The organism is Streptomyces chilikensis, assembly GCF_001642695.1.
Classification (GTDB): Bacteria; Actinomycetota; Actinomycetes; order Streptomycetales; family Streptomycetaceae; genus Streptomyces; species Streptomyces chilikensis.
In genome coordinates, this window is the sequence record NZ_LWCC02000005.1 from 1829559 (window position 1) to 1885128 (window position 55570).

General features: G+C 70.1%; 58 protein-coding genes. 6 read left to right on the plus strand and 52 right to left on the minus strand.

What is annotated here, in order from left to right:
- The 3 genes from A2U95_RS08105 to glmS all read right to left on the minus strand — a co-directional run.
- A partial coding sequence (locus tag A2U95_RS08105) for an NAD(P)H-hydrate epimerase (protein ID WP_277350870.1) occupies positions 1-348 on the minus strand: 348 nt, incomplete at its 3' end.
- A 22-nt stretch (positions 349-370) separates the two neighbouring features.
- Complete coding sequence (locus A2U95_RS08110) at positions 371-742, minus strand: holo-ACP synthase (protein ID WP_166021516.1); 372 nt, start codon at positions 740-742, stop codon at positions 371-373.
- Between the two features lie 410 nt (positions 743-1152).
- Entirely contained in the window at positions 1153-3081 is a 1929-nt protein-coding gene (gene glmS, locus A2U95_RS08115) for a glutamine--fructose-6-phosphate transaminase (isomerizing) (protein ID WP_166021517.1), read from the minus strand.
- A 244-nt stretch (positions 3082-3325) separates the two neighbouring features.
- Here glmS and coaA point away from each other — a divergent pair, with 244 nt between their 5' ends.
- On the plus strand, positions 3326-4318 hold the full coding sequence (coaA, locus tag A2U95_RS08120; RefSeq protein ID WP_166021518.1) for a type I pantothenate kinase: 993 nt from the start codon (positions 3326-3328) through the stop codon (positions 4316-4318).
- 24 nt (positions 4319-4342) lie between these two features.
- Positions 4343-5290, plus strand: coding sequence for a DUF389 domain-containing protein (locus tag A2U95_RS08125; protein ID WP_166021519.1), 948 nt, complete (start codon positions 4343-4345; stop codon positions 5288-5290).
- Positions 5291-5362: 72 nt separating this feature from the next.
- Here the strand turns inward: A2U95_RS08125 and glmM are convergent, their stop codons facing one another.
- The 3 genes from glmM to rplM all read right to left on the minus strand — a co-directional run bounded on the left by glmM (position 5363) and on the right by rplM (position 7947).
- The gene (gene glmM / locus A2U95_RS08130; RefSeq protein WP_166021520.1) at positions 5363-6721 is read right to left on the minus strand and encodes a phosphoglucosamine mutase; all 1359 of its coding nucleotides are present in this window, start codon (positions 6719-6721) and stop codon (positions 5363-5365) included.
- Positions 6722-6948: 227 nt separating this feature from the next.
- Positions 6949-7461, minus strand: coding sequence for a 30S ribosomal protein S9 (gene rpsI / locus A2U95_RS08135; protein WP_166021521.1), 513 nt, complete (start codon positions 7459-7461; stop codon positions 6949-6951).
- A 42-nt stretch (positions 7462-7503) separates the two neighbouring features.
- Positions 7504-7947, minus strand: a complete 444-nt coding sequence (gene rplM, locus A2U95_RS08140) for a 50S ribosomal protein L13 (protein ID WP_166021522.1) — start codon at positions 7945-7947, stop codon at positions 7504-7506.
- 259 nt (positions 7948-8206) lie between these two features.
- Between rplM and A2U95_RS08145 the strand changes: the two genes are divergently transcribed.
- Positions 8207-9091 carry a hypothetical protein gene (locus A2U95_RS08145; RefSeq protein ID WP_166021523.1) on the plus strand — a complete coding sequence of 295 codons (885 nt, stop codon included), beginning with the start codon at positions 8207-8209 and terminating at the stop codon, positions 9089-9091.
- A 147-nt stretch (positions 9092-9238) separates the two neighbouring features.
- Here the strand turns inward: A2U95_RS08145 and truA are convergent, their stop codons facing one another.
- The 32 genes from truA to A2U95_RS08305 form a co-directional block, all read right to left on the minus strand.
- Positions 9239-10117 carry a tRNA pseudouridine(38-40) synthase TruA gene (gene truA, locus A2U95_RS08150; protein ID WP_166021524.1) on the minus strand — a complete coding sequence of 293 codons (879 nt, stop codon included), beginning with the start codon at positions 10115-10117 and terminating at the stop codon, positions 9239-9241.
- A 91-nt stretch (positions 10118-10208) separates the two neighbouring features.
- Positions 10209-10724, minus strand: coding sequence for a 50S ribosomal protein L17 (rplQ, locus tag A2U95_RS08155; protein WP_166021525.1), 516 nt, complete (start codon positions 10722-10724; stop codon positions 10209-10211).
- Positions 10725-10903: 179 nt separating this feature from the next.
- Positions 10904-11926 carry a DNA-directed RNA polymerase subunit alpha gene (locus tag A2U95_RS08160; RefSeq protein ID WP_151771761.1) on the minus strand — a complete coding sequence of 341 codons (1023 nt, stop codon included), beginning with the start codon at positions 11924-11926 and terminating at the stop codon, positions 10904-10906.
- Between the two features lie 152 nt (positions 11927-12078).
- Positions 12079-12483: a 30S ribosomal protein S11 gene (gene rpsK, locus A2U95_RS08165; protein ID WP_003956432.1), complete on the minus strand. Its 405-nt coding sequence runs from the start codon at positions 12481-12483 to the stop codon at positions 12079-12081.
- A gap of 65 nt (positions 12484-12548) precedes the next feature.
- Positions 12549-12929 (minus strand): 30S ribosomal protein S13, encoded by a 381-nt coding sequence (gene rpsM, locus A2U95_RS08170; protein ID WP_166021526.1) that lies wholly within the window; start codon positions 12927-12929, stop codon positions 12549-12551.
- A 204-nt stretch (positions 12930-13133) separates the two neighbouring features.
- Entirely contained in the window at positions 13134-13247 is a 114-nt protein-coding gene (gene rpmJ / locus A2U95_RS08175) for a 50S ribosomal protein L36 (protein WP_003998809.1), read from the minus strand.
- Positions 13248-13322: 75 nt separating this feature from the next.
- Positions 13323-13544 (minus strand): translation initiation factor IF-1, encoded by a 222-nt coding sequence (gene infA / locus A2U95_RS08180; protein ID WP_004927214.1) that lies wholly within the window; start codon positions 13542-13544, stop codon positions 13323-13325.
- Positions 13545-13818: 274 nt separating this feature from the next.
- Positions 13819-14658 (minus strand): type I methionyl aminopeptidase, encoded by an 840-nt coding sequence (gene map, locus A2U95_RS08185; RefSeq protein WP_166021527.1) that lies wholly within the window; start codon positions 14656-14658, stop codon positions 13819-13821.
- Between the two features lie 221 nt (positions 14659-14879).
- Positions 14880-15533, minus strand: coding sequence for an adenylate kinase (locus A2U95_RS08190; protein WP_166021528.1), 654 nt, complete (start codon positions 15531-15533; stop codon positions 14880-14882).
- Positions 15533-16846 carry a preprotein translocase subunit SecY gene (gene secY, locus A2U95_RS08195; RefSeq protein ID WP_166021529.1) on the minus strand — a complete coding sequence of 438 codons (1314 nt, stop codon included), beginning with the start codon at positions 16844-16846 and terminating at the stop codon, positions 15533-15535. Before secY ends, A2U95_RS08190 begins: the two co-directional genes overlap by 1 nt.
- Before the next feature lie 282 nt (positions 16847-17128).
- On the minus strand, positions 17129-17584 hold the full coding sequence (gene rplO, locus A2U95_RS08200; RefSeq protein WP_166021530.1) for a 50S ribosomal protein L15: 456 nt from the start codon (positions 17582-17584) through the stop codon (positions 17129-17131).
- 2 nt (positions 17585-17586) lie between these two features.
- Positions 17587-17769 (minus strand): 50S ribosomal protein L30, encoded by a 183-nt coding sequence (gene rpmD / locus A2U95_RS08205; protein ID WP_003974250.1) that lies wholly within the window; start codon positions 17767-17769, stop codon positions 17587-17589.
- Complete coding sequence (gene rpsE, locus A2U95_RS08210; RefSeq protein WP_019753099.1) at positions 17769-18374, minus strand: 30S ribosomal protein S5; 606 nt, start codon at positions 18372-18374, stop codon at positions 17769-17771. Before rpsE ends, rpmD begins: the two co-directional genes overlap by 1 nt.
- Positions 18375-18420: 46 nt before the next feature.
- Positions 18421-18804, minus strand: a complete 384-nt coding sequence (gene rplR / locus A2U95_RS08215; protein ID WP_166021531.1) for a 50S ribosomal protein L18 — start codon at positions 18802-18804, stop codon at positions 18421-18423.
- 3 nt (positions 18805-18807) lie between these two features.
- Positions 18808-19347, minus strand: a complete 540-nt coding sequence (gene rplF / locus A2U95_RS08220; RefSeq protein ID WP_166021532.1) for a 50S ribosomal protein L6 — start codon at positions 19345-19347, stop codon at positions 18808-18810.
- 22 nt (positions 19348-19369) lie between these two features.
- Positions 19370-19768 carry a 30S ribosomal protein S8 gene (gene rpsH / locus A2U95_RS08225; RefSeq protein WP_006130772.1) on the minus strand — a complete coding sequence of 133 codons (399 nt, stop codon included), beginning with the start codon at positions 19766-19768 and terminating at the stop codon, positions 19370-19372.
- A gap of 237 nt (positions 19769-20005) precedes the next feature.
- A complete protein-coding gene (locus tag A2U95_RS08230; RefSeq protein ID WP_003956452.1) occupies positions 20006-20191 on the minus strand; it encodes a type Z 30S ribosomal protein S14 in 186 nt (61 codons plus the stop codon).
- A gap of 5 nt (positions 20192-20196) precedes the next feature.
- Complete coding sequence (gene rplE, locus A2U95_RS08235; protein WP_166024943.1) at positions 20197-20754, minus strand: 50S ribosomal protein L5; 558 nt, start codon at positions 20752-20754, stop codon at positions 20197-20199.
- Positions 20751-21062, minus strand: a complete 312-nt coding sequence (gene rplX, locus A2U95_RS08240; RefSeq protein ID WP_108954809.1) for a 50S ribosomal protein L24 — start codon at positions 21060-21062, stop codon at positions 20751-20753. The genes rplE and rplX overlap by 4 nt, the downstream gene beginning before the upstream one ends.
- Positions 21063-21064: 2 nt before the next feature.
- Positions 21065-21433: a 50S ribosomal protein L14 gene (rplN, locus tag A2U95_RS08245; RefSeq protein WP_055718836.1), complete on the minus strand. Its 369-nt coding sequence runs from the start codon at positions 21431-21433 to the stop codon at positions 21065-21067.
- Between the two features lie 163 nt (positions 21434-21596).
- Complete coding sequence (gene rpsQ / locus A2U95_RS08250; protein WP_166021533.1) at positions 21597-21881, minus strand: 30S ribosomal protein S17; 285 nt, start codon at positions 21879-21881, stop codon at positions 21597-21599.
- Positions 21878-22102, minus strand: coding sequence for a 50S ribosomal protein L29 (gene rpmC, locus A2U95_RS08255; RefSeq protein WP_108954811.1), 225 nt, complete (start codon positions 22100-22102; stop codon positions 21878-21880). The genes rpsQ and rpmC overlap by 4 nt, the downstream gene beginning before the upstream one ends.
- The gene (gene rplP / locus A2U95_RS08260) at positions 22102-22521 is read right to left on the minus strand and encodes a 50S ribosomal protein L16 (protein WP_005313579.1); all 420 of its coding nucleotides are present in this window, start codon (positions 22519-22521) and stop codon (positions 22102-22104) included. Before rplP ends, rpmC begins: the two co-directional genes overlap by 1 nt.
- A gap of 3 nt (positions 22522-22524) precedes the next feature.
- On the minus strand, positions 22525-23361 hold the full coding sequence (gene rpsC, locus A2U95_RS08265) for a 30S ribosomal protein S3 (RefSeq protein WP_166021534.1): 837 nt from the start codon (positions 23359-23361) through the stop codon (positions 22525-22527).
- Positions 23361-23708, minus strand: a complete 348-nt coding sequence (gene rplV, locus A2U95_RS08270) for a 50S ribosomal protein L22 (protein ID WP_166021535.1) — start codon at positions 23706-23708, stop codon at positions 23361-23363. The genes rpsC and rplV overlap by 1 nt, the downstream gene beginning before the upstream one ends.
- 42 nt (positions 23709-23750) lie before the next feature.
- Positions 23751-24032: a 30S ribosomal protein S19 gene (rpsS, locus tag A2U95_RS08275; RefSeq protein WP_108954814.1), complete on the minus strand. Its 282-nt coding sequence runs from the start codon at positions 24030-24032 to the stop codon at positions 23751-23753.
- A 12-nt stretch (positions 24033-24044) separates the two neighbouring features.
- A complete protein-coding gene (gene rplB, locus A2U95_RS08280; RefSeq protein WP_151771773.1) occupies positions 24045-24881 on the minus strand; it encodes a 50S ribosomal protein L2 in 837 nt (278 codons plus the stop codon).
- A 39-nt stretch (positions 24882-24920) separates the two neighbouring features.
- On the minus strand, positions 24921-25340 hold the full coding sequence (rplW, locus tag A2U95_RS08285; protein WP_166021536.1) for a 50S ribosomal protein L23: 420 nt from the start codon (positions 25338-25340) through the stop codon (positions 24921-24923).
- Entirely contained in the window at positions 25340-25987 is a 648-nt protein-coding gene (rplD, locus tag A2U95_RS08290) for a 50S ribosomal protein L4 (RefSeq protein ID WP_166021537.1), read from the minus strand. The genes rplW and rplD overlap by 1 nt, the downstream gene beginning before the upstream one ends.
- 8 nt (positions 25988-25995) lie before the next feature.
- Positions 25996-26640 (minus strand): 50S ribosomal protein L3, encoded by a 645-nt coding sequence (rplC, locus tag A2U95_RS08295; protein ID WP_166021538.1) that lies wholly within the window; start codon positions 26638-26640, stop codon positions 25996-25998.
- 17 nt (positions 26641-26657) lie between these two features.
- Entirely contained in the window at positions 26658-26966 is a 309-nt protein-coding gene (gene rpsJ / locus A2U95_RS08300) for a 30S ribosomal protein S10 (protein WP_003948644.1), read from the minus strand.
- A gap of 569 nt (positions 26967-27535) precedes the next feature.
- Positions 27536-28027, minus strand: a complete 492-nt coding sequence (locus A2U95_RS08305; protein WP_166021539.1) for a MarR family winged helix-turn-helix transcriptional regulator — start codon at positions 28025-28027, stop codon at positions 27536-27538.
- A 129-nt stretch (positions 28028-28156) separates the two neighbouring features.
- Between A2U95_RS08305 and A2U95_RS08310 the strand changes: the two genes are divergently transcribed.
- Entirely contained in the window at positions 28157-29704 is a 1548-nt protein-coding gene (locus A2U95_RS08310) for an MFS transporter (RefSeq protein WP_166021540.1), read from the plus strand.
- A 26-nt stretch (positions 29705-29730) separates the two neighbouring features.
- On the opposite strand, the gene A2U95_RS08315 is transcribed toward A2U95_RS08310, so the two are convergent.
- On the minus strand, positions 29731-31434 hold the full coding sequence (locus A2U95_RS08315) for a DUF2207 domain-containing protein (RefSeq protein WP_166024945.1): 1704 nt from the start codon (positions 31432-31434) through the stop codon (positions 29731-29733).
- A 143-nt stretch (positions 31435-31577) separates the two neighbouring features.
- Between A2U95_RS08315 and A2U95_RS08320 the strand changes: the two genes are divergently transcribed.
- Complete coding sequence (locus tag A2U95_RS08320) at positions 31578-31988, plus strand: four-helix bundle copper-binding protein (protein WP_166021541.1); 411 nt, start codon at positions 31578-31580, stop codon at positions 31986-31988.
- 200 nt (positions 31989-32188) lie between these two features.
- Here A2U95_RS08320 and A2U95_RS08325 read toward each other — a convergent pair whose 3' ends face one another.
- From A2U95_RS08325 to rpsL, 8 genes are all read right to left on the minus strand, one after another.
- On the minus strand, positions 32189-33568 hold the full coding sequence (locus tag A2U95_RS08325; RefSeq protein WP_166021542.1) for a carbohydrate-binding protein: 1380 nt from the start codon (positions 33566-33568) through the stop codon (positions 32189-32191).
- 164 nt (positions 33569-33732) lie between these two features.
- The gene (locus A2U95_RS08330) at positions 33733-34656 is read right to left on the minus strand and encodes a LysR family transcriptional regulator (RefSeq protein WP_166021543.1); all 924 of its coding nucleotides are present in this window, start codon (positions 34654-34656) and stop codon (positions 33733-33735) included.
- A gap of 247 nt (positions 34657-34903) precedes the next feature.
- The gene (locus tag A2U95_RS08335; RefSeq protein ID WP_166021544.1) at positions 34904-35989 is read right to left on the minus strand and encodes an endo-1,4-beta-xylanase; all 1086 of its coding nucleotides are present in this window, start codon (positions 35987-35989) and stop codon (positions 34904-34906) included.
- Between the two features lie 172 nt (positions 35990-36161).
- The gene (locus A2U95_RS08340; protein WP_166021545.1) at positions 36162-39311 is read right to left on the minus strand and encodes a glycosyl hydrolase 115 family protein; all 3150 of its coding nucleotides are present in this window, start codon (positions 39309-39311) and stop codon (positions 36162-36164) included.
- A 377-nt stretch (positions 39312-39688) separates the two neighbouring features.
- On the minus strand, positions 39689-40882 hold the full coding sequence (tuf, locus tag A2U95_RS08345) for an elongation factor Tu (protein WP_166021546.1): 1194 nt from the start codon (positions 40880-40882) through the stop codon (positions 39689-39691).
- Between the two features lie 164 nt (positions 40883-41046).
- A complete protein-coding gene (gene fusA, locus A2U95_RS08350) occupies positions 41047-43173 on the minus strand; it encodes an elongation factor G (protein WP_166021547.1) in 2127 nt (708 codons plus the stop codon).
- Positions 43174-43212: 39 nt separating this feature from the next.
- Positions 43213-43683: a 30S ribosomal protein S7 gene (rpsG, locus tag A2U95_RS08355; RefSeq protein WP_003998848.1), complete on the minus strand. Its 471-nt coding sequence runs from the start codon at positions 43681-43683 to the stop codon at positions 43213-43215.
- Positions 43684-43685: 2 nt separating this feature from the next.
- Positions 43686-44057 carry a 30S ribosomal protein S12 gene (gene rpsL, locus A2U95_RS08360; RefSeq protein WP_003948652.1) on the minus strand — a complete coding sequence of 124 codons (372 nt, stop codon included), beginning with the start codon at positions 44055-44057 and terminating at the stop codon, positions 43686-43688.
- A 567-nt stretch (positions 44058-44624) separates the two neighbouring features.
- Between rpsL and A2U95_RS08365 the strand changes: the two genes are divergently transcribed.
- Positions 44625-45524: an N-acetylmuramoyl-L-alanine amidase gene (locus A2U95_RS08365; protein WP_166021548.1), complete on the plus strand. Its 900-nt coding sequence runs from the start codon at positions 44625-44627 to the stop codon at positions 45522-45524.
- A gap of 142 nt (positions 45525-45666) precedes the next feature.
- Here A2U95_RS08365 and A2U95_RS08370 read toward each other — a convergent pair whose 3' ends face one another.
- The 5 genes from A2U95_RS08370 to rplJ all read right to left on the minus strand — a co-directional run bounded on the left by A2U95_RS08370 (position 45667) and on the right by rplJ (position 55544).
- Positions 45667-46176, minus strand: coding sequence for a DUF1707 and DUF4190 domain-containing protein (locus A2U95_RS08370; protein WP_420856979.1), 510 nt, complete (start codon positions 46174-46176; stop codon positions 45667-45669).
- A gap of 161 nt (positions 46177-46337) precedes the next feature.
- Positions 46338-50243 (minus strand): DNA-directed RNA polymerase subunit beta', encoded by a 3906-nt coding sequence (locus tag A2U95_RS08375; RefSeq protein WP_166021549.1) that lies wholly within the window; start codon positions 50241-50243, stop codon positions 46338-46340.
- Between the two features lie 101 nt (positions 50244-50344).
- Positions 50345-53830, minus strand: a complete 3486-nt coding sequence (rpoB, locus tag A2U95_RS08380) for a DNA-directed RNA polymerase subunit beta (RefSeq protein ID WP_166021550.1) — start codon at positions 53828-53830, stop codon at positions 50345-50347.
- 662 nt (positions 53831-54492) lie between these two features.
- On the minus strand, positions 54493-54879 hold the full coding sequence (rplL, locus tag A2U95_RS08385; protein ID WP_166021551.1) for a 50S ribosomal protein L7/L12: 387 nt from the start codon (positions 54877-54879) through the stop codon (positions 54493-54495).
- A 134-nt stretch (positions 54880-55013) separates the two neighbouring features.
- Positions 55014-55544 (minus strand): 50S ribosomal protein L10, encoded by a 531-nt coding sequence (gene rplJ, locus A2U95_RS08390; protein WP_166021552.1) that lies wholly within the window; start codon positions 55542-55544, stop codon positions 55014-55016.
- Between the last annotated feature and the right edge of the window lie 26 nt (positions 55545-55570).

The following is a 55570-nucleotide window of genomic DNA, read 5'->3' on the forward strand; positions in this document are numbered from 1 at the left end:
GCCGGACGGCGCCCCGGCCGCGACCGGCACGTCCCGCCCCCCGGCGCGCCGCAGCGCGGCCAGTCCGCCGCCGTGCACCCGGTCCGGCGAGAGCAGCACGGCCGTCACCCCGGCCCCGCGCCGCGCCAGCCGCGCCCCGGCGAACAGCGCGTCACCGCCGTTGTCACCGCTGCCGACCAGCAGCACCACCCGGCTGCCGTAGACCCGGCCCGCCCTCCGGCCCAGGACCTGGGCGCAGGCCGCGGCCAGCCCGGCCGCCGCCCGCTGCATCAACGCGCCCTCGGGAAGCCTCGCCATCAGCTCCCGCTCGGCCGCACGTACCGTCTCAACGCTGTAGGCACTCCGCATACGGCCGAGTCTTCCCCAGGAATCAGCCTTCCGCGATCACCACCGCCGAGGCCACCCCGGCGTCATGACTGAGCGACACGTGCCAGGAGCTGACGCCCAGTTCGGCGGCACGGGCGGCGACCGTGCCGAAGACCCGCAGCCGGGGCCGGCCGCTCTCCTCCAGGTACACCTCGGCGTCCCGCCACTGCAGGCCGGGCGGCGCACCCAGCGCCTTGGCCAGCGCCTCCTTGGCCGCGAACCGGGCGGCCAGCGAGGCGATGCCGCGGCGCTCGCCGCTGGGCAGGGTGAGCTCGCTGTCGTTGAAGAGGCGTTGTGCCATGTGCGGGGTGCGGGCGAGGGCGGCCTGGAAGCGGTCGATCTCGGCCACGTCGATACCGACGCCGATGATGCTCATGGCCCTCAGCCTACGGACGCGCGGCATCCCCGTCGGAGCCCTGGGGAACACCTGGCACCGCACCGGTCCGGACGACGCGCACCACCACGGCGCCGCCGCTGACGCGTTCGCCCCCTTCCACGTCACCGGCACGGAGGCCGAGGTGGTGGCACGCCTCGACCCGGCCCGCGCCTCCCTCCGCGACCCGCCCCGGAGCGGCCGGAGCCACGGCGTCGACCGGCAGCCGCCCCCGGGCACGGACGGGCCGTCCAGGGGGCGCCGAGGCCCACGCCCGCCGTGCCCGGGCACCGTGGCCCGTCCCCGCGGTCCGCGCACCGACCCGGGGCGGACCGGCGCTCCCCGCGACACGCGGACGGCGCCCGGTCCGGACCGGAGTTCCGGGCGGGGGCCCGTCCCCGCCCGGGGTGCCGTCACTCCACCGTGACGGACTTCGCCAGGTTCCTCGGCTGGTCGACCTCGTTCCCCCGGGCCGTCGCCAGTTCGCAGGCGAACACCTGGAGCGGAACGGTCGCCACCAGCGGCTGGAGGAGCGGCGGCGTGACCGGGATCCGGATCAGGTGGTCGGCGTAGGGGACGACCGCCTCGTCCCCCTCCTCCGCGATGACGATGGTCCGGGCCCCCCGCGCCCGGATCTCCTGGATGTTGGAGACGATCTTGTCGTGGAGCACCGCCCGGTCACGCGGCGACGGCACGACCACCACGACCGGCACGCCCTTCTCGACCAGCGCGATCGGCCCGTGCTTCAGCTCGCCCGCCGCGAACCCCTCGGCGTGCATGTAGGCGAGCTCCTTGAGCTTGAGCGCGCCCTCCAGCGCCACCGGGTAGCCCACGTGCCGACCGAGGAACAGCACGGTGTTCCTCGAGGACAGGGAACGGGCCAGTTCCCGCACCGGCTCCATCGTCTCCAGCACCCGCTCCACCCCGTCGGCGATCCCCGACAGCTCCCGCACCTGCTCGCGGATCTCGCCCCCGGACCGGGTGCCGCGCACCTGCCCCAGGTAGAGGGCGACCAGGTAGCAGGCGACCAGCTGGGTCAGGAACGCCTTGGTGGAGGCGACCGCGACCTCCGGCCCGGCATGGGTGTACAGCACCGCGTCCGACTCCCGCGGGATGGTCGCGCCGTTGGTGTTGCAGATGGCCAGCACCTTGGATCCCTGCTCCCGCGCGTGGCGCAGCGCCATCAGGGTGTCCATGGTCTCCCCCGACTGGGAGATGGCGATCACCAGCGCGCGCGGCCCCAGGATGGGATCGCGGTAGCGGAACTCGCTGGCCAGCTCCACCTCGCAGGGGACGCGCGTCCAGTGCTCGACGGCGTACTTGGCGATCAGCCCGGCGTGGAAGGCGGTCCCGCAGGCCACGATCACCACCTTGTCGGTCCCGCGCAGCTCCTCCGGCGAGATCCGCAGCTCGTCCAGCGAGAGCCGCCCCTCGCCGTCGGTCCGCCCGAGCAGGGTGTCCGCGACCGCCTTGGGCTGCTCGGCGATCTCCTTGAGCATGAAGTAGTCGTAGCCGCCCTTCTCGGCGGCGGAGGCGTCCCAGTCGATGTGGAACTCCCGCACCGCGGCGGGACGCCCGTCGAAGTCGGTCACCGTCACCGCGACCGACCCGTCCGGCCCGCCCGTTGCGCCCGGCCTGCCCGGCCCGGCCGGCGCGGCGGTCCCTCCGGGTCGGCCGGAGTCGTCGCGGCACAGCTCGACGACCTGGTCCTGGCCCAGCTCGATCGCGTCCCGGGTGTACTCGATGAACGCGGCCACGTCCGAGGCGAGGAAGCCCTCGCCCTGTCCCACGCCGACCACCAGCGGCGAGTTCCGCCGTGCGCCGACCACCACACCGGGTTCCTCCGCCGCGACCGCCACCAGGGTGAACGCGCCCTCCAGCCGCCGGCACACCAGCCGCATCGCCTCGGCGAGTCCGCCGCACGCCGAGTACTCCTCGGCCAGCAGGTGGGAGACCACCTCGGTGTCGGTCTCCGAGGTGAGCCGGTGGCCGCGTTCCTCCAGCTCGGCGCGGAGCCGCGCGAAGTTCTCGATGATGCCGTTGTGCACGACGGCGACCCGGCCGGCGTCGTCCAGGTGCGGGTGGGCGTTGACGTCGTCGGGCGCACCGTGGGTGGCCCAGCGGGTATGCCCCAGGCCGGTGGTGGCGGCCGGGAGGGGACGCTCGCCGAGTTCCTTCTCCAGGTTGACCAGCTTGCCCGCCTTCTTGGCCACCGCCAGCACGCCGTCGGCGAGGACCGCCACGCCCGCCGAGTCGTACCCCCGGTACTCCAGCCTCCGCAGCCCCGCCGTCACGACCTCCAACGCCGCCTGACGGCCCACATATCCCACAATTCCGCACATGTCCCTCACCCTAGGCCGGGTTCGGGAACCGCGCGTCCGGTCATGGTCCGTTCGGGCCGCCCGGCCCTCCGCACAGCCCGGACCTCCACGCCGCCCGAAGCCTCCGCGCAGCCCGAAGCCTCCACGCCGCCCGAAGCCTCCGGGCCCCGGCCCTGCCCTGACCTGCCCCCGGTGACCACCCCGCCACGCCCCCTAGTGACACACCCCACCCCGCGGCCCGGTCGGACGCCCGTAACAATGGACTGTGATCTCTCCGGCCTCCCCGATGCCCTCAGGCGGCGCCCCCCGGTCCCGGCCGGAGGCAACTCCCTACGTGGACCTGACCCGCCAGGAGTGGAGCGCGCTGCGCGACAAGACGCCGCTCCCCCTCACCGCCGAGGAGGTCGAGCGGCTGCGGGGCCTCGGTGACGTCATCGACCTGGACGAGGTGCGGGACATCTACCTGCCGCTCTCCCGGCTGCTCAACCTCTACGTGCGCTCCACGGACAACCTGCGGTCCTCCCTCAACACCTTCCTCGGCGAGAAGGGCTCCCAGTCGGGGACGCCGTTCGTCATAGGGGTCGCCGGCTCGGTCGCGGTCGGCAAGTCGACCGTCTCCCGGCTGCTCCAGGCGCTGCTCTCCCGCTGGCCGGAGCACCCGCGCGTCGAACTCGTCACCACCGACGGCTTCCTGCTGCCCACCCGCGAGCTCCAGGCGCGCGGGCTGATGGAGCGCAAGGGCTTCCCCGAGTCCTACGACCGCAGGGCGCTGACCCGGTTCGTCGCCGACATCAAGGCCGGCAAGGACGAGGTCACCGCGCCGGTCTACTCCCACCTGATCTACGACATCGTTCCCGGTGAGAGGCTGACGGTCCGCCGCCCGGACATCCTCATCGTCGAGGGCCTCAACGTCCTCCAGCCCGCCCTCCCCGGCAAGGACGGCCGCACCCGGGTGGCGCTGGCCGACTACTTCGACTTCAGCGTCTACGTCGACGCCAAGGCGGAGGACGTCGAGAAGTGGTACCTGCACCGCTTCCGCCGGCTGCGCGACACGGCGTTCCAGAACCCCGAGTCGTACTTCCGCCGGTGGACCCAGGTGTCCGAGGAGGAGGCCCTGGAGTACGCCCGCCGCACCTGGCGGACCATCAACGGGCCCAATCTGGTGGAGAACGTGGCCCCCACCCGCGGCCGGGCCACCCTGGTCCTGCGCAAGGGCCCGGACCACAAGGTCCAGCGACTGCGCCTGCGCAAGCTGTGAGCGCCGCCCGCTAGTCTGCCGCGCATGCTGCACCTGCGACTGATCACACCGGCCGAGCGGACCGACGCGGTGGTCACCATGATCCGCCGGACCGCCGGCTGCACCCATCTGGTCGTCATCCCCGGGGCGGCCCGCGAGCCGGCCGGCGACCTGGTGACGGTGGACGTCGCCCGGGAGGCCGCCGACGAGGTGATCGGGGAGCTGCGCGCGATGGGCCTGGACCAGGAGGGTTCCATCAGCGCCGACAACCTGGACCTCTCCCTCTCCCGGCACGCCGACCGGGCCGAGAAGGAGGCGCCCGGCGAGGGCTCCGACGCGGTGGTCTGGGACCAGCTGGTGGAGGCGACCCACGAGGAGTCCAGCTTCTCCTGGTCCTACGTCGCCTTCCTGTCGCTGGCCACCATGATCGCGGCCTGCGGTGTGGTGCTGGACAACGCGGTGCTGATCGTGGGCGCGATGGCGGTGGGCCCGGAGTTCGGCCCGCTCGCCGGTTTCTGCACGGCCCTGGTCCGGCCGGCCCCGCGCCTGGCCGTCCGCTCGCTCGGGGCGCTGCTGGGCGGCTTCGCGGTGGCGATGGCCTTGACGGCACTGTTCAGCCTGCTCATGACCAGCGTGGGGCTCTTCAGCGCCGAGCAGCTCAACGCCGACCGGCCCAACACGGGGTTCATCTACGACCCCGACCTCTTCTCCTTCGTGGTCGCCCTGCTGGCGGGCTGCGCGGGCATGCTCTCGCTGACCTCGGCCAAGTCGGGGGCCCTGGTCGGCGTCGCCATCTCGGTCACCACCGTCCCGGCCGCCGCCAACGCCGCGGTCGCCTTCGACTACGGCGACTACGGGCAGGCCTGGGGGTCGTCGATCCAGCTCCTGGTGAACTTGGCGGGCATCGTCCTGGCGGGCACGCTGACACTGCTGGTCCAGAAGTGGAGCTGGTCCCGGAAGCTCCGGCGCCACCCCCTCACCGGCACCACGTGACCCGCGGAACGTGAGGAGGGGGCGGAACCGCCGCGCGGTCCCGCCCCCTCCTCACGTCGTCGCGCGGCCGTGTCAGCCCAGCGCGGACTTGACGACGTCGGCCAGCCGGCCGGCCACCGACTCGGCCTGGTGGATGTCGGCCGCCTCGACCATCACCCGCACCAGCGGCTCGGTGCCGGACGGCCGCAGCAGCACCCGCCCGGTGGTGCCCAGCTCCCGCTCCGCGTCCTCCACGGCGGCGGCCAGCTCGGCGGAGGTGGAGACCCGCGACCTGTCCACGTCGCGCACGTTCACCAGCACCTGCGGCAGCCGCTCCATCACCGCGGCCAGCTCGCGCAGCGACCGGCCGCTCGCCGCGACCCGCGCCGCGAGCAGCAGGCCGGTGAGGGTGCCGTCGCCGGTGGTGGCGTGGTCGAGCGCGATGACGTGGCCGGACTGCTCGCCGCCCAGCGCGAAGCCCTTCTCCTTCATCTCCTCCAGCACGTAGCGGTCGCCCACCGCGGTCTGGACGAGCTGGATGCCCTCGCGTTCCATGGCGAGCTTGAAGCCCAGGTTGGACATCACCGTGGCGACCACCGTGTCGGCGCGCAGCACGCCCCGCTCCCGCATCGCCAGCGCGAGGATCGCCAGGATCTGGTCCCCGTCGACCTCCTCGCCCGTGTGGTCGACCGCGAGGCACCGGTCGGCGTCGCCGTCGTGCGCGATGCCCAGGTCCGCGCCGTGCTCGACGACCGCGGCCTTGAGCTTGCCGAGGTGGGTGGAGCCGTAGCCGTCGTTGATGTTGAGGCCGTCCGGCTCCGCGCCGATGGTGACGACCCGGGCGCCGGCCCGCTCGAAGGCGGCCGGGGAGACCCGCGAGGCGGCGCCGTGCGCCTCGTCGAGCACGACCGTCAGGCCGTCGAGCCGGTTGGGGAGCACGCCGAGCAGGTGCGTGACGTAGGTCTCCAGCCCCTCCAGGTGCTCGCCGACCCGGCCGACGCCGGATCCGGTCGGCCGGTCCCAGGGGGCGCCGGTGCTGTGCTCGCGGTAGACGGCCTCGATGCGGTCCTCGAGCTCGTCGGCCAGCTTGTGGCCGCCGCGGGCGAAGAACTTGATGCCGTTGTCGGGCATGGCGTTGTGGCTGGCCGAGAGCATCACGCCGAGGTCGGCGCCGAGGACACCCGTCAGATGGGCGACCGCCGGGGTGGGCAGCACGCCCACCTTGAGCACGTCCACGCCGGCGCTGGCGAGCCCGGCCACCACGGCCGCCTCCAGGAACTCTCCGGACGCGCGCGGGTCCCGTCCGACGACCGCCTTGGGGCGATGCCCCTCGAAGGTGCCCGCCTCGGCCAGTACGTGTGCCGCCGCCACGGAGAGACCGAGCGCGAGCTCGGCCGTCAGGTCCGCGTTGGCGACACCCCGTACACCGTCCGTGCCGAAGAGTCGTCCCACTGGTCCTCCAGAGAAGTGCTACATCAGAAGTACTGCGTCACGGGTGCCGCGCCGGAAGTTCCGCATCATGACGAACGCCACACCCGAGCCCCAATGGGCCTTACAGCACATTGTTCCCTTATATGACTGTCGCCGCTGATAAACGAACGCCCCGGCGGCACAGGATGAGTGCCGCCGGGGCGTTCGGACGTACTGCGGGTCTGCCGTACGTACAGGCAGCGCCGGGTTTAGCGCTTGCTGTACTGCGGGGCCTTGCGGGCCTTCTTCAGACCGGCCTTCTTGCGCTCGACGGCACGCGCGTCGCGGCTCAGGAAGCCGGCCTTCTTCAGCGGGCCGCGGTTGTTGTCGACGTCCGCCTCGTTCAGCGCACGGGCGACACCCAGACGGAGGGCACCGGCCTGGCCGGAGACGCCGCCACCCGAGATGCGGGCGATGACGTCGTAACGGCCCTCGAGCTCGAGCACCTTGAAGGGCTCGTTGACCTCCTGCTGGTGCACCTTGTTCGGGAAGTAGTCCTCGAGGGTGCGGCCGTTGATCTTCCACTTGCCGGTGCCCGGGACGATCCGGACGCGGGCGATGGCGTTCTTGCGGCGGCCCAGGCCGGCGGCCGGCTGGGGCTCGCCGAAGCGGGAGGCCATGGACTCCGAGGTGTACTCGCCCTCGACGGGGACCTCGGACTCGGTGGTGTAGCTGTCGATGTCAAGCTCTTCGAGCGGCTGCTCGGCAGTGGTCTCGGCCACGATTCTCCTCAGATTCTCTTCAGGCTTAGGGGGTGGCCGTACTTACTGCGCGACCTGGGTGATCTCGAACGGAACCGGCTGCTGGGCAGCGTGCGGGTGGTTCTCGCCCGAGTAGACCTTCAGCTTGGAGAGCATCTGACGGCCCAGGGTGTTCTTGGGGAGCATGCCCTTGACGGCCTTCTCGATGGCCTTCTCCGGGTTCTTCGCGAGCAGCTCGTCGTAACGAACCGAACGCAGACCGCCCGGGTAGCCGGAGTGGCGGTAGGCCATCTTCTGGGTCTTCTTGTTGCCGGACAGGTGCACCTTGTCCGCGTTGATGATGATGACGAAGTCACCAGCGTCGACGTGGGGCGCGTAGATCGGCTTGTGCTTGCCCCGCAGGAGGGAGGCGGTGGTGGACGCCAGGCGGCCGAGGACGACGTCCTGGGCGTCAATGACGTGCCACTGGCGGGTGATATCGCCGGGCTTGGGGCTGAACGTACGCACGGTTCGTAGCCTTCGCTATCTTCAGTGAATGGTCCTAGACAAGGTCACCGAAGCGATCACGACAGCCCTGACCGCACTGCGGTGACGCAAACCGCGTGCAGGTCGCTGGTCATCGGCCCGGTGGACCGGTGTAAGGGCCCGTCCCGTGAGAATGAGCAAGCCAATACACAACGAACATGCAGGCTACCCTCCGCCCCGCCCATGGGTCAAAACGCCCGCGCCTCACGCCCGGCGCGGCAGCCCGTCTAGGATGCGCGGCATGAGTTATGGGCAAGGGGGGCCTGGGCCACAGCAGTGGGACCCTTGGACGCCTCAATCGCAGCAGCCGAACGCCGTCGCTCCCGCACCGTGGTCGCAGGGCGGCTCCGGGGGACCCGACTGGGACGCCCTCGCCGAGGCGTCCGCGGCCAAGGCGAAGCGCCGCAGGATCGTCGCCGCGGGCGCCGCGGCCGCGGTCGTCGCGGCCGGCGCCGTCACCGCGGTGCTCCTGACCCGCGGCGGGGAGGAACCGTCCACCGCCGGCGGTTCCGGCGGCGCGTCGGCCTCCACCGGCACGCCCTCGTTCGCGCCGACCAGCGCGCCCCCGCCGCTGGACCCGGAGGAGATCCTCGCGGACTCCCGCAAGGACACCGCTCCGCTCTCCCCCGCCACGCTCCTCCCGGGCAAGGCCGGCGGCAAGCTGACCCTCGGCCAGGCCGTCTACGTCAAGGGCCCCTCCGCGGAGACCGCCGACTGCGCCTCCGCCGCCCAGCACACCCTGCCGGCCGTCCTCAACGCCAACGGCTGCACCAAGATGCTCCGCGCCACCTACACCCGCGACGGCGTGGCCGTCACGGTCGGCGTCGCCGTCTTCGACACCGCCGAGGACGCCACGGCGGCCCGCGGGCAGGCCGACAAGGCCGCCATCATCGAGCCGCTGTCCGGCAAGGGGGTGAAACCGTTCTGCGACGGCGCGGTCTGCCGCACCACCATGAACTCCTACGGGCGGTACGCCTACTTCACCATCACCGGCTTCACCGGCGGCAAGGACGTCACCGCGCAGGACAAGAAGGCCTTCGACGCGGGCGACCAGCTCGCCCACTACACCTTCCAGCAGATCCACCGCCGCGGCGAGGTCCAGTCCACCGCCGCCCCGGCGTCCTGATCCGCACCGGGTCACGGGGGGCGGAGCCGGTTCCCTGTGACCCGTGGCACCCGGACCCCCGCGGGCGACGCGCGCCGCGTGCCGCGCGTGCTCCTGGCACGGCGCGCCACCACGGGCCCCGCGGGCCGGCCGCGGGCCGGTCGCGGGTCAGTCGCAGGTGACGCAGCCCTCGACCGCCGCCGCCCCCGGCAGCGTCCGCCGGTTGCGGGCGGCCAGGTTCCGCGCCGCGAGCTGGTCGTCGGCCGGGTAGCCGACCTCCTCCAGCGTCAGCCCGTGCGGCCGCACCACGTGCACCGCGGAGTCCCGCACCCCGGCGGCCAGCACCTTCCCGGGCCACTCCACCGGCCGGTGCCCGTCGCCGACGAACAGCAGCGCGCCGATCAGCGAGCGCACCATGTTGTGGCAGAACGCGTCCGCCCGCACCGTGGCGGTGACGATCCCGTCGTCCCCGCGCACCAGGCTGAGCTCCTGCAGCGTGCGGATGGTGGTGGCGCCCTCGCGCTTCTTGCAGTACGCCGCGAAGTCGTGCTCCCCCAGCAGCGCCTTGGCGGCCTCGTTCATCGCGGCGACGTCCAGCGGCCAGTCGTGCCAGAGCACGTGCCCGCGCAGCAGCGGGTCGACCCCGCCAGGGGCGTCGGTGACGCGGTAGGCGTAGCGGCGCCAGACCGCGGAGAACCGCGCGTTGAACCCGGGGGGCGCCTCGACGGCCGACCAGATCCGCACGTCCCGCGAGAGCCGGCCGGCCAGCCGCTTGAGCAGCTTCTCCCGGTGCTCGGCCCACACCTCGCCGGGCAGGTCCACGTGCGCGACCTGGCCGCGGGCGTGCACCCCGGCGTCGGTGCGGCCGGCCACCGTCAGCTCGTACGTCGTCTCCCGCGACCGGGTCACGGTGCGCAGCGCGTCCTCGATCTCGCCCTGCACGGTCCGCTTCCCGCCGGCCTGCCTGGCCCAGCCGTGGAAGCCCGTGCCGTCGTAGGACAGGTCCAGCCGCACCCGGACGAAACCGGGCTGTACTTCGTCGCTCACCCTTCGATCCTCTCAGGTACCGGCATGCGAAAGCGGGCCCACCCGGGAAGGGCGGGCCCGCTCTCGTCAGGCGTCAGCCTGGGGCGCCGGATCAGGCGTCCTTGGCGTCACCCTCAGCCGCGTCCGCGGCAGGCTCCGCGGTCTCGGCGGCCTCGTTCGTCCCGGTGGTCTCGGCCTGCTTGGCCTCGTCCTCCTTGACGGCGCGCTTCGTGGCGGCCTCGGCCTCGCCGGTGGCCTGCTGGGCCACGGTCAGGGCCTCCACCAGCTCGATGACGGCCATGGGCGCGTTGTCGCCACGGCGGTTACCGATCTTGGTGATGCGCGTGTAACCACCCGGGCGGTTCTCGTAGCGCGGGCCGATCTCGGTGAAGAGCGTGTGGACGATGCTCTTGTCCGTGATCACCGAGAGCACCTGGCGGCGGTTGTGAAGGTCGCCCTTCTTCGCCTTGGTGATCAGACGCTCGGCGTACGGGCGCAGACGGCGCGCCTTCGCCTCGGTGGTGGTGATGCGGCCGTGCTCGAAGAGGCTCTTGGCGAGGTTCGCGAGGAGCAGCTTCTCGTGCGCGGCGCTGCCGCCCAGACGGGCACCCTTGGTGGGCTTCGGCATTTCTTCTCCTAGGTGTCTGCTCCGGCCGTATCAGGTACCGGAGTCAGTATCCGAGCGGGCGGTCGCCCGTCGAAGATCCGGGACGGACCCGGAAGCGTGAACGGCACCCCGGGGACGGCGTCCCGGAGGGTGCGGACCGCACCCGCGGCGGGGTCCGGGGACCCCGCCGCGGAAGACGGTCAGTACTGCTCGGTCTCGACGAACCCGGCGTCCGAGTCGTCGTCGGCGCCGAAGGCGTCGGCGGCGGCGGTCGGGTCGAATCCGGGCGGGCTGTCCTTGAGGGCCAGGCCCATGCCGGCCAGCTTCGCCTTGACCTCGTCGATGGACTTCGCACCGAAGTTGCGGATGTCCAGCAGGTCGGCCTCGGAGCGGGCGACGAGCTCACCCACGGAGTGGATGCCCTCGCGCTTGAGGCAGTTGTACGACCGGACGGTGAGCTCGAGCTCCTCGATCGGCAGCGCCAGGTCGGCGGCCAGGGCGGCGTCCGTCGGGGACGGGCCCATGTCGATGCCCTCGGCGTCGACGTTGAGCTCGCGGGCCAGACCGAACAGCTCGACCAGGGTCTTGCCGGCCGACGCCATGGCGTCGCGCGGACGCATGGCCTGCTTGGTCTCGACGTCGACGATCAGCTTGTCGAAGTCGGTGCGCTGCTCGACTCGGGTGGCCTCGACCTTGTAGGTGACCTTGAGGACCGGCGAGTAGATCGAGTCGACCGGGATGCGGCCGATCTCCTGGCCGGCCTGCTTGTTCTGGACGGCGGAGACGTAGCCGCGACCGCGCTCGACGGTCAGCTCCATCTCCAGCTTGCCCTTGCCGTTCAGCGAGGCCAGAACCAGGTCGGGGTTGTGCACCTCGACACCGGCCGGGGGCGCGATGTCGGCGGCGGTGACCAGACCCGGGCCCTGCTTGCGCAGGTACATCACGACCGGCTCGTCGTGCTCCGAGGAGACGACCAGCTGCTTGATGTTGAGGATCAGGTCGGTGACGTCCTCCTTGACGCCCGGCACGGTGGTGAACTCGTGCAGCACGCCGTCGATGCGGATGGACGTGACCGCCGCACCCGGGATCGAGGAGAGGAGGGTACGGCGCAGGGAGTTGCCGAGGGTGTAACCGAAGCCCGGCTCCAGCGGCTCGATCACGAACCGGGAGCGGAACTCGTCGACGACCTCTTCGGTCAACGAGGGACGCTGAGCGATCAGCATGCTTGGATCAGATCCTTCTTTCGTGGACGCCCGCTATTTGACGCCCGACGGAACCGCACCCTTACGAAGGCGCGGGTACTGCAAGGATACGGGCGGCACGTCCCCTCACGGAGCCGTACCGCCCGACACCTCAAGCCCTCACGGGCGCCGACTCAGACGCGGCGGCGCTTCGGCGGACGGCAGCCGTTGTGCGGGGTGGGGGTGACGTCCTGGATCGAGCCCACCTCGAGGCCGGTGGCCTGGAGGGAACGGATCGCGGTCTCACGGCCGGAGCCGGGACCCTTGACGAAGACGTCGACCTTGCGCATGCCGTGCTCCTGCGCGCGACGCGCGGCCGACTCGGCGGCCATCTGCGCGGCGAACGGGGTGGACTTGCGCGAGCCCTTGAAGCCGACGTGGCCGGCGGAGGCCCAGGAGATCACGTTGCCGGACGGGTCCGTGATCGAGACGATCGTGTTGTTGAACGTGCTCTTGATGTGCGCGTGGCCGTGAGCGACGTTCTTCTTTTCCTTGCGGCGCACCTTCTTGGCAGCGCCCTGACGTCCCTTGGGGGGCATGTCTTATCTCCTACGGGAGGTGGTCGGTCCTACAGCGAAGACCGTGGACAGTCGTCCGCTGCGGACTACTTCTTGCCCGGCTTCTTCTTGCCGGCGATGGCGCGACGCGGGCCCTTGCGGGTACGGGCGTTCGTGCTGGTGCGCTGACCGCGGACCGGCAGGCCGCGGCGGTGACGCAGACCCTGGTACGAGCCGATCTCGACCTTGCGGCGGATGTCGGCCTGGATCTCGCGACGGAGGTCACCCTCGGTCTTGATGTTGGCGTCCACGTACTCGCGGATCGCGACGAGCTGCTCCTCGGAGAGGTCGCGAACACGGGTGTTCGGGTCGATGCCCGTCGCGGCCAGCGTCTGCTGGGAGAGGGTCCGGCCGATGCCGAACACGTAGGTGAGGGCGACCTCCACGCGCTTTTCGCGCGGGATGTCAACACCGGAAACGCGTGCCATTCAATGGCTCCAGTTGGTTGTCGGAGGTCTGCGGCAGAACCGGCTCCCGCCCGCCGTTCCCCGTCGGTGCACGGGGTCGGTACGGGACGGGTCCCCGGCCTCCGACCGGGGGTGTCGGAACCGATCGAGCGGCTCCGGGTCCTGCGTATGACATTTGCTCGCGTCGCGCGAAGACTCTGCGGAAGCAGAGGGGTGGTCGGTGCGTCAGCCCTGGCGCTGCTTGTGGCGCGGGTTCTCGCAGATGACCATGACCCGACCGTGACGGCGGATCACCCTGCACTTGTCGCAGATCTTCTTGACGCTCGGCTTGACCTTCATGGGATGAGGTTCTCCGGGTCAGTGCCACCACCCGCGGACCGTCCAAGCCGGACGGCGCACGGAGTGCAGGCAGATCTACTTGTACCGGTAGACGATCCGGCCACGCGTCAGGTCGTACGGAGACAGCTCCACCACGACCCGGTCGTCAGGGAGGATGCGGATGTAGTGCATGCGCATCTTGCCGCTGATGTGAGCCAGGACCTGGTGGCCGTTCTGGAGCTCGACCCTGAACATGGCGTTCGGCAGAGACTCGACGACAGTGCCCTCGATCTCGATGGCACCTTGCTTCTTGGCCACGCTTCGCCCTTCGAATCGACTACCTTGATCGACTCCGCGCTGAGCGCATACAGGCATGCGGGTGCACGAGAGCCGACGAGTCAGTCTACGTCAGGCCCTCGCGAAATACGAATCGGGGAAGAATGCCCCATCCGCGTGATCCTTATGCCCGGAACCGGTCACGGAACGCGCGACGCGTTCCCGCACCCGTCGTGGACGGCACGACGCCCCCGCCGCGCACGGCGGAACGGGGGCGGGGCGCCGACGGCGGACGGCGGGCCGGGCGGCCGGCGGCTCAGGCGGCCAGCGGGTCCGGCGCGGCGGTGATGCCGTGCTCGGCCAGCTTGGCGCGGCCGGCGTCCGGAGCGGTGAGGACCAGCGGGCCCTCGTCGGTCAGGGCGACCGAGTGCTCCCAGTGGGAGGACCAGGTGCCGTCCGTGGTGACCACGGTCCAGTCGTCGGCGAGGACCTTCGTCTTCGGCGTGCCCAGCGACACCATCGGCTCGATGGCCAGGCAGAAGCCGGTGACCAGCTTCGGGCCCTTGCCGCGGCGGCGCTCGACGTAGTTCAGCAGGTGCGGGTCCATGTGCATCTCGGTGCCGATGCCGTGGCCGCCGTAGTCCTCGACGATGCCGTACTTGCCGCCGCCCGGCTTCGGCTGGCGGCGGATGTACGTCTCGATCGCGCGGGAGACGTCGACCAGCCGGTTGCCCTGCTTCATGGCGGCGATGCCCGCCCACATCGACTCCTCGGTCACCCGGGAGAGCTCGTGCAGCTCCGGCAGGTGGCCGGAGCCCACGAAGCAGGTGTAGGCGGCGTCCGCGTGCCAGCCGTCGACGATGGCACCGGCGTCGACGGAGATGACGTCGCCGTCCTTGAGGACCACGTCGTCGGAGGGGATGCCGTGCACGACCACCTCGTTGACCGAGGTGCAGATGGTGGCGGGGAAGCCGCCGTAGCCCAGGAAGTTCGACTTGGCGCCGTGCTCGGCGAGGACCTTGCGGGCCACCTGGTCCAGGTCACGCGTCGTGGAGCCGGGGACCGCCGCCTCCCGGGTGGCCGCGTGCACGGCGGCGACGACAAGCCCCGCCTCGCGCATCTTGGCGATCTGCTCCGGGGTCTTGATCTGCACCATGAGCGCTACGGGCCTTTCTCCGCCGTGACCGGCGTGGGGAATCGTCCTGTACGTACATCACCAACGATACGTGTTCCCCGCACCCGTCGTGACAGCCCGGCCCCGCCCGCGCACGCAGCGCACCGGCGGCGGCCCCGGGAGGCCGGTGCCCGGGGGAACGCGAAGGCCGCGGCTCCCCCGGGGGAACCGCGGCCTCGTCCGGTCGCGGGAGGGCGCGAGCGCTACTCGCCGGCCTTCAGCGCGGACATCGCACGCGCCGTGACCTCGTCCACCTTGCCGAGCGCCTCGATCGTCACGACCAGGTCCTGCGCCCGGTAGTAGTCGATGATCGGCTCGGTCTGGGTGTGGTAGACCTCCAGGCGCTTGCGCACCGTGTCCTCGGTGTCGTCGTCGCGCTGGTACAGCTCGCCGCCGCAGGCGTCGCAGACGCCCTCGGCCTTCGGCGGGTTGTAGGTGACGTGGAAGACGTGCGCCGAGTCCTTGCGGCAGACGCGCCGGCCGGCGATCCGCTTCACGATCTCGTCCTCGGGGACCTCCAGGTCCAGCACCGCGTCGAGCTTCATGCCGCCCTCGGCGAGCATGCCGTCCAGCGCCTGGGCCTGGGAGACGTTCCGCGGGAAGCCGTCCAGGAGGAAGCCGCCCACGGCGTCCGCCTGCTCCATGCGGTCCTTGGCCATGGCGATGGTGACCTCGTCCGGCACCAGCTCGCCCTTGTCCATGTAGGACTTCGCCAGCTTGCCCAGCTCCGTCTGCTGGCCGATGTTGGCCCGGAACAGGTCGCCCGTGGAGATGTGCGGGATGGAGAGGTTCTCGGCCAGGAACGCGGCCTGCGTTCCCTTACCGGCACCAGGCGGCCCGACGAGGACGATTCGCATCAGCGGAGGAACCCTTCGTAATTGCGCTGCTGGAGCTGGCTCTCGATCTGCTTCACCGTTTCGAGGCCCACACCCACGATGATCAGGATGCTGGTGCCGCCGAACGGGAAGTTCTGGTTTGCCCCGAAACCGGCCAACGCCATTGTCGGCACGAGAGCGATCAGACCCAGGTACAGCGAACCCGGCCAGGTGATCCGGTTGAGCACATAGCTGAGGTACTCAGCGGTCGGTCGGCCAGCCCGGATGCCCGGGATGAACCCACCATACTTCTTCATGTTGTCGGCCACTTCTTCGGGGTTGAAGGTGATGGCCACGTAGAAGAAGGCGAAGAAGACGATCAGCAGGAAGTACATGGCGATGTAAATCGGGTCATCGCCGTCCACCAGGTGTGACTGGATCCACGTCTTCCAGCCGGAGGTGCCGCTGGAGAACTGGGCCACCAGGGCCGGGATGTAGAGCAGCGACGAGGCGAAGATGACCGGGATCACACCCGCCTGGTTGACCTTGAGCGGGATGTAGGTCGAGGTGCCGCCGTAGGACCGGCGGCCGATCATCCGCTTCGCGTACTGGACGGGGATGCGGCGCTGCGCCTGCTCCACGAAGACCACCAGGCCGACCATGACGAAGCCGACCAGCATCACGGTGCCGAACTCGATCCAGCCGTCGGCCAGGGTGCCCTGCTCCTTGATGGCCCACAGGGCGGCCGGGAAGGTCGCGGCGATCGAGATGAACATCAGGATCGACATGCCGTTGCCGATGCCGCGGTCGGTGATCAGCTCACCCAGCCACATGACGACGGCGGTGCCGGCGGTCATGGTGAGGACCATGATGACCGTGATGAAGATGGCGCGGTCCGGGACGATCTGGTTGGCGACGGTGCAGCCGCTGAAGAGCGCGCCGCTGCGGGCGGTCGCCACCAGACCCGTGCCCTGGAGCACGGCCAGCGCGATCGTCAGGTAACGGGTGTACTGCGTGATCTTCGCCGTACCGCTCTGGCCCTCCTTCTTCAGGGCCTCGAGACGCGGGATGACCACGGTCAGCAGCTGCAGGATGATGCTCGCCGTGATGTACGGCATGATGCCGAGCGCGAAGATCGTGATCTGCAGCAGCGCACCACCGCTGAACATGTTGACCAGGCCGAACAGCCCGGAGTTGCCGGACATCTGCTTCACGCACGCCTGGACGGACGTGTAGTCCACGCCGGGAATCGGGATGTGCGTACCGACCCGGTAGACGACGATGATGCCCAGCGTGAAGAGCAGCTTCTTGCGCAGGTCGGGCGTCTTGAACGCCCGGGCGAACGCGGTGAGCACGGTGCCTCCTGCGACCCCCGCGCAACTGCGTCAAGGGTGACGGTCTTGAGGATCGACAAATACCAAACGATGTAACGGGCCGCCGCCGCTTCGAGTGCCCGGTGTTCACGGTGTGAGCACCGGTCGAAGAGTGGCAGTGGAGGTCACCTTACCGGCGACACCAAGCCCTTGAGAACGACCAACCGGGGATACCCCTTTTGTGGGGCATCCCCGGTCGGGAATCGCAGGGTCACACCGGCGCCGGCCGGACATCCCGGGGATGTCCGGCGGCGCCGGAACTCGTCAGACGAGCTCGGTGACCGTACCGCCGGCGGCGGTGATCTTCTCCTTGGCGGAGCCGGAGACGGCGTCGACCGTCACCTGCAGCGCCACGGAGATCTCGCCCTGGCCGAGGACCTTGACGAGCTGGTTCTTGCGGACGGCACCCTTGGCGACCAGGTCGGCAACGGTGACCTCCCCACCCTCGGGGTAGAGGGCGGCGAGCTTGTCCAGGTTCACGACCTGGAACTCGGTCTTGAAGGGGTTCTTGAAGCCCTTCAGCTTCGGGAGACGCATGTGGAGCGGCATCTGGCCACCCTCGAAGCTCTCCGGAACCTGGTAACGGGCCTTGGTGCCCTTGGTACCACGACCGGCCGTCTTACCCTTCGACGCCTCACCACGACCCACACGGGTCTTGGCGGTCTTGGCGCCCGGGGCGGGACGGAGGTTGTGGATCTTGAGCGGGTTCTGCTCCGCCATGATCAGTCGACCTCCTCGACCGTCACGAGGTGGCGGACGGTGTGCACCATGCCGCGGAACTCGGGGCGGTCCTCCTTGACGACCTGCGTGTTGATGCCCTTGAGACCAAGGGAACGCAGGGTGTCGCGGTGGTTCTGCTTGCTGCCGATGTACGACTTAACCTGGGTGATCTTCAGCTGCGCCATCACGCACCCGCCCCGGCTCGCGCACGGAGAAGAGCCGCGGGAGCGACGTCCTCGAGGGGCAGACCACGGCGGGCCGCGATCTCCTCGGGACGCTGCAGGCCCTTGAGGGCCTCCACGGTCGCGTGCACGATGTTGATCGCGTTGTCGGAGCCGAGCGACTTCGACAGCACGTCGTGGATACCGGCGCACTCGAGCACGGCACGCACCGGACCACCGGCGATCACACCGGTACCGGGGGACGCGGGCTTGAGCAGCACGACGCCGGCAGCCTTCTCACCCTGGATGGGGTGCGGGATGGTGCCCTGGATGCGGGGGACCTTGAAGAAGTGCTTCTTGGCCTCCTCAACGCCCTTGGCGATGGCGGCCGGCACCTCCTTGGCCTTGCCGTAACCGACACCCACGGTGCCGTCACCGTCGCCCACCACGACCAGCGCGGTGAAGCTGAAGCGACGACCACCCTTCACAACCTTGGCGACACGGTTGATCGCGACAACGCGCTCAACGTAAGCGGTCTTCTCGGCGGCAGCTGCGCCGCCGTCACGGCCCTTCCGGTCCCGCCGCTCGCCGCCACCGGCACCGCTGCCGCGGCGCTGGGGTCCAGCCATTGGAATTACCTCTCTCTGTTTCCGCTAGCTTCGCTACGGAACCGGCTCAGAACTTGAGACCGGCTTCGCGGGCGGCGTCCGCCAGGGCCGCGATGCGGCCCGCGTACCTGTTGCCACCACGGTCGAACACGACAGCCTCGACGCCCGCGGCCTTGGCACGCTCGGCGACCAGGGCGCCGACCTGCTGGGCCTGGGCGGACTTGTCGCCCTCGCCGCCGCGGATCGAGGTGTCCAGGGTGGACGCCGACGCAAGGGTGTGACCCTTGATGTCGTCGATCACCTGGGCCACGATGTGGCGGTTCGAGCGGGTCACGACGAGACGGGGACGCTCGGCGGTGCCGGAGATGTTCTTGCGGATCCGGATGTGCCGACGCTTGATGGCGGCGCGCTTGTAGGCGTCGCCCTTCAGGATCTTCTGCCCGTATGCCATGGGTTACTTACCCGCCTTTCCGACCTTGCGGCGGATGACTTCGCCCTCGTACTTGACGCCCTTGGCCTTGTACGGGTCGGGCTTGCGCAGCTTGCGGATGTTCGCCGCGACCTCGCCGACCTTCTGCTTGTCGATGCCCTCGACCTGGAAGCGGGTGGGGGTCTCCACCTTGAAGGTGATGCCCTCGGGCGCCTCGACGGTGATCGGGTGCGAGTAGCCGAGCGCGAACTCGAGGTTCGAGCCCTTGGCCGCCACGCGGTAACCGACACCGCTGATCTCGAGCTTCTTCACGTAACCCTGGGTCACGCCGGTGATCATGTTCGCCACCAGCGTGCGGGACAGGCCGTGCAGGGCCTTGTTCTGACGCTCGTCGTTGGGGCGGGTCACCTGGAGGGTGCCGTCCTCGCCCTTGACGATCTCGATCGGCGCCACGACGGTGTGGGTCAGAGTGCCCTTGGGGCCCTTGACCGTGACCGTACGGCCGTCGATGGTGACGTCCACGCCGGCGGGAACCGCGATGGGGAGCTTGCCGATACGCGACATAGCTGTATCTCGTTCCCTTCCGTTACCAGACGTAGGCGAGGACTTCCCCACCCACGCCCTTCTTGCCGGCCTGCTTGTCGGTCAGGAGACCGTGCGACGTGGAGATGATCGCCACGCCGAGGCCGCCGAGGACCTTGGGCAGGTTGGTGGACTTCGCGTACACCCGGAGACCGGGCTTGGAGATCCGCTTGATGCCCGCGATGGAGCGCTCGCGGTTCGGGCCGAACTTCAGCTCGAGGACGAGGTTCTTGCCGACCTCGGCGTCCTCGACCTTCCAGCCGGTGATGAAGCCCTCCTGCTGGAGGATCTCCGCGATGTGCGACTTGATCTTGGAGTGCGGCATCGACACCGTGTCGTGGTATGCCGAGTTCGCGTTACGCAGACGCGTGAGCATGTCTGCGATCGGATCAGTCATGGTCATGAATTGGCCTTAGGCCTCTCTCGCCGGGGTTTCCTGGTGCGCCATCCCTCTCCCCGATCCGAGACGGGACGGGTGCGGCGCGGTGGACCTACGGCGTAGTAAGCGTCTAGAAGCGGGACCGTGCCCGCGGACGGCCGGGCACGGCAAGCGCCCAACCACACCAGCCTAAGCCATGTGTGGCGGGTCGCCTGCCGGACCGGCCTGCTTACCGAGAGCCCGGGAACCCCAAATAGGGGATTACCAGGAGCTCTTGGTCACGCCCGGCAGCTCGCCACGGTGAGCCATCTCACGGAGGCACACGCGGCAGAGGCCGAACTTGCGGTACACGGAGTGCGGACGGCCGCAGCGCTGGCAGCGGGTGTACGCGCGCACACCGAACTTGGGCTTGCGAGCAGCCTTCGCGATCAGAGCCTTCTTCGCCATCTCGCTCACGCCTCCTTGAACGGGAAGCCGAGGTGACGGAGGAGCGCACGGCCCTCAGCGTCGTTGGCAGCCGTGGTCACCACGGTGATGTCCATGCCTCGGGTGCGGTCGATCTTGTCCTGGTCGATCTCGTGGAACATGACCTGCTCCGTGAGACCGAAGGTGTAGTTGCCACGGCCGTCGAACTGCTTGGGGGACAGGCCGCGGAAGTCGCGGATGCGCGGGAGCGCCAGCGACAGGGTGCGGTCCAGGAACTCCCACATGCGGTCGCCACGGAGGGTGACGTGGGCACCGATCGGCTGACCCTCACGCAGCTTGAACTGCGCGATGGACTTGCGGGCCTTGGTGACGGCCGGCTTCTGACCGGTGATCGTGGTGAGGTCGCGGATGGCGCCCTCGATCAGCTTGGAGTCGCGGGCGGCGTCGCCCACACCCATGTTGACCACGATCTTGACGAGGCCGGGAACCTGCATGACGTTCTCGTACTTGAACTCGTCACGCAGCTTGCCCGCGATCTCCTCGCGGTACTTCGTCTTCAGACGCGGAGTGGTGGTAGCCATCAGATGTCCTCACCCGTCCGCTTGGCAACGCGGATCTTGTTGCCGTTCTCGTCGAAGCGGTAACCGACGCGGGTCACGACCTTCTGGCCGTCCTTCTCCACGACGAGCTGAACGTTGCTCACGTGGACCGGAGCCTCGACGGTCACGATGCCGCCGGCCTGGTTCGGGCCGGCCTTCGTGTGCTTCTTGACCCGGTTGACACCCTCGACCAGGACGCGGTTCTCGCGGGGGAAGGCCGCGACGACCTTGCCCTGCTTGCCCTTGTCCTTGCCGGTGATGACCTGGACCAGGTCGCCCTTCTTGATCTTCATGCTCACAGCACCTCCGGCGCGAGGGAGATGATCTTCATGAACTTCTTCTCGCGCAGCTCACGGCCCACGGGGCCGAAGATACGGGTGCCGCGAGGGTCGCCGTCGTTCTTCAGAATGACGGCGGCGTTCTCGTCGAAGCGGATGTACGAGCCGTCCGGACGGCGGCGCTCCTTGACGGTGCGAACGACGACGGCCTTGACGACGTCGCCCTTCTTCACGTTGCCACCGGGGATCGCGTCCTTGACGGTGGCAACGATGACGTCACCGATGCCCGCGTAGCGGCGACCGGAGCCACCGAGCACACGGATGCAAAGGATCTCCTTCGCACCAGTGTTGTCGGCGACACGCAGTCGCGACTCCTGCTGGATCACGTCTATCTCCTGATCGTCTGCCGGTTCCCTCCGGAGCAGTGCCGGAGAGCCTGGCGGAACTCACCCGCGGGAGATCCCCGCGGGAATTTACTTGGCCTGAGAGGCGGGGAACCGGGCCGGGGGGCGTGCCCCCCGGCCGGTCAGCTGGGGCGTGAGCCCTCGCTTACTTCGCCTTCTCGAGGATCTCGACGATGCGCCAGTGCTTGGAGGACGACAGCTTCCGGGTCTCCATCAGGAGGACGCGGTCACCGACGCCGGCAGCGTTCTGCTCGTCGTGCGCCTTGTACTTCTTCGTACGGCGGATGACCTTGCCGTACAGAGCGTGCGTCACGCGGTCCTCGACGGCGACGACGACGGTCTTGTCCATCTTGTCGCTGACGACCAGACCCTCGCGGGTCTTGCGCGCGTTGCGCTCGGTGCTCTCTTCAGTCACGTTGCTCTCGCTCATGCGTTCTCCACCGACTCGATGCCGAGCTCACGCTCACGCATGAGGGTGTAGACCCGGGCGATGTCCTTGCGGACCGCCTTCAGACGGCCGTGGTTCTCGAGCTGTCCGGTCGCCGCCTGGAAGCGGAGGTTGAACAGCTCTTCCTTGGCCTCGCGGAGCTTCGCGAGAAGCTCCTCGTTGCCCAGCTCGCGCAGCTCGGACGCCTTGGTACCGGCCGACATCACGCTTCACCTGCCTCGCGCTTGACGATCCGGCACTTCATCGGCAGCTTGTGGGCCGCACGGGTCAGCGCCTCACGGGCGATCTTCTCGTTGGGGTAAGACAGCTCGAACATGACCCGACCCGGGTGCACGTTCGCGACCCACCACTCCGGAGAACCCTTACCGGAACCCATGCGGGTCTCGGCGGGCTTCTTGGTGAGGGGGCGGTCCGGGTAGATGTTGATCCAGACCTTGCCGCCACGCTTGATGTGGCGGGTCATCGCGATACGAGCGGCCTCGATCTGGCGGTTGGTGACGTACGCCGGCGTCATGGCCTGAATGCCGTACTCGCCGAACGCAACCGTCGTACCGCCCTTGGCCATACCGCGGCGCTTGGGGTGGTGCTGCTTGCGGTGCTTGACCCTACGGGGGATCAGCATGGGTCAGCTCTCCTTTCCAGCAGAGCTCGGCTCGGCGGCAGCGCCCGCGGGAGCCTCGGCCGGCTTGGCCTCGGCCGCCGCGGCGGACTGCTGCGGCTTGCGACCGCGACCGCCACGCTCGCCACCACGGCCACCGCGGGCCGGGCGGTCGTTGCCACCACGGGCCGGGCGGTTGCCGGCACGGGCGGCGGCGTTCTCGGCGCGGACCTCGGCGATGTTCTTGACGTCGCCCTTGTAGATCCAGACCTTCACACCGATGCGGCCGAAGGTCGTCTTGGCCTCGAAGAAGCCGTAGTCGACGTTCGCGCGGAGCGTGTGCAGGGGCACACGGCCCTCGCGGTAGAACTCCGAGCGGGACATCTCGGCGCCGCCGAGGCGGCCACCGCACTGGATCTTGATGCCCTTGGCGCCGGCCTTCATCGCCGACTGCATGCTCTTGCGCATGGCACGGCGGAAGGAGACGCGGGAGGAGAGCTGCTCGGCGACGGCCTGGGCCACGAGCTGAGCGTCCGTCTCGGGGTTCTTGACCTCGAGGATGTTCAGCTGGACCTGCTTGCCCGTGAGCTTCTCGAGGTCGCCGCGGATGCGGTCGGCCTCGGCGCCACGGCGGCCGATGACGATGCCCGGACGAGCGGTGTGGATGTCCACACGCACGCGGTCACGGGTGCGCTCGATCTCGACCTTGGAGATGCCGGCGCGCTCCATGCCGGACGTCATCATCCGACGGATGGCGACGTCTTCCTTGACGTAGTCCTTGTACAGCTTGTCGGCGTACCAACGCGACTTGAAGTCGGTCGTGACACCGAGCCGGAACCCGTGCGGGTTTACCTTCTGGCCCATTACCGGGTTCCTTCCTTGCTGCTGACGACCACGGTGATGTGGCTGGTCCGCTTGCGGATCCGGTAGGCGCGGCCCTGGGCGCGCGGACGGAACCGCTTCAGGGTCGGGCCCTCGTCGACGTACGCCTCGGAGACGTACAGGCTCGACGGATCGGTGTGGTCGTAGTTGTGCGCGGCGTTGGCGATGGCGCTGTCCAGCACCTTGCCGACCGGCACGCTCGCGGCCTGCGGGGCGAAACGCAGGACCGCCTGAGCCTCCGTGGCATCCATGCCACGGATAAGGTCCACCACGCGGCGGGCCTTCATGGGCGTGACGCGGATGTACCGCGCCTGGGCCCTGGCTTCCATGGTTGTCCCTTCAGTGTCTGTCATGGTCTTTCACAGCCCCGCTTAGCGGCGCTTCGACTTCCGGTCGTCCTTGACGTGACCCCGGAAGGTGCGCGTCGGCGAGAACTCGCCGAGCTTGTGGCCGACCATGGACTCGGTGACAAACACCGGGATGTGGGTCTTGCCGTTGTGCACCGCGATCGTGTGGCCGAGCATGGCCGGGACGATCATCGAGCGACGGGACCAGGTCTTGATGACGTTCTTGGTGCCGGCTTCGTTCTGGACATCCACCTTCTTCATGAGGTGGTCGTCGACGAAGGGCCCCTTCTTGAGACTACGCGGCATCTAAACCCGCTCCTAGCGCTTCTTGTTCGTCTTGCGGCGGCGGACGATGTACTTGTTCGACGCCTTCTTGGGCGAACGAGTACGACCTTCCTTCTTGCCCCACGGGGAGACGGGGTGACGGCCACCGGAGGTACGGCCCTCACCACCACCGTGCGGGTGGTCGACCGGGTTCATGACGACACCACGGACGGTCGGGCGAACGCCCAGCCACCGCTTGCGGCCGGCCTTGCCCCAGTTGATGTTGCTCTGCTCGGCGTTGCCGACCTCGCCGACGGTGGCGCGGCAGCGCACGTCGACCAGGCGGATCTCGCCGGAAGGCATGCGGAGGTGGGCCATCGAGCCCTCCTTCGCGAGCAGCTGCACGGAGGCACCGGCGGAGCGGGCGAACTTGGCGCCGCCACCGGGACGGAGCTCGATCGCGTGGATCGTGGTACCGACCGGGATGTTGCGGAGCGCCAGGTTGTTGCCCGGCTTGATGTCGGCCCCGGGACCGGCCTCGACGCGGTCACCCTGCTGCAGGTTGCGCGGCGCGATGATGTAGCGCTTCTCGCCGTCGGCGTAGTGCAGCAGCGCGATGCGCGCGGTGCGGTTGGGGTCGTACTCGATGTGCGCGACCTTCGCGGGCACGCCGTCCTTGTCGTGACGACGGAAGTCGATCACGCGGTAGGCGCGCTTGTGGCCACCACCCTGGTGGCGAACGGTCACACGACCGGCGTTGTTACGGCCGCCCTTGCTGTGCAGGGGGCGGACCAGCGACTTCTCCGGCGTGGACCGCGTGACCTCGACGAAGTCGGCGACGCTGGAGCCACGACGGCCCGGAGTCGTCGGCTTGTACTTGCGGATACCCATTTCTCAGTCCTCGTCCGATATTCGGACGATCCGACGCCCTTAGGCGGTCGGACCGCCGAAGATGTCGATACGGTCGCCCTCGGCGAGGGTCACGATCGCGCGCTTGGTGTCGGGACGCTTGCCGAACCCGGTGCGGGTCCGCTTGCGCTTGCCCTGGCGGTTGATCGTGTTGACCCCGGTGACCTTGACCGAGAAGACCGACTGCACGGCCTCCTTGATCTGGGTCTTGTTGGCCCGCGTGTCGACGACGAACGTGTACTTGTTCTCGTCGATGAGCGCGTAGCTCTTCTCCGACACGACCGGCTTCAGCAGCACGTCACGGGGGTCCGTGTACGCCTTGCTGGCCGGGGTGACGACGGTGTTCTTGCCCTCGGCGGCGTGGCGGCGCGCCTTGGCGACGCGCGCGGCCTTGGCGGCCTTCGCAGCCTTGGAGGCGATGCTCGGGTGACGCGTAGCCATCAGGCCTCGCTCCCTTCGGTGACGGCCTGGCCGCCGGACACGAAGGACTCGAACGCGGCCTGGGTGAAGACCACGTCGTCCGAGACGAGAACGTCGTACGTGTTCAGCTGGCCCGGCTCCAGGATGTGGACCTGGGGCAGGTTGCGGGCGGACAGCCACGCGGCCTCGTCGGCACGGTCGACGACCAGGAGCAGGTTCTTGCGCTCCGAGATCTTGCCGAACAGCGACTTCGCGGCCTTGGTGGAGGCGGCACCCTCGACCACGCCGGAGACGACGTGGATGCGGTTGTGGCGCGCCCGGTCGGTGAGGGCGCCACGCAGGGCGGCGGCCTTCATCTTCTTGGGGGTCCGCTGCGAGTAGTCACGCGGCACGGGACCGTGCACGACGCCACCACCGGCGAACTGAGGCGCGCGGGTCGAGCCCTGACGGGCGCGGCCGGTGCCCTTCTGGCGGTACGGCTTGCGGCCACCGCCACGGACCTCGCCGCGGGTCTTGGTCTTGTGCGTGCCCTGACGGGCAGCGGCCAGCTGCGCGACGACGACCTGGTGGATCAGCGGAACGCTGACCTTGGCGTCGAAGATCTCCGCGGGGAGCTCGACGGTACCGGCCTTGTCGCCCGCCGGCGAAAGGATGTCAACAGTGCTCATCGGTTACCTCAGGCCCCCTTGGCCGCGGTGCGGACCAGGACGAGGCCGCCGTTCGGACCGGGAACCGCGCCCTTGATGAGCAGCAGACCCTTCTCCGCGTCAACGGCGTGGACGGTCAGGTTCTGGGTGGTGACCCGCTCGTTGCCCATGCGACCCGCCATGCGGAGGCCCTTGAACACACGGCCCGGGGTGGCGCAGCCACCGATGGAACCGGGAGAGCGGTGCTTGCGCTGGGTGCCGTGACCGGCGCCGAGGCCCTTGAAGTTGTGACGCTTCATGACACCGGCGAAGCCCTTGCCCTTGCTCTTGCCGGTCACGTCCACCTTGACGCCGGCCTCGAACACCTCGGCGGTGATCTCCTGGCCGAGGGTGTACTCGGAGGCGTCCGAGGTACGGATCTCGACGAGGTGGCGACGGGGAGTGACGTCGGCCTTGGCGAAGTGGCCCTTGAGGGGCTTGTTCACCTTGCGCGGGTCGATCTCGCCGAAGGCGATCTGGACCGACTCGTAGCCGTCGGTGTCGTTCGTACGGACCTGGGTCACGACGTTCGGAGCGGCCTTGACGACGGTGACGGGGACGACGCGGTTGTTCGCGTCCCACACCTGCGTCATGCCGAGCTTCTCGCCCAGGATGCCCTTGATCTGCTTAGCCATTCTCAGATCACCGGCCTTCAGAGCTTGATCTCGATGTCGACACCGGCCGGGAGGTCGAGTCGCATCAGGGAGTCAACGGTCTTCGGCGTCGGGTCGAGGATGTCGATCAGGCGCTTGTGCGTGCGCATCTCGAAGTGCTCGCGCGAGTCCTTGTACTTGTGCGGCGACTTGATGACGCAGTACACGTTCTTCTCAGTGGGCAGCGGCACCGGGCCCGCGACCGACGCACCAGTGCGGGTCACCGTCTCGACGATCTTCTTCGCCGAGGAGTCGATGACCTCGTGGTCGTAGGCCTTGAGCCGGATGCGGATCTTCTGTCCCGCCATGGCTACTCAGTAGTCCTGTCTCTAGTAACGCTCCGGAACCCGGTGGGTTTTCGGAAACCTCTTCACCTTCTTCGCCGACCCACGCGGTCGGGCGTGTCGCGCTCCCGTCGATATGAAGTCCCGAACCGGGATTCCCTACCAGGGGGAGTGCGGCTCACCGCCGCGGGACCGGGAGCGGAAGGCCCACCGGGCGCCTGGCCGGTGTCGCGTCCGCACTTCCCGGAAGATTCCCGTACTTCCAGCCCGCGCGGGGCTGACGAGTACTGTGGGACTCGCTTCCGGTCCTCCCGGCGGGAGGCGTGCGACATCAACACTCGACCGAGCAACTTGGCTAGTGTGCCATATGGCGCAGGACCCTGGCCAATCGGGCGGAAGAGAGTACCCGGCGCGACCGGCACGTCAAACCCAAGGGCGCCGTGTCGCCGACGGTGAGCACGAAACCGCAGGTCAGCGAGGTTCCATCCGGTACGCGCCGTGGTCCTCCGGGCGCTCCGGCGACCCGCCCCGCGCCGCGTCGCGCAGGCTCCGGCGACCGCTCCCCCGAAAACGACTGCGGAATGTGGCGCGAATCATGCCCGGCCGTGCGGGACCGGACACTCCGGAGGGCCGACCACGTCCCGGCCGTGCGCGCGGTGCAGTGCGGCGAGGGTCTCGACCAGGGCGGCGGCGGCCGCGGGGTCCAGGGGCGCCAGGAAGTCCCTGTCCACCCGTTCACGCGCCCGCTCCGCCTCGGCCAGGGTGCGTTCGCCGACCGGCGTCAGGGTGACCACGTTGCGCCGGCGGTCGCGGTCGCTGCGGCGGCGCTCCACGTACCCCTTCTCCTCCAGCGCGTCGACCACCCCGACCATGCTGGTGCGGTCCAGGCCGATCCGTTCGGCGATCTCCATCTGCGACGACTGCCGTCCGCCCGCCTCGATGGCGGCCATGACCCCCAGCTCGCGCGGGTGCAGCCGATAGGGCGCGAGCGCCTCCGCCATGCCGGCGGCGAGGCGGGCGTGGGCCTGCTTGAGCAGGTAGCCCAGCCGGTCGGCCAGGGGGTCCGGAAGAGGCGCGTCCTTCATGGAATAAGGGTATCGACGCCTGATGTTCAGCGATACTGACGATTCGACATACTGACGATGGGCCCCGCCGACGACGGCCCCACCGGCGACAGCGCCTCACCGACGACCCCAAGGAGCGACGTCCGCGACATGAGCGATGCCTCTTCCCCCCCTTCCTCCACCTCCCCCGCCTCCCCCGGGGCGATACGGACCGCGTCGCCCGCCGCGCCCGGCGGGCCGGGCGACGCGGCCGACCCCCGCCGCTGGTGGGGTCTGGTGGTCATCGCCCTCGCCCAGCTGATGGTGGTGCTCGACGCGACGATCGTGAACATCGCGATGCCCTCCGCCCAGAAGGCGCTGGGCATCGGCGAAGGCGACAAGGCGTGGATGATCACCGCCTACACCCTCGCCTTCGGCGGCCTGCTGCTGCTCGGCGGCCGGATCGCCGACCTGGTGGGCCGCAAGCGCACCTTCGTCATCGGCCTGGTCGGGTTCGCCGTCGCCTCCGCGATCGGCGGAGCGGCCCAGACGCCCGGCATGCTCTTCGCGGCCCGGGCGCTGCAGGGCGTCTTCGGCGCGCTGCTCGCCCCCTCGGCGCTCTCCCTGATGACCACGACCTTCACCGACCCGCGCGAGCGGGGCAAGGCGTTCGGCATCTACGGCGCGCTGGCGGGGGCGGGCGGCGCGATCGGCCTGCTGCTCGGCGGCGTCCTCACCGAGTACCTCGACTGGCGCTGGTGCCTCTACGTGAACATCCCCATCGCCCTGGTGGCGGTGATCGGCGCCTCGGTGCTGCTGCACGACCGTCCCGGCCACCGCGAGGCCCGGCTGGACGTGCCCGGCGTGCTGCTCGGATGCGGCGGTCTGGTCGCCGTCGTGTACGGCTTCTCCGAGGCCGAGGCGCTGGGCTGGGGCGACTCCGAGGTGCTGGCCCTGCTGATCGGCGGCGCGCTGCTGCTGGCCGGCTTCGTGCTCTGGCAGACCAGGACGGCCACCCCGCTGCTGCCGCTGCGGGTGCTGGCCGACCGCGACCGCGCGGGCAGCTTCCTCACCATGGGACTCGCCACCGTCGGCATGTTCGGCCTGTTCCTCTTCATGACGTACTACCTGCAGGGCATCCTCGGGTACTCCCCCGTGAGGACCGGCCTGGCCTTCCTGCCGATGTCCGCCGCGATCATGATCGGCTCCACCCAGATCTCCGCCCGCCTGCTGCCGCGCACCCCGCCGCGGCTGCTGATGGTCCCCGGCATGCTGCTCGGCGCGTCGGGCCTGGCCCTGCTCACGTTCCTGGAGGTCGACTCCGCCTACGCGACGCACGTCCTGCCGGGCATGCTGCTGCTCGGCCTCGGCATGGGCCTGACCTTCATGCCGGTCTTCTCCACCGCCACCTCCGGCGTCCGCCCGCAGGACGCGGGCGTCACCTCGGCGATGGTCAACACCTCGCAGCAGGTGGGAGGTTCGCTGGGCACCGCGCTGCTCAACACCCTCGCGGCGTCGGCGACCGGCACCTACGTGGACGCCCACCTGACCGGTGGCGCCGACCGGGCACGGGTCCTGCGCGAGGGCATGGTGCACGGCTTCACCCAGGCCCTGTGGTGGGGCGTCGGCGCGATGCTGCTCGCCGCGCTCGTCGCGGGCCTGCTGGTCACCGCCGGCCCGGCGGCCCGGGGCCACCAGGCTCCGGCGGGCGGCCACTGAGCCGCCCGGCGTTCCCGCGCGCCCCGCTACCAGGACCCTCCGCCGTCACCGCCACCACCACCGCCGCCGTCACCTCCGCCACCGCCGCCGCCGTCCCCTCCGTGCCCACCGGACGACGAGCCGCCGGAGCCCGCGGAGGACGCGAACCGGCTGCTCGCGGCGGCCGTGGCGGCGGGGAGGTGGCGGGTGAGCGTCACCAGGTCGCCGTCGCGGCGGCGGGAGCCCTCGGCCCAGGAACCGGCGAGTCCGAGGGCCACCGCCCACGGCGTCGCACGGTCCGTGCGGGGGGTGGCGGGGTCGGCCAGATGGCGGCGGTACGCCTCGGTGGCGAGCCGGAGCCGGGAGCCGCGCGGCGTGCGGGCACGGAGGTGCCGGGCGAGGACCACCAGGGCGAGGCCGGCGCCCGCCGTGCAGGCCCATCCCGCGCGGGCGTCCGCGACCGCGGTCAGGGCGACACCGGCGAGCGCCGCCGCGCCGCCCACCCACAGGGCGGCCCGGTGGAGGACCGCGCCCCGCGGCGTCCACAGGCCGTCCCCGCCGGCGGCCCGCCACTCCTCGAGACGGGTGCGCAGCAGCTTCCACGCGGCGGCGAAGTCACGGTGGTACCGGTCCAGGCGTATCCGGCCGGGGCGGGCGAAGAGCACGTCCAGGACCTCCGCGGCGAAGGCGTCGGCCGCCCGGCCGGGGCCGTCGGGACGACGGGCGCCCCGGCGGAGCACCGGCCTCCTGCGGCCGGAGATGGTCAGCGTGCCGTCCTGTGAGGCGGACATCAGCCAGGCCACGCGGTGCTCGTCGCGCACCCGCCCGGCGAGCAGTATCCCGGCCTGCGCCGGGGTGAGCCCTTCGGGCGGGACCGGGGAGGGCTTCACCACGGCGGCCGGACGGAGCGGGACCGCCCGGCGCGATCCGCCGCCCGGGACCCCGGCCCGGTCGCGCCCGGCCGACAGGACCACCGCCGCCACCAGCAGGGCGGCGACGGCGGCGGACGCCGCGGCCACCGCTCCCGCCCGCCGGGCGCCGCCGCTCCCCTCCGCCGCGAGCGGGACGTCCGGCTCCACGGGCGGGGGCGCCGCGCCACCGGGCAGTGCCCCGCCCACCTCGGCGCGGACCGTGACGCCCTCCCCGGCGTCCAGGCCGGAGAGGTCCACGGCCAGCGTGCCGGGCGACGCCTGCCGGACGGCGCACGGCGCGGGGGCGCCGGAGCCGTGGGGCTCGCAGCCGGCCGCTTCCAGCACGGCCGGGGCGGTGACCCGGGCCTGGAGGCGCTCCACCGGCACCTCCCAGCCCAGGCCGGTCACGTCCCAGGTCAGTCCCGCCCCGCCGGCCACCATGCCGGGCACCGTGTAGGTGAGGCGGTAGCGGTGCACCCCGGTGAGCGTCTCCTCCGGGTCGCCGATCCGGACGCGGACGGCGGCGCCGCCGGCGACGGTCCCGAAGGTGACCGGCGCCCCGTCGAGGGTGGCCGTCACGTCCCGCGGCCGCCCGGCCCCGGTCACCGGAAGGCGGCGGTGGATGCCGTGCCGGTCCTCGCCCGCGAAGTCGTAGTCGATCACCTCGGTGATCCGCACGCTGTCGTCCGGGGCGAGCTCGGCGGCCGACCAGTGCAGGCGCACCCGCTCCCCCGGTCCTTCGAGGAGGGCGCCCAGCAGGCCCGCGAGCCCCACCAGGAGCACCCCCGCCAGCAGGAGCACGGCGTCCCGCCGCCTCCCGCTCCCCGGTCCCGGCGTCATCGAGGCCCTCCCTTCCGTGGCCCGTGATCCCCGGTGCACGGCCCGCACTGCCGGGAGCGTATCCGTGCACCGCGGCGATCAGGTTTGCCCCCGCCCGGATCCGCCCACCCGGCCAGGGTGACGAGCGGAAGGAGAGTGACCGCATGACCACGCTCAAGGTCGAGGAGATGCTCGACGCCTACCCCGCCGCCCTCGGCGGTGTGGACCGCGACAAGCTCGTCGCCTGCGTAGAGGAGTGCGTGTCCTGTGCCCAGGTGTGCACGGCGTGCGCGGACGCCTGCCTGTCCGAGGAGATGGTCGACGAACTGGCCAAGTGCGTCCGCTCCGACCTGGACTGCGCCGACGTCTGTGCCACCACGGCCTCCGTGCTCTCCCGCCGCACCGAGTACGACGCCGGCGTGACCCGTGCCCTGCTCACCGCGTGCGCCGCCGCGTGCAGGGCGTGCGGGGAGGAGTGCGCCCATCACACCGAGCACGACCACTGCCAGGTCTGCGCCGCGTCGTGCCGCTCCTGCGAGGACGCCTGCGAGGCCCTGCTCGCCTCACTGGGCTGAGGACCCGCCGCACCGCGCCGGGGCCCGCCGCCCGGGTCGGGGTGCGCGGGCGGGTCCCGCACGGCAGGGCGCCCCCGCCGGAGGGATGGAAGCCCCGGCGGGGGCGCGGCGCACCGGCGGGGTCAGGGGCCCGCCGGTGCGGTCCCCCGCGTGCGGGGGAGTCGGGGTGGACGGTGGTCCGAAGCGGCCGGCACGTCCCGTCAGGCGACCCGCTGCCACAGGGCCGGCACGTTCGGCGGCTCCCAGCCGCCCTGCGCCTGGTGCTGCTGCAGGCACCGGTAGGTCGCGCCGTCGTAGGTGACGGTGGCGCCCGGCTGGTAGACGGTGCCCGGCGCCCACGTGGTGGTGCCCGGGTCGGGCGGAGTGGTCGGCGGCGTGGTGGGCGGCGTGGTCGAGCCCGCGGTCTTCAGCGTCAGCCCGTACGAGGAGAGGATCGGGTTGACCGGGTAGTAGTAGGTGGTGCCGCCGGAGGAACAGTTGCCGCTGCCGCCGGAGGTGACGCCCTGGGCCTGGCTGCCGGAGACGAACGAGCCGCCGGAGTCGCCCGGCTCGGCGCACACCGAGGTGCGGGTGACGCCGGAGACGGTGCCCTCGGGGTAGGTGACGCTCGTGTTGTGCTGCTGGACGGTGCCGCAGCGCCAGCCGGTGGTGGAGCCGGAACGGCAGACCGACGCGCCCACGACCGCCTGCGTGGAGCCGGCCACCTGCTGGCCGGAGCCCACCACGGTCGCGGTCGCCGTCCAGTTGGAGTTGACCGCCACCCAGGCCATGTCCCGCCCGGGGAAGGTGGAGCCCTGGAAGGTGCCCTGGGCGACCTGGTTGTACCCGGAGGTCGACCGGCCGACCGTGCCGCAGTGGCCCGCCGTCACGAAGCCCTGGGTGGTGGACCGGGTGACCGGGAAGCCGACCGAGCACCGGCCGCCGCCGCCCATGTGGTACGCGTCGCCGCCGCGCAGGTCGTGGTAGGTGCGCGGGCGCTCCCCGGTCCGCACCACCTCGACGGCCGCCGGGTCCACGCCGGCCGCCGCGACCAGCTTCGCGGCGGCGGCCGGGTCGACGGCCTCGACGACCACCTTGTTGCGCGCCGGGTCGACGTAACGGACCGGGGCGTCCAGTGCGGGGACCGTCCGGGCGGCCCGGTCGAGCCGGTCCCTGTCCGCCTCCAGCTCTCCCAGCGAACGGTCCACGACGACGGCCCGGGCGCCGGCCCGCTCGATGGCGGCGACGTCCGAGCGGGCGGTGGTGGCCACCGTGAGGGTGCCCGAGTCCGCGCCGCCCACCCAGGAACCGGCGTGGCGGGCGCCGAGTTCCAGGCTCAGCCGGCCGAGCGTGACGCCGGCCTGCGCCTCGTTGACCAGGCGCCGCTCCGCCTGCCCGGCGGTCAGGCCGAGGTCGCGCCGGAGCGCCTGCAGCAGCCCGGCCGGGGCCCGGCCGGCCCGGAGGGTCTCGGCGGCGGACGGGACGTCGGGGCCGGACGGCACGGTCGGCCGGGCGGCGGCGGTGCCGACCAGGCCGGACAGCACCAGGGTGCTGGCGGCGAGCAGGGCCGCCGTGCCGGCGGCCCGGTGGATCTTGGGCATGGGGTCTCCTACGGGTGGGAGGTGGAGCAGGAGCCGTGCGGAGGGCTTGGCGCTGCCGAGACCGTACGGGCGCCCCGCGCGTCCGCGTCAGCCTCCGGCCGACCCCCTCCCCCGGAGCTATGGATCTCCCGCTCCCCCGGTGGGCGCGACCGCCGCGGAACGGCTCACGCCCCGCCCGTGTCCGCCCGTTCCAGGGCGTCGGCGTGGGCGGCCCGCGCCTGTGCGAGGACCAGGTCGACGGCCGGGGCGGGCTGCGCCGCGCCCTGCCACCCCAGCAGGTGCCGCCAGGTGAGCGGGGTGCTCGCCAGCGGGCGGGTCACGATGCCCGGCGCCGGCGGGAACGTCGCCCGCGCCAGCCCCAGCGCCCGCCCCACCTGCACCAGGTGCACGACGGACGAGGTGTCCGTCTCGTACAGGCTCCGCGGGGTGAAGCCGGCCCGGGTGCAGGCCGCGGAGAAGCAGTCCGCGAAGCAGCCGTCCCCCGGCACCGCCCCCCAGTCCTCGTCGGCCAGCTCGGCCAGGTCGATCTCCGCGCGCCCCGCCAGCGGATGGGTGGCCGGCAGCATCACGTGCACGGCGTCCACGGCGATCTCCCTCCAGGACACCTGCGGCGCCGCCGGCGGATGCGCCGACCCGCACACCCCGACGAGCGCGAAGTCGATCCTCCCGTCGGAGACCCGGGCGGCCAGTTCCCGCTCCGACCAGGTCGTGGTGGTGGACACCGGCACGCCGGACGCCGCGTCGGACAGCCGGGCGAGCAGGCCGCCCAGCAGCGGCCCGTGGGTACCGCCCAGCCGCAGGCGCCGCAGGCCGGAGCGGGTGCGGGCGAACAGCGCCGCCTCCTGCTGGAGTTCCGCCACCGCCGGCAGGACGACGCGGGTCCGTGCCAGCACCAGCTCGCCCAGCGGCGTCGCCCGTACCCCGAACCGTCCGCGCTCGAAGAGCGTCCCGCCCAGCGTCCGCTCGATCCTCTTGAGCTGCGCGCTCAGCGTGGGCTGGGACAGTCCCAGTGCCGTCGCCGCGCGGGTCAGACTGCCCGCGTCGGCTATCTCCCTGATCACTCTCAGATGCCGCAACTCCAGCTCCATGCAGGGAGCTTGGAGCTCGGACAGGGCCGATGCAAGGGCCGCGGCAGCGCCCGCGTGCGCCCGCGCCCGGCGCGTCGCACCGGAGGAGGTCCCGTACGGCAGGGCGCCCCCGCCGGAGGGATGGAGGACTCCGGCGGGGGCGCGTCACCGGCGGGCGGCGCGGGGTGAAGAGGTGCCCGCCGGAGCCGGTCCCCCCGCCGCGTCGACCGGGCGGGGGGAGGATGCGGGCCTCAGCGGCCCGCGCGGGTCAGTCGCGGCCCTCGGCCAGCTCCTGACGCACCGCCCAGTAGGACGGCTTGGGGGCGTAGGACTCGTCGTAGATGTTGGCCGAGCCCTCGCCCGCGAAGACGTCGGGCACCCACGAGTACTGGTCGGCGAAGCCCCAGATGGTGAACGAGGTGCACTTCCTCTGGTCGAGGCAGGCGTCCAGCATGCCGCGGAAGTAGTCGGCCTGGAGGTTCAGCTTGGCCTCGTCCATCGGCATCACGCCGCGCACGTCGACCTCGGTGAAGGAGGACTCCACGCCCAGGTCGGCGAAGCGCTGGAGGTTCTGCGGGATGTCGCCCGGGAAGCCGTACTGCGTGCTCAGGTGGCCCTGGATGCCGAAGCCGTCCACCCGGATGCCCTGGGCGCGCAGGTCCTTCACCAGGTTGTGGTAGGCGGTGGACTTCGCGTTGACGCCCTCGACGTTGTAGTCGTTCACGTACAGCTTCGCGTGCGGGTCGGCCTGCTTGGCCCAGCGGAAGGCGTCCGCGATGTAGGACGGGCCGAGCTGCTGGTACCAGAGGGACTGGCGGTAGCTGCCGTCCTCCTCGAAGACCTCGTTGACGACGTCCCACTGGTAGATCTTGCCCTTGTAGTGCTTGGCGACCGTGGTGATGTGCTCGCGCAGGATCTGGCGCAGCTCGTCCTTGGTGATCGAGCCGTCGGCGACACCCTCGGTCAGCCAGGCCGGGAGCTGGTTGTGCCAGAGCAGCGTGTGACCGCGGACCTGCTGGCCGTTCTGCTTGGCGAACCGCATCAGGGCGTCGCCCTGGCTGAAGTCGTAGACGCCGCGCTCGGGCTGCAGGGTCTCCCACTTCATCACGTTCTCGGCGGTCAGCGAGTTGAACTCACGGGCCGTGATCTTGCGGTACGTCTTGTCCTCGGCCAGCGCGTCCATGTTGACGGCGGTGCCGAACAGCAGGTCGGCGCGGGCGGCCAGGGACTTGAGCGGAGCGCCCTTGGGGTGGTGGTACGCGTCGGCCGGGGCGGCCTGCGCGGAGGTGACGGCGCCGGTGAACAGCAGCGCCCCGCTCGCCATGGCGGCGGCGGCAGCACGGAGGTGCTTCATTGCGGTCCTCTCGATGGTGCTCGGTATCGGTGGTGCGTGTATCGGTGGTGCGTGGTGGCGCTGCGGGTGGTCGCGCCGCCACCGGGGTCGCCTGCCCCCGCGCGGGGGCAGGCGGCGGTGGGGAGGAGGGGAGGAAGGGGCGCCGGACCTCCCCAGGCCGACGCCCCTGGTCTCAGCGGACCCGGTGGCTCTCCACCGGGCCGAGGTAGGTCTCCGGCAGCCCGCCGGTGTCGACGATCAGCCGCTGCAGGACGACGGTCGGGTCGACCATCCAGAACCGCAGCCGGTGGACACCGGCCCTGGCGACCGTGTGCACCGACGAGGTCCGGTTGACGTTGTCGGAGGTGTGGCGCGCCCAGCGCCTGTTGAGCCCGCCGTCGTCCGGGCCGGTGGCCGCGATGAAGTCGACGGTCTGCGGGGCCTGGTCGTCGAAGGACACGGCGTACCGCAGGCCGGGGCGGCCCAGCGTGGGGTTGCGCGGGGAGACGTGGGCCCAGACGGTGACCTCGCCCGGGGTCAGCAGGGTGACCTCGTACTCCAGGTACGGCGCGCCGTCGCCCGGGGTCTGCGCGGGCGCGGTGACGGGCACCGGGGACATGCCGGCGGGGGCGCGGCCGATCCTGTCGATCCGCAGCCAGTCGACGCCGTCCGCGCCGACCGCGCGGGAGTGGTGGTGGGCGTCGACGGCGACGTACCCGCCGGCCTCGACGAAGCCCTTGAGGCCACGCCGCGGGACCCGGTCGGAGAGCGCCTTCACGGTCACCGTGCGGCCCGCGCCCTCGACGGTCAGCTCGGCCTCGCCGCGGCCGGACGGCGCGCGGTCCCAGTCGACGGACACCGTCAGCCGGACCTGCTTGCCGACCGTGCCGCGGGTGCGCTCCACCCGCAGCCAGGGCGCCGACGAGGTCACCCGGTAGCCGAAGGGACGCGAGCCCCGGTTGAAGATCTCGACGTACACGTCGTCACCGGTGCGGTACGGGCTGAACTCCGGCAGCACCGCCGGACCGGCCGCCCGCGGCCACCAGTCCTGCGAGCCGGCAACCGCCACGCCCATCTCCGCCGTGTCCGGCAGCTCGATGCGCCGGACCTTCGGGAAGATCTCGTCCTTGATCGCCACGTTGTCCAGCTCCGGCTGCTGCCAGCCGGCGTTGGGGCCGTAGCGCTCGACGTCGCCGTAGCCGATGTGCGGCTGGAGCTGGAAGTCCTTCCACTTGCCGCCGGCGATCTCCTTGTTGAAGACGTCCTGCAGGCGGAAGTCCTCCTGGAGCGCGGCCTCGGCCTTGTCCGCGAGCTCGTTGGTGAGGGCGCGGCCCTGGCGGGCGTAGAGGATGTTGGTGAACTCGGCCTCGCGCAGGCGGTACACGTTGGCCGTGGCCGCCACGTTGTAGCCGACCAGCTCGAACCAGGCGTCCTGGGCGGAGGCCGGGAGCTTCCGGCCGATCCGGGCGGCGTCCCTGTCCAGCTCCCGCCACGCCCGGGTGACGCGCTGCAGCTCGCCGCCGTGGAAGGGCGTCTGCTGGTCGTCGTACACGACCGCGCTGTCGTCCTCGGCGATGTCCTTGGCGGGGTCCAGGGTGATCCGGCGGTTGAGCAGTTCCGGCTTGCGCAGCTGCTGGAGGTGGGCGTACCGGGAGAGGATCCCGGCGATCGCCTCCGCGTGCTCCTCGCCGAAGTGCAGCTCCGCGTAGCGGCGTTCCCACTCCGGTATGTTCTCCAGCTCCCAGCGCGCCGGGTCCCAGGCGTAGTCCATGAAGAACTGGGTGGGGACCTCGTTGCCCTTGAGGTCGCCGACGTTGGTCATCCACAGGCCGTGGTTGCCGTAGGCGACGGCCTGGTGGAGCTGGTCCCACATGTTCGGCAGCGACGTGGTGTCGACCCACTTGTAGTTGCGGCCGGCCCCGACGTAGTCGAAGTGGTAGTACAGGCCGTACCCGCCGGAGCGCGCCGGCTCGGCCGGGTCCGGGTGCATCCGGAGGTTGCCCCAGTTGTCGTCGCAGAGCACCACCGTCACGTCCTCGGGAGCGCGCAGGCCGCGGCTCCAGTAGCGCTGGACCTCCTTGTAGAGGGTCCACACCTGCGGCACGGCGGTCTCGGAGCCGAACACCTCGGCGATGATCCGCCGCTGGGTGGCGATGATGTCCTCCATCAGCTCGATGCCGTCGCCGTCCGGCAGGCTGACGTCACCGTTGCCGCGCATGCCGAGGGTGACCACGCCCTCGAAGCCCTCCCTGCGCATCCGCTCGATGCCCTCGCGCCAGTAGGCCTCGACGGCGGCGCGGTTGCGGCGGAAGGACCACTCGCCGGTGCCGCCGTACGGGTCGCTGCCGGGGGTGGTGACGTTGCCCGCGGAGTCGCGGACGGCGGGCTTGGCGTGGCGGTTCCACTCCTCGATGCCGCGCATCATCGGAGCCTCGTGGGAGGTGCCCATGACGACGCCGTAGGCGGCGGCGCGGGCGTGGTTCTCCGGGTCGTCCTCGGCGAACGCCCGGCCCCACACGGCAGGCCAGAGGTAGTTGCCCTTCAGGCGGAGGAGGACCTCGAAGACCTTCTCCCAGAACTTCGCGTTGAATCCGCCCGGGAAACCGGGCGCCTTGCCCTCGCCGAAGAACTGCGGCGCCCAGGTGCCGAGGTTGGGGTTCTCGTCGTTGATGAAGACGCCGCGGTAGCGGACCTTGGGGGTGCCCTGGGTCCAGGAGCCGGCCTTGACGTAGATCTCCCGGCGGCGCACCGGCTCGACGTCGTCCCACCAGTACCAGGGCGAGACCCCGATGCCGTGGCTGACGTCGTACGCGCCGAAGATCGTGCCGCGCTGGTCGCTGCCGACGATCACCAGGGCGCGGTCCACGCCCGGCGCCGGCCGCTCGACGACGGTCTGCTGGGAGGTCTCCCACTTGCCGCGGATCGCGGACACGTCCAGCTTCCCGGACGCCACCAGCCGGTCCACCAGGGCGCTGCGGCCCAGGGTGCCGACGATGACGACCTCACGGGCCGAACCGGCCCGCGCCGCCGGCTTCACGCCGGAGACCCGCCGGACGTCCGCGCGCAGGTCCTCGGCCACCCGGACCACGCCGGCGTGGTCGTCCTCGTCCACCAGCACGGGGGCGGCGTGGCCGCCGCGCACCAGCGGGAAGGCGCCCCGCTCGGGCCGGAAGACCACGTAGGCCCCGGAGTCGGTGCGGCGCGGCCCCCCTCCGGCCGCGCCGCGCTCCGCGTCCCCCTGGGCCGCGTACGCGGTCCCGGCGGCCGACGGAAGGGCCACCAGGCCCGCGGCCGCACCGGTCCCCGTGCCCAGAACGGATCTACGGCTGACGTGTCCGCGCATGGCTCACCCACTCCTCGGCTGATTTTGGTAACCGGCCTGACAAATGCTGGGGCAGCAGTGTGGGCACGACAATGGGTCGTCACCAACGAAAACTTTCGCTACGCGAACACCACCGGGAACATCCGGAAATCACCTACGCAAACACCCGCCCGGAACGCTCCCGCACCGCGGGGACGGGCACCCGGAGGAGGGCGGATTTCCGAAAACGCGGAGGGCCCGCACGAAAGTCGTGCGGGCCCCTCGCCCTCGCGCGGCCCCGCGGAGGACACGCGCGAGGGCCGGAGATACGCCGAAGGGCCCGCACGACGCGATGTCGTGCGGGCCCTCCTTGAGCCACAAGAGCTCAGGTCGCCGAGCGACCCTCAAGCAAGGCGTACTTACTTGACGATCTTGGTGACCTGGCCGGCGCCCACGGTACGACCACCCTCACGGATGGCGAACTTCAGGCCCTCCTCCATGGCGACGGGCTGGATGAGCTCCACCTTCATCTCGGTGTTGTCACCCGGCATGACCATCTCGGTGCCCTCGGGGAGGGTCACGACGCCGGTCACGTCCGTCGTACGGAAGTAGAACTGCGGGCGGTAGTTGTTGAAGAACGGGGTGTGGCGACCACCCTCGTCCTTGCCGAGGATGTAGGCCTGGGCCTCGAACTCGGTGTGCGGGGTGACCGAACCCGGCTTGATGATGACCTGGCCGCGCTCGACGTCCTCGCGCTTGATGCCACGGAGGAGCAGACCGACGTTCTCACCGGCCTGGCCCTCGTCGAGCAGCTTGCGGAACATCTCGATACCGGTGACCGTGGTGGTGGTCTTCTCGGTCTTGATGCCGATGATGTCGACGGTCTCGTTGACCTTCAGGACACCACGCTCGATACGGCCGGTGACGACCGTACCGCGACCGGTGATCGTGAAGACGTCCTCGATGGGCATGAGGAACGGCTTGTCGACGTCGCGCTCCGGCTGCGGGATGGCGGTGTCGACGGCGTTCATGAGGTCGAGGACCGACTGGGCCCACTTCTCGTCGCCCTCGAGCGCCTTCAGCGCGGAGACCTTGACGACCGGGACGTCGTCACCCGGGAACTCGTACTCGGTGAGGAGCTCACGGACCTCGAGCTCGACGAGCTCCAGGATCTCCTCGTCGTCCACCATGTCGGCCTTGTTCAGGGCGACGACGATGTACGGCACGCCGACCTGGCGGGCCAGGAGCACGTGCTCCTTGGTCTGCGGCATCGGGCCGTCGGTCGCGGCGACCACCAGGATCGCGCCGTCCATCTGGGCGGCACCGGTGATCATGTTCTTGATGTAGTCCGCGTGACCGGGGCAGTCGACGTGGGCGTAGTGACGCTCCTCCGTCTGGTACTCGACGTGCGCGATGGAGATGGTGATACCGCGCTGGCGCTCCTCGGGAGCCTTGTCGATGTTGTCGAACGCGGTGGCCTCGTTCAGGTCCGGGTACGCGTCGTGCAGCACCTTGGTAATGGCGGCCGTGAGGGTCGTCTTACCGTGGTCGATGTGACCGATGGTGCCGATGTTGACGTGCGGCTTAGTCCGCTCGAACTTCGCCTTCGCCACTGGGGTCCTCCTGGGAGTGGTTCTGAACGCCTTGCTTCATCGGCGCCAGGTGATCTTTGCTGGAATGCCCGGCCCCTCGGGGCATTCCCACGCGTTCCTCGCGGTTCGCGCCGGAATGCCCCTGGAGGCACGGAGTCAAGCCTAAAGCGTGTGACTCGGTGGAGTTACTCGCCCTTGGCCTTCGCGATGATCTCCTCGGCGACGTTCCGCGGAACCTCGGCGTAGGAGTCGAACTGCATCGAGTAGCTCGCGCGACCCGACGTCTTGCTGCGGAGGTCGCCGACGTAGCCGAACATCTCCGACAGCGGAACCAGGCCCTTGACGACGCGGGCGCCGGCACGCTCCTCCATGGCCTGGATCTGGCCACGGCGGGAGTTGATGTCGCCGATGACCTCGCCCATGTAGTCCTCGGGCGTGGTGACCTCGACGGCCATCATCGGCTCGAGCAGCACGGGGCTGGCCTTGCGCGCGGCCTCCTTGAAGGCCTGCGAACCGGCGATCTTGAAGGCGAGCTCGGAGGAGTCCACCTCGTGGTAGGCGCCGTCGAGCAGGGTGACGCGCACGCCGGTCATCTCGTAACCGGCGAGGATGCCGAACTGCATGGCCTCCTGCGCACCGGCGTCGACCGAGGGGATGTACTCCTTCGGAACGCGGCCACCGGTGACCTTGTTCACGAACTCGTACGACGCCTCGCCGCCCTCGATGGGCTCGATCGCGATCTGCACCTTGGCGAACTGACCGGTACCACCGGTCTGCTTCTTGTGGGTGTAGTCCACGCGCTCGACGGCCTTGCGGATCGTCTCGCGGTACGCGACCTGCGGCTTGCCGACGTTGGCCTCGACCTTGAACTCACGGCGCATGCGGTCGACCAGCACCTCGAGGTGCAGCTCGCCCATACCGCCGATGATGGTCTGGCCGGTCTCCTCGTCCGAGTGAACCTGGAAGGAGGGGTCCTCCTCCGCGAGACGCTGGATGGCGACACCCAGCTTCTCCTGGTCGCCCTTGGACTTGGGCTCGATGGCGACCTGGATCACCGGCGCCGGGAAGTCCATGGACTCCAGGATCACCGGGGCCTTGTCGTCCGACAGCGTCTCGCCGGTCGTGGTCTGCTTGAGACCCATGACGGCGATGATGTCGCCGGCGCCCACCGAGTCGATCTCCTCACGCTTGTTCGCGTGCATGCGGTAGATCTTGCCGATGCGCTCCTTCTTGCCCTTGACGGAGTTCAGCACCGAAGAGCCGGACTCCAGGCGGCCCGAGTACACCCGGACGAAGGTGAGCTTGCCCAGGTGCGGGTCGCTCATGATCTTGAACGCGAGGGCGGCCAGCGGCTCGTCGTCGGACGGCTTGCGCTTGACGACGGTCTCGGCGTCCTTCGGGTCCGTGCCCTCGATCGCCTCGATGTCGACCGGCGACGGCAGGTAGCGCACGACGGCGTCGAGCAGGGGCTGAACGCCCTTGTTCTTGAACGCGGTGCCGCAGAACACGGGGGTGACGGTGGTGCCGCCGCCCTTGCCGGACGCGATGGTGATGCGACGGATGGCCGCGTACAGCTGCTCCTCGGTGGGCTCGTTGCCCTCGAGGTACAGCTCCATCAGCTCCTCGTCGTTCTCGGCGACGGCCTCGACCAGCTTGCCGCGGTACTCCTCGGCCTGGTCCTGGAGGTCGGCCGGGATGTCGACGATGTCGTACATCTCGCCCTTGGTGGCCTCGGGCGAGTAGACCAGGGCCTTCATGCGGACCAGGTCGACGACACCGACGAAGTCGGCCTCGGCGCCGATGGGCAGCTGCATCACGATCGGCTGGGCGCCCAGGCGGTTGACGATCATGTCAACGCAGCGGAAGAAGTCCGCGCCGGTACGGTCCAGCTTGTTCACGAAGCAGATGCGCGGAACGCCGTAACGGTCGGCCTGACGCCACACCGTCTCGGACTGGGGCTCCACGCCGGCGACGCCGTCGAACACCGTCACGGCACCGTCGAGCACGCGCAGGGAGCGCTCCACCTCGACGGTGAAGTCGACGTGACCCGGGGTGTCGATGATGTTGATGGTGTGGTCGACGTCTTCCAGCGACCAGTGACAGGTGGTGGCAGCAGAGGTGATCGTGATGCCACGCTCCTGCTCCTGCTCCATCCAGTCCATGGTGGCTGCGCCGTCGTGGACCTCACCGATCTTGTAGCTGACGCCGGTGTAGAACAGGATCCGCTCGGTGGTGGTCGTCTTGCCCGCGTCGATGTGGGCCATGATCCCGATGTTGCGGACCTTGGCCAGGTCAAGCGAAGTGGTAGCCATAAGGCTTCAGTCTTCTCTCGGTCTCGATGGGGTCTGCGACTACCAGCGGTAGTGCGCGAAGGCCTTGTTGGACTCGGCCATCTTGTGCGTGTCCTCGCGCTTCTTGACGGCCGCACCGAGGCCGTTCGAGGCGTCGAGAAGCTCGTTGAGCAGACGCTCGGTCATCGTCTTCTCGCGACGGGCGCGGGAGTAACCGACCAGCCAGCGCAGGGCCAGCGTGTTGGCGCGGCCGGGCTTGACCTCGACCGGCACCTGGTAGGTGGCGCCACCGACACGGCGGGACTTGACCTCGAGGGTCGGCTTGATGTTCTCGAGAGCGCGCTTCAGCGTGATGACCGGGTCGTTGCCGGTCTTCTCGCGCAGGCCCTCCATGGCGCCGTAGACGATGCGCTCGGCGGTGGAGCGCTTGCCGTTCAGCAGCACCTTGTTGATCAGGGAGGTCACCAGAGGAGAACCGTAGACCGGGTCGATGATGACCGGGCGCTTCGGGGCGGGGCCCTTACGAGGCATTCTTACTTCTCCTTCTTGGCGCCGTAGCGGCTGCGGGCCTGCTTGCGGTTCTTGACACCCTGGGTGTCGAGGGAGCCGCGGATGATCTTGTAGCGAACACCCGGCAGGTCCTTCACACGGCCGCCGCGCACGAGCACGATGGAGTGCTCCTGCAGGTTGTGTCCCTCACCCGGAATGTAAGCGGTGACCTCGATCCCGCTGGTCAGACGCACACGCGCGACCTTACGCAGGGCCGAGTTCGGCTTCTTCGGGGTGGTCGTGAACACGCGCGTGCAGACGCCGCGACGCTGAGGGGAACCCTCGAGTGCGGGCGTCTTGTTCTTCTCGACCTTGTCCTGCCGGCCCTTCCGGACCAGCTGCTGGATCGTAGGCACTACTTCTCCGGTTTCTGTGTGCCGAATGGTGAAGCTAACCTGGAACGTCACCGACCCACGCGGTCGGGTGTGTCGAATCCCGCGGACCTTCGCCGCCAGGCGAAAACTGCGCAGATCACGGTGGCCGATGCGGACTCCCCTTGCGGTGGAAAGGCACGCGAGGGGGCCAGGGCACACCCCAGGCACAAGGTCTGAGCGTACCTACCGCATACGCCGTGGTCAAAACAAATGCCCCGGGGCCACGCCCGGCCCGGCCGCCCCGCCCCCGGAGCCGCCCCGCCACCCGGTCACCGCCCCCGTCCCCCACGGCCTCCCCGCCTCCCGTCCGGCCCGTACCGGGCCCCGCCCGGCCCTCCGGCCCGCTCCCTCCCCCGTCCCGGCGCGCGACCGGGCCGCAGGCCCTCCGCGCGCTCCCGGACGCCCCCGGACGCCCCCGCGGACGGCGGAACGGACCCACGCGCCACCCCCGCGTGTGGAGGGGGAACGCACGAATGGCGCGTCGTGCATCTGTTGACAGGCACGGCAAGGGGAATGAGTCGCGCAGGACACGAGCGAAGGGAAACCACCATGGCTTCACCCCTGACCGCCGACGCCCTCGTCAGAGCCCTCCGCGACGAGGGCGTGAAGGTGGTCGAGCACCCCGGCTGGCGCACCAACAACCGCAACCACAAGGGAGCCTGGGGCCCGGTGCACGGCGTGATGATCCACCACACGGTGACCAGCGGCACCGACGCCACCGTGCGCCTGTGCTTCGAGGGCCGGTCGGACCTCCCCGGCCCCCTCTGCCACGGCGTCATCGCCAAGGACGGCACCGTGCACCTGGTCGGCAACGGCCGCGCCAACCACGCCGGGCTGGGCGACGACGACGTGCTGCGCGCGGTGATCGCCGAGTCCGCGGGACTGCCGGCGCCCGACGAGAACAACACCGACGGCAACGCCCGCTTCTACGGATTCGAGTGCGTCAACCTGGGCGACGGCAAGGACCCCTGGCCGGCCGCGCAGCTGGAGGCCATCGAGGCGGCCGCGGCGGCGCTCTGCCGGGCCCACCGCTGGAGCGCGCGCTCGGTGATCGGCCACAAGGAATGGACCAACAGCAAGATCGACCCCCGCGGCTTCTCCATGGCCGGCATGCGGGACCGCATCGCCTCCCGCCTCGGCGCCGCCCCGACGCCTCCCCCGCAGCCCGTGGTGGACCTCTCCCGGCTGGTGGCGGCGGCCCGCACCGACCCGGCCGCGCCGGGCACGCCCGTCACCTACGCCGGCGTGAGGACGGTGGAGCGGGCCCTGGTGGCGGAGGGGCTGCTGGCCGCCCGGTACGCGGACGGCCACTACGGCACGCAGACCACGGCCGCCTACGCCGCCTGGCAGCGCCGCTGCGGCTACGCGGGCGCCGACGCGGACGGCATCCCGGGCATGACCACGCTGCGCCGTCTGGGCGCGAAGCACGGCTTCACCGTGCAGCCGTGACGGGCCCCGCCGCGCACCGGTGACGCGCGGCCCCCACGCGGCGACAGCGCACGGTTCCACCGTGCGGGAGTAGCGCGCGGGCTCCGGCCCGCTGTCGTGGCCACCTCCCACCGCCACGCCCCACCACCGCCCGGCGCCTCCGTCACCGCGACGCGCCGACCACGGCCACCACCCAGAAGAGGCTCCACCCCGCCACCCAGAGCCAGCCGAGGATCACCCCGGCCAGCGCGCAGCCGTCGCCCTCCTGACCCGTGTGCCGGATCTCGCCGCGCGCCAGATGGCCGAGGACGACCGCCGGAACGCTGGTGAGGCCGCCGCTGACCATGGTGAGGATGCCGAGCACCAGCGCCGCGACCGCCTTGCCGTTGGTGGTCGCGCGGTACGCCGCCGGCGGGAGCACCGGAGCCGGCGCGTAGCCGGGCGGCGCGGGCACCACGGGGACGGGGCCGTGCGGGAGGTCGGCGACCAGGGCCGCCAGCTCCCCCTGCGTGCGCGCGGCGTACACCCGCGCGACCCGCTGCTCGAGCTCGGTCCCGACCAGCCGCCCCTCGGCGAACCCGGCCCGGAGTATGTCGACCGCGCGCTCACGGTCGGCCGTCGACGCCAGCATCGGGCCGCCACCCCCGTACGGCGACCAGGGCTGCATGTGCATGACGCCACCACCCCTCTCTCCTGGTGGTGAGAACGCCCGCGGCCGCCCGCCCGGTTCCCGAAGATCCCGATATCCCCCGTTCGGGCCGGTCCGCCCCGGACACGCCGAAGGGCGGCCACCCCCGTGGGGGTGGCCGCCCTCAGCTCACGCGGACTTCGCGCCTACTGGTTGTACGGACCGTAGTCGTAGTCCTCCAGCGGCACCGCCTGGCCGGAGCCGGCGCCGAACGGCGAGTAGTCCATGTCGTCGTAGCCCACCGCCGAGTACATGGCGGCCTTGGCCTCCTCGGTCGGCTCGACCCGGATGTTGCGGTAGCGGGACAGACCCGTACCGGCCGGGATGAGCTTACCGATGATGACGTTCTCCTTGAGGCCGATCAGGGAGTCGGACTTGGCGTTGATCGCCGCGTCCGTCAGGACCCTGGTCGTCTCCTGGAAGGACGCCGCCGACAGCCACGACTCGGTCGCCAGCGAGGCCTTGGTGATACCCATCAGCTGCGGACGGCCGGAGGCCGGGTGGCCGCCTTCCTGGACCACACGACGGTTCTCGGTCTCGAACTTCGAGCGCTCCACGAGCTCGCCCGGCAGCAGCTCCGCGTCGCCGGACTCGATGATCGTCACGCGGCGCAGCATCTGCCGGATGATGATCTCGATGTGCTTGTCGTGGATCGACACGCCCTGCGAGTTGTAGACCTTCTGGACCTCGCCGACCAGGTGGACCTGGACGGCCCGCTGGCCGAGGATGCGCAGCACGTCGTGCGGGTTGGTGGCACCCATGGTCAGCTGCTGGCCGACCTGGACGTGGTCGCCCTCGGACACCAGGACCTTGGCGCGCTTGGAGATGGGGTAGGCCATCTCGTCGCTGCCGTCGTCCGGCGTGACGACGATCTTCTTGGTCTTCTCGGTCTCCTCGATCCGCACGCGGCCGGCGGCCTCGGAGATCGGGGCGACACCCTTCGGGGTACGGGCCTCGAAGAGCTCGACGACACGCGGCAGACCCTGGGTGATGTCGTCACCGGCCACACCACCGGTGTGGAAGGTACGCATCGTCAGCTGGGTACCGGGCTCACCGATGGACTGGGCGGCGATGATGCCGACCGCCTCACCGATGTCGACCAGCTTGCCGGTGGCCAGCGAGCGGCCGTAGCACATGGCGCAGGTGCCGACGGCGGATTCGCAGGTCAGGACCGAGCGGGTCTTGACCTCCTCCACGCCGGCCTTGACCAGCTGGTCGATGAGCACGTCGCCGAGGTCGACGCCCGCCGGGGCGAGCACCTTGCCGTCGACCACGATGTCCTCGGCGAGGCAGCGTGCGTAGACCGAGGTCTCCACGTTGCCGACCTTGGCGAAGACGCCCGCCTCGTCGCGCTCGGCGATCTTCAGCTTGAGGCCGCGCTCGGTGCCGCAGTCCTCCTCGCGGATGATCACGTCCTGCGAGACGTCGACCAGACGACGGGTGAGGTAACCCGAGTCGGCGGTACGCAGGGCGGTGTCCGCCAGACCCTTACGGGCGCCGTGGGTGGAGATGAAGTACTCCAGCACGGACAGGCCCTCGCGGAAGGACGCCTTGATGGGACGCGGGATCGTCTCGTTCTTGGCGTTGGACACCAGGCCACGCATACCGGCGATCTGACGCATCTGCATCATGTTGCCTCGGGCGCCCGAGTTCACCATCATCGCGACCGGGTTGACCTTCGGGAAGTTCTCGTTCATGGCCTCGGCGACCTTGTTGGTCGCCTCGGTCCAGATCCCGATGAGCTCGTTGGTGCGCTCTTCCTTGGTGATCAGACCGCGCTCGTACTGCTTCTGGACCTTCTCGTCCTTGGCCTCGTACGAAGCGACGATCTCCTTCTTCGCGTCGGGGACGACGACGTCGGAGATGGCCACGGTGACACCGGAACGGGTCGCCCAGTAGAAGCCGGACGACTTCAGGTTGTCGAGCGTCGCCGCCACGATCACCTTGGGGTAGCGCTCGGCGAGGTCGTTGACGATCTCGGAGAGCTGCTTCTTGCCCACCTCGTCGTCGACGAACGGGTAGTCCTCGGGCAGCAGCTCGTTGAAGAGCGCGCGGCCCAGCGTGGTGCGCAGGCGGAACGGGTCCCCCTGCTGCCACTCGGCGCCGCCCTCGGTCTCCTCGCCGGCCGGCGGGGTCCAGCCGCGGGGCGGCATGGTGCCGACCGGGAAGCGGATGTCCACCTCGGCCTGGAGCGAGAGCTCACCGGCGTCGAAGGCCATGATCGCCTCGGCGACGGACGCGAACGAACGGCCCTCGCCCTTGGGGTTGCGGCCCTCGGCGTCGGTGGTGAGGAAGAACAGACCGAGGACCATGTCCTGGGTCGGCATCGTCACCGGACGGCCGTCGGCCGGCTTGAGGATGTTGTTCGAGGAGAGCATCAGGATGCGCGCCTCGGCCTGCGCCTCCGCGGAGAGCGGCAGGTGGACGGCCATCTGGTCACCGTCGAAGTCCGCGTTGAACGCGGTGCAGACGAGCGGGTGGATCTGGATGGCCTTGCCCTCGACCAGCTGCGGCTCGAAGGCCTGGATGCCCAGGCGGTGCAGGGTGGGCGCACGGTTCAGCAGAACCGGGTGCTCCGCGATGACCTCTTCCAGCACGTCGTACACGACCGTGCGGCCGCGCTCGACCATGCGCTTGGCGCTCTTGATGTTCTGCGCGTGGTTCAGGTCGACCAGGCGCTTCATCACGAACGGCTTGAAGAGCTCCAGCGCCATCGCCTTCGGCAGACCGCACTGGTGCAGCTTGAGCTGCGGACCGACGACGATCACGGAACGCGCGGAGTAGTCCACGCGCTTGCCGAGCAGGTTCTGGCGGAAGCGGCCCTGCTTGCCCTTGAGCATGTCGCTCAGGGACTTCAGCGGACGGTTGCCCGGACCGGTGACCGGCCGGCCACGACGGCCGTTGTCGAACAGCGCGTCCACGGCCTCCTGGAGCATGCGCTTCTCGTTGTTCACGATGATCTCGGGCGCGCCGAGGTCGAGAAGCCGCTTCAGGCGGTTGTTGCGGTTGATGACGCGGCGGTACAGGTCGTTCAGGTCGGAGGTCGCGAAGCGGCCACCGTCCAGCTGCACCATCGGACGCAGGTCCGGCGGGATGACCGGCACGCAGTCGAGCACCATGCCCTTGGGGCTGTTGCTGGTCTGCAGGAACGCGGAGACGACCTTCAGGCGCTTGAGCGCACGGGTCTTCTTCTGGCCCTTGCCGGTGCGGATGATCTCGCGGAGCTTCTCGGCCTCCTCCTCGAGGTCGAAGGACTCCAGCCGCTTCTGCAGCGCGGCGGCGCCCATCGAGCCGTCGAAGTACGTGCCGAAGCGGTCACGCAGCTCGCGGTAGAGCATCTCGTCGCCCTCGAGGTCCTGGACCTTGAGGTTCTTGAAGCGGTTCCACACCTCGTCGAGGCGGTCGATCTCGCGCTGGGCGCGGTCGCGGAGCTGCTTCATCTCGCGCTCGGCGCCGTCGCGCACCTTGCGGCGCACGTCGGCCTTGGCGCCCTCGGCCTCGAGCTCGGCGAGGTCGTTCTCGAGCTTCTTGGCGCGGGCCTCGAGGTCCGCGTCGCGGCGGTTCTCGATCTGCTGGCGCTCGACGGAGACGTGGGCCTCCAGCGAGGGCAGGTCGCGCTGACGACGCTCCTCGTCCACGTACGTGATCATGTACGCGGCGAAGTAGATGACCTTCTCGAGGTCCTTCGGGGCGAGGTCGAGCAGGTAGCCCAGCCGCGACGGAACGCCCTTGAAGTACCAGATGTGGGTGACGGGGGCGGCGAGCTCGATGTGGCCCATCCGCTCGCGGCGCACCTTGGCGCGGGTCACCTCGACGCCGCAGCGCTCACAGATGATGCCCTTGAAGCGGACGCGCTTGTACTTGCCGCAGTAGCACTCCCAGTCCCGGGTGGGACCGAAGATCTTCTCGCAGAAGAGCCCGTCCTTTTCCGGCTTGAGCGTGCGGTAGTTGATCGTCTCGGGCTTCTTGACCTCGCCGTGGCTCCACTGACGGATGTCGTCAGCGGTGGCCAGGCCGATCCGGAGCTCGTCGAAGAAGTTGACGTCGAGCACTATGCGTCAATCCCTCTCAGGGTTGTAAGTCTGTGGTCTGAAACGGGGGTCGCGGGATCGGTGGGGGCCGGCCTCACGGGCAGGCCCCCACCGGACTCCCGTCAGACCTCTTCGACGCTGCTCGGCTCGCGCCTGGACAGGTCGATGCCGAGCTCCTCCGCAGCGCGGAAGACGTCCTCGTCGGTGTCACGCATCTCGATGGACATGCCGTCGCTGGACAGCACCTCCACGTTGAGGCACAGGGACTGCATCTCCTTGATGAGCACCTTGAAGGACTCGGGGATGCCGGGCTCAGGGATGTTCTCGCCCTTGACGATGGCCTCGTAGACCTTCACGCGGCCGGTCACGTCGTCGGACTTGATGGTCAGCAGCTCCTGGAGGGCGTACGCGGCGCCGTAGGCCTCGAGGGCCCACACCTCCATCTCGCCGAAGCGCTGGCCACCGAACTGGGCCTTACCACCCAGCGGCTGCTGGGTGATCATCGAGTACGGGCCGGTCGAGCGGGCGTGCAGCTTGTCGTCGACCAGGTGGTGCAGCTTGAGGATGTACATGTACCCGACGGAGATCGGGTCCGGGAACGGCTCGCCGGAGCGGCCGTCGAACAGCCTCGCCTTGCCGGACGGCAGGACCATGCGGTTGCCGTCGCGGTTCGGGATGGTGTGCTGCAGCAGGCCGGCGAGCTCGTCCTCACGCGCACCGTCGAAGACCGGGGTGGCGACGTTGGTGCCGGGCTCGACCTTGTCGGCGCCGATCGCCTGGAGGCGGCGGGCCCACTCGTCGGCCAGGCCGGAGACGTCCCAGCCGCGGCTGGCGAGCCAGCCGAGGTGGATCTCCAGCACCTGTCCCGGGTTCATTCGGGACGGCACACCCAGCGGGTTGAGGATGATGTCGACCGGGGTGCCGTCCTCCAGGAACGGCATGTCCTCGATCGGCAGGATCTTCGAGATGACGCCCTTGTTGCCGTGACGGCCGGCGAGCTTGTCACCGTCGGTGATCTTGCGCTTCTGCGCCACGTAGACGCGGACCAGCTGGTTCACGCCCGGGGGCAGCTCGTCGCCCTCCTCGCGGTCGAAGACGCGCACGCCGATGACCTTGCCGGTCTCGCCGTGCGGCACCTTCAGCGAGGTGTCGCGGACCTCGCGGGCCTTCTCACCGAAGATCGCGCGCAGCAGGCGCTCCTCCGGCGTCAGCTCGGTCTCACCCTTGGGCGTGACCTTGCCGACCAGGATGTCGCCGGCGATGACCTCGGCGCCGATGCGGATGATGCCGCGCTCGTCGAGGTCGGCCAGGACCTCCTCGGAGACGTTCGGGATGTCCCGGGTGATCTCCTCGGGGCCGAGCTTGGTGTCACGGGCGTCGACCTCGTGCTCCTCGATGTGGATCGAGGAGAGGACGTCGTCCTGCACGAGGCGCTGCGACAGGATGATCGCGTCCTCGTAGTTGTGACCCTCCCACGGCATGAACGCCACGAGCAGGTTCTTGCCGAGGGCCATCTCGCCGTTCTCGGTGGCCGGGCCGTCGGCGAGGACCTGGCCGGTGATGACCCGGTCGCCCTCGTTGACGATGACCTTCTGGTTGACCGAGGTGCCCTGGTTGGAGCGGGAGAACTTGGCCAGGCGGTACGTGATGTACGTGCCGTCGTCGTTGGCCGTGGTGATGTAGTCCGCGGAGACCTCCTGGACCACACCGTCCTTCTCGGCCTTGACCACGTCGCCGGCGTCCACGGCGGAGCGGTACTCCATGCCGGTGCCGACGAGCGGGGCCTCGGACTTGATCAGCGGCACGGCCTGGCGCATCATGTTCGCGCCCATGAGGGCACGGTTGGCGTCGTCGTGCTCGAGGAACGGGATCATGGCGGTCGCGACCGACACCATCTGGCGCGGCGAGACGTCCATGTAGTCCACGTCGTCGGGGCCGACGTAGTCGACCTCGCCGCCCTTGCGGCGGACCAGCACGCGGGCCTCGGCGAAGCGGAGCTCGTCCGTCAGCGGCGCGTTGGCCTGCGCGATGACGAAGCGGTCCTCCTCGTCGGCGGTCAGGTAGTCGACGTCGTCGGTGACCTGGCCGTCGACGACCTTGCGGTACGGGGTCTCGACGAAGCCGAACGCGTTGACCCGGCCGTAGGAGGCGAGCGAGCCGATCAGACCGATGTTCGGGCCTTCGGGCGTCTCGATCGGGCACATGCGGCCGTAGTGCGACGGGTGCACGTCACGGACCTCGAAGCCGGCCCGCTCACGGGAGAGACCACCCGGACCCAGCGCCGACAGACGGCGCTTGTGGGTGAGACCCGACAGCGGGTTGTTCTGGTCCATGAACTGGGACAGCTGGCTGGTGCCGAAGAACTCCTTGATGGAGGCGACGACCGGCCGGATGTTGATCAGGGTCTGCGGCGTGATCGCCTCGACGTCCTGGGTGGTCATGCGCTCGCGCACGACGCGCTCCATGCGGGCGAGACCCGTACGGACCTGGTTCTGGATGAGCTCGCCGACGTTGCGGAGGCGGCGGTTGCCGAAGTGGTCGATGTCATCGGTCTCGACGACGATCGAGGCGCCCGAGTCACCGACCGTCTCGGTCTCACCGGCGTGCAGCTTCACCAGGTACTTGATCGTCGAGATGATGTCCTCGACGGTCAGGATCCCGGCGTCCAGCGGGGCGTCGGCGCCCAGCTTCTTGTTGACCTTGTAGCGGCCGACCTTGGCCAGGTCGTAGCGCTTGGGGTTGAAGTAGAGGTTCTCGAGCAGCGTCTGCGCGGCCTCGCGCGTGGGCGGCTCGCCCGGGCGAAGCTTGCGGTAGATGTCCAGCAGCGCGTCGTCCTGACCCTGGGTGTGGTCCTTCTCCAGGGTGGCGCGGATGGACTCGTACTCGCCGAACTCCTCGAGGATCTGCTCGGTGGTCCAGCCGAGCGCCTTGAGCAGGACGGTGACCGACTGCTTGCGCTTGCGGTCGATGCGGACGCCGACCATGTCGCGCTTGTCGATCTCCATCTCCAGCCAGGCACCCCGGGACGGGATGATCTTGGCGGAGAAGATGTCCTTGTCGGACGTCTTGTCGATCGACGAGTCGAAGTAGACGCCGGGGGAACGGACCAGCTGCGAGACCACGACACGCTCGGTGCCGTTGATCACGAAGGTGCCCTTGTTGGTCATGAGCGGGAAGTCGCCCATGAAGACCGTCTGGGACTTGATCTCGCCGGTCTCGTTGTTGGTGAACTCGGCGGTGACGAAGAGCGGGGCCGCGTACGTGAAGTCGCGCTCCTTGCACTCGTCGATGGAGTTCTTCGGAGGCTCGAAACGGTGGTCGCGGAAGGTCAGCGACATCGACCCGGAGAAGTCCTCGATCGGGGAGATCTCCTCGAAGATCTCCTCCAGACCGGACTTGGTGGGGACGTCCTGACCTGACTCCAGAGCCGCCTCGACGCGAGCCTTCCACGCGTCGTTGCCGAGCAGCCAGTCGAAGCTCTCGGTTTGCAGCGCCAGAAGGTTCGGAACCTCGAGGGGCTCCTTGATCTTTGCAAAGGAGATGCGCAGCGGGGCGGTGCTGGCACCGTTGTTCGTATTCGCGGTCGAGGCAGTGCGCGAGGCGGCCAAGAGGGGGTCCTTCCGAGGGCTCGGACTCACTACGCGCGTACCGGCCCCCGCAGAGGGAGGAAGAATGGACAACGTCCCAGGTCGGGACGGTCCGGCCTTCCTGGCTCGAGCGGGGCAGACCCCTGGTGACGGGCAGGGGGCAGCTAACAGGCAGCGCAAAGGGTCAGTGTAGCCACATGGCCCACTGATGTCCAGTGCGGGTATGCGTGAACCCCACGAATGCCGCTGTCCCTCGCTGTTCTCAACACCTTGTCTCGACACCGTCTCGACGACGCCTCGGGCGGGGACGATATCCCCCTGCCGTCAACGCACGGTGATACTGCCCTCTTCGCCGCCGATCCATGCCTCGGATACGGATCGTGTCGCGGCGCGAACTGAGAATCGCGCGCCGCGTGCGGTTCGTCAAGGGCTCCCCGCCGTCCGGCTGTTCCCCGGCGGCGCGCTGCCACGGCCACCGGAAAGGACTGCGTGCGGGGCTCCCCAGGCACGGCGAAGATCACCTTACCCCGAGCCACCGACACCGCAAGGAGCCCGTCGGAGGGCCCGGGAAACGCCGAGGAGCGACCACCCACTTGGGTGATCGCTCCTCGGTGCTTCGGCGTTACAGCCCGCTCACGCGGAGACTGCTACGACCGGTGCGGGATCCCTGCGGACCCGTGAGGTCACTTGACCTCGACGGAGGCGCCGGCGCCCTTGAGGGCCTCGGCGGCCTTGTCCGCGGCCTCCTTGTTGACCTTCTCGAGGACGGGCTTCGGGGTGCCGTCCACCAGGTCCTTGGCCTCCTTCAGGCCGAGGGAGGTCAGCTCGCGCACGACCTTGATGACCTGGATCTTCTTCTCGCCGGCACCGGTGAGGATGACGTCGAACTCGTCCTTCTCCTCCTCGGCCGGGGCAGCGGCACCCGGGGCACCCGGGGCGGCGACGGCGGCGACCGCGGCGGCGGCGGTGACGTCGAACTTCTCCTCGAAGGCCTTCACGAACTCGGAGAGCTCGATGAGGGTCATCTCCTCGAACTGGGCAAGCAGGTCTTCCTGGCTGAGCTTCGCCATGATGGCGGTCCTTCCACTCAATCGGCAGGTGGTGCCGGATGTACTGGGTGAGGCGGGCGTACGTTGGGCCCGCTGTTGATCTCCGCCGCGGCGCCCTTGCGGACTAGGCGGCGAGGATCAGAAAGCGAGCCGAATTACTCGGCACCGCCCTGCTCGTCCTGCTTGGCACGAAGCGCGTCCACGGTGCGGACGAACTTCGACGGGAGCGCCTGGAAGAGCGAAGCAGCCTGGGACTGCTTGCCCTTGAACGCACCGGCCAGCTTGGACAGCAGAACCTCGCGGGACTCGAGGTCCGCAAGCTTCTTGATCTCGTCGGCGGACAGCGCCTTGCCGTCAAGGACACCGCCCTTGATGACGAGATTCGGGTTCTCCTTGGCGAAGTCACGGAGACCCTTCGCCGACTCCACCGGGTCACCGGTGACGAAGGCGACCGCCGTCGGACCGTTGAACAGGTCGTCGAGCGAGGAGATCCCGGCCTCGTTGGCCGCAATCTTGGTCAGCGTGTTCTTCACCACGGCGTACTGGGCGTTCTCACCGAGCGAACGGCGCAGCTGCTTGAGCTGGGCCACGGTGAGACCGCGGTACTCGGTCAGCACGGCGGCGTTGGAGCTGCGGAACGCGTCCACGAGCTCGGCAACCGCGGCAGCCTTGTCGGGCCTCGCCATAGAGCCTCGGCCTCCTTCCGGGTGAT

What these genes read in the sequence shown, in the direction of transcription:
- A2U95_RS08110 (WP_166021516.1), bottom strand. Translation starts at nt 742, where the DNA reads ATGAGCATCATCGGCGTCGGTATCGACGTGGCCGAGATCGACCGCTTC.
- glmS (WP_166021517.1), bottom strand. Translation starts at nt 3,081, where the DNA reads ATGTGCGGAATTGTGGGATATGTGGGCCGTCAGGCGGCGTTGGAGGTC.
- A2U95_RS08125 (WP_166021519.1), top strand. Translation starts at nt 4,343, where the DNA reads ATGCTGCACCTGCGACTGATCACACCGGCCGAGCGGACCGACGCGGTG.
- A2U95_RS08145 (WP_166021523.1), top strand. Translation starts at nt 8,207, where the DNA reads ATGAGTTATGGGCAAGGGGGGCCTGGGCCACAGCAGTGGGACCCTTGG.
- rplQ (WP_166021525.1), bottom strand. Translation starts at nt 10,724, where the DNA reads ATGCCGAAGCCCACCAAGGGTGCCCGTCTGGGCGGCAGCGCCGCGCAC.
- A2U95_RS08160 (WP_151771761.1), bottom strand. Translation starts at nt 11,926, where the DNA reads ATGCTGATCGCTCAGCGTCCCTCGTTGACCGAAGAGGTCGTCGACGAG.
- rpsK (WP_003956432.1), bottom strand. Translation starts at nt 12,483, where the DNA reads ATGCCCCCCAAGGGACGTCAGGGCGCTGCCAAGAAGGTGCGCCGCAAG.
- rpsM (WP_166021526.1), bottom strand. Translation starts at nt 12,929, where the DNA reads ATGGCACGCGTTTCCGGTGTTGACATCCCGCGCGAAAAGCGCGTGGAG.
- rpmJ (WP_003998809.1), bottom strand. Translation starts at nt 13,247, where the DNA reads ATGAAGGTCAAGCCGAGCGTCAAGAAGATCTGCGACAAGTGCAGGGTG.
- map (WP_166021527.1), bottom strand. Translation starts at nt 14,658, where the DNA reads ATGGTGCAGATCAAGACCCCGGAGCAGATCGCCAAGATGCGCGAGGCG.
- A2U95_RS08190 (WP_166021528.1), bottom strand. Translation starts at nt 15,533, where the DNA reads ATGCGAATCGTCCTCGTCGGGCCGCCTGGTGCCGGTAAGGGAACGCAG.
- rplO (WP_166021530.1), bottom strand. Translation starts at nt 17,584, where the DNA reads ATGGCGGAGCAGAACCCGCTCAAGATCCACAACCTCCGTCCCGCCCCG.
- rpmD (WP_003974250.1), bottom strand. Translation starts at nt 17,769, where the DNA reads ATGGCGCAGCTGAAGATCACCCAGGTTAAGTCGTACATCGGCAGCAAG.
- rpsE (WP_019753099.1), bottom strand. Translation starts at nt 18,374, where the DNA reads ATGGCTGGACCCCAGCGCCGCGGCAGCGGTGCCGGTGGCGGCGAGCGG.
- rplR (WP_166021531.1), bottom strand. Translation starts at nt 18,804, where the DNA reads ATGGCATACGGGCAGAAGATCCTGAAGGGCGACGCCTACAAGCGCGCC.
- rplF (WP_166021532.1), bottom strand. Translation starts at nt 19,347, where the DNA reads ATGTCGCGTATCGGCAAGCTCCCCATCGCGGTTCCCGCCGGCGTGGAC.
- rpsH (WP_006130772.1), bottom strand. Translation starts at nt 19,768, where the DNA reads ATGACCATGACTGATCCGATCGCAGACATGCTCACGCGTCTGCGTAAC.
- A2U95_RS08230 (WP_003956452.1), bottom strand. Translation starts at nt 20,191, where the DNA reads ATGGCGAAGAAGGCTCTGATCGCGAAGGCTGCTCGCAAGCCCAAGTTC.
- rplX (WP_108954809.1), bottom strand. Translation starts at nt 21,062, where the DNA reads ATGAAGATCAAGAAGGGCGACCTGGTCCAGGTCATCACCGGCAAGGAC.
- rpsQ (WP_166021533.1), bottom strand. Translation starts at nt 21,881, where the DNA reads ATGAGCGAGAGCAACGTGACTGAAGAGAGCACCGAGCGCAACGCGCGC.
- rpmC (WP_108954811.1), bottom strand. Translation starts at nt 22,102, where the DNA reads ATGTCGGCCGGTACCAAGGCGTCCGAGCTGCGCGAGCTGGGCAACGAG.
- rplP (WP_005313579.1), bottom strand. Translation starts at nt 22,521, where the DNA reads ATGCTGATCCCCCGTAGGGTCAAGCACCGCAAGCAGCACCACCCCAAG.
- rpsC (WP_166021534.1), bottom strand. Translation starts at nt 23,361, where the DNA reads ATGGGCCAGAAGGTAAACCCGCACGGGTTCCGGCTCGGTGTCACGACC.
- rplV (WP_166021535.1), bottom strand. Translation starts at nt 23,708, where the DNA reads ATGGAAGCCAGGGCCCAGGCGCGGTACATCCGCGTCACGCCCATGAAG.
- rpsS (WP_108954814.1), bottom strand. Translation starts at nt 24,032, where the DNA reads ATGCCGCGTAGTCTCAAGAAGGGGCCCTTCGTCGACGACCACCTCATG.
- rplB (WP_151771773.1), bottom strand. Translation starts at nt 24,881, where the DNA reads ATGGGTATCCGCAAGTACAAGCCGACGACTCCGGGCCGTCGTGGCTCC.
- rplW (WP_166021536.1), bottom strand. Translation starts at nt 25,340, where the DNA reads ATGGCTACGCGTCACCCGAGCATCGCCTCCAAGGCTGCGAAGGCCGCC.
- rplD (WP_166021537.1), bottom strand. Translation starts at nt 25,987, where the DNA reads ATGAGCACTGTTGACATCCTTTCGCCGGCGGGCGACAAGGCCGGTACC.
- rplC (WP_166021538.1), bottom strand. Translation starts at nt 26,640, where the DNA reads ATGGCTAAGCAGATCAAGGGCATCCTGGGCGAGAAGCTCGGCATGACG.
- rpsJ (WP_003948644.1), bottom strand. Translation starts at nt 26,966, where the DNA reads ATGGCGGGACAGAAGATCCGCATCCGGCTCAAGGCCTACGACCACGAG.
- A2U95_RS08305 (WP_166021539.1), bottom strand. Translation starts at nt 28,027, where the DNA reads ATGAAGGACGCGCCTCTTCCGGACCCCCTGGCCGACCGGCTGGGCTAC.
- A2U95_RS08310 (WP_166021540.1), top strand. Translation starts at nt 28,157, where the DNA reads ATGAGCGATGCCTCTTCCCCCCCTTCCTCCACCTCCCCCGCCTCCCCC.
- A2U95_RS08315 (WP_166024945.1), bottom strand. Translation starts at nt 31,434, where the DNA reads ATGACGCCGGGACCGGGGAGCGGGAGGCGGCGGGACGCCGTGCTCCTG.
- A2U95_RS08320 (WP_166021541.1), top strand. Translation starts at nt 31,578, where the DNA reads ATGACCACGCTCAAGGTCGAGGAGATGCTCGACGCCTACCCCGCCGCC.
- A2U95_RS08325 (WP_166021542.1), bottom strand. Translation starts at nt 33,568, where the DNA reads ATGCCCAAGATCCACCGGGCCGCCGGCACGGCGGCCCTGCTCGCCGCC.
- A2U95_RS08330 (WP_166021543.1), bottom strand. Translation starts at nt 34,656, where the DNA reads ATGGAGCTGGAGTTGCGGCATCTGAGAGTGATCAGGGAGATAGCCGAC.
- A2U95_RS08335 (WP_166021544.1), bottom strand. Translation starts at nt 35,989, where the DNA reads ATGAAGCACCTCCGTGCTGCCGCCGCCGCCATGGCGAGCGGGGCGCTG.
- A2U95_RS08340 (WP_166021545.1), bottom strand. Translation starts at nt 39,311, where the DNA reads ATGCGCGGACACGTCAGCCGTAGATCCGTTCTGGGCACGGGGACCGGT.
- fusA (WP_166021547.1), bottom strand. Translation starts at nt 43,173, where the DNA reads ATGGCTACCACTTCGCTTGACCTGGCCAAGGTCCGCAACATCGGGATC.
- rpsG (WP_003998848.1), bottom strand. Translation starts at nt 43,683, where the DNA reads ATGCCTCGTAAGGGCCCCGCCCCGAAGCGCCCGGTCATCATCGACCCG.
- A2U95_RS08365 (WP_166021548.1), top strand. Translation starts at nt 44,625, where the DNA reads ATGGCTTCACCCCTGACCGCCGACGCCCTCGTCAGAGCCCTCCGCGAC.
- A2U95_RS08370 (WP_420856979.1), bottom strand. Translation starts at nt 46,176, where the DNA reads ATGCACATGCAGCCCTGGTCGCCGTACGGGGGTGGCGGCCCGATGCTG.
- rplL (WP_166021551.1), bottom strand. Translation starts at nt 54,879, where the DNA reads ATGGCGAAGCTCAGCCAGGAAGACCTGCTTGCCCAGTTCGAGGAGATG.
- rplJ (WP_166021552.1), bottom strand. Translation starts at nt 55,544, where the DNA reads ATGGCGAGGCCCGACAAGGCTGCCGCGGTTGCCGAGCTCGTGGACGCG.